This is a genomic window from Pseudomonas sp. NPDC087336, assembly GCF_044744285.1.
Taxonomy (GTDB): Bacteria; Pseudomonadota; Gammaproteobacteria; order Pseudomonadales; family Pseudomonadaceae; genus Aquipseudomonas.
This window is the reverse complement of sequence record NZ_JBIUYA010000035.1, coordinates 1-56,911: the sequence shown is the minus strand read 5'-3', so window position 1 is coordinate 56,911 and position 56,911 is coordinate 1. Positions and strand designations below refer to the sequence as shown.

General features: G+C 59.9%; 56 protein-coding genes and 1 other RNA gene (1 of these 57 cut by a window edge). 28 read left to right on the top strand and 29 right to left on the bottom strand.

The annotated features are described in order from the left end of the window. Positions 1 to 587, top strand: partial view of an SDR family oxidoreductase gene (locus ACIO0C_RS26585; RefSeq protein ID WP_401316648.1) — the 3' portion only. The gene continues 172 nt to the left of window position 1, outside the view; 587 of the gene's 759 nt are visible here — the last part of the coding sequence; its start codon lies beyond the left edge, outside the window; its stop codon occupies positions 585 to 587. 131 nt (positions 588 to 718) lie between these two features. On the opposite strand, the gene apbC is transcribed toward ACIO0C_RS26585, so the two are convergent. Beyond that, on the bottom strand, positions 719 to 1,813 hold the full coding sequence (gene apbC / locus ACIO0C_RS26580) for an iron-sulfur cluster carrier protein ApbC (RefSeq protein ID WP_401316646.1): 1,095 nt from the start codon (positions 1,811 to 1,813) through the stop codon (positions 719 to 721). A 151-nt stretch (positions 1,814 to 1,964) separates the two neighbouring features. On the opposite strand from apbC, the gene metG reads away from it, so the two are divergent. The 8 genes from metG (at position 1,965) to ACIO0C_RS26540 (ending at position 8,839) form a co-directional block, all read left to right on the top strand. Next, positions 1,965 to 4,016 (top strand): methionine--tRNA ligase, encoded by a 2,052-nt coding sequence (gene metG / locus ACIO0C_RS26575; protein WP_401316644.1) that lies wholly within the window; start codon positions 1,965 to 1,967, stop codon positions 4,014 to 4,016. Positions 4,017 to 4,139: 123 nt separating this feature from the next. Then, entirely contained in the window at positions 4,140 to 4,709 is a 570-nt protein-coding gene (locus tag ACIO0C_RS26570; RefSeq protein WP_401316642.1) for an electron transport complex protein RnfA, read from the top strand. Then, entirely contained in the window at positions 4,706 to 5,728 is a 1,023-nt protein-coding gene (gene rsxB, locus ACIO0C_RS26565; RefSeq protein ID WP_401316640.1) for an electron transport complex subunit RsxB, read from the top strand. Before ACIO0C_RS26570 ends, rsxB begins: the two co-directional genes overlap by 4 nt. Then, a complete protein-coding gene (locus tag ACIO0C_RS26560; RefSeq protein WP_401316638.1) occupies positions 5,715 to 6,701 on the top strand; it encodes an RnfABCDGE type electron transport complex subunit D in 987 nt (328 codons plus the stop codon). The genes rsxB and ACIO0C_RS26560 overlap by 14 nt, the downstream gene beginning before the upstream one ends. Further along, the gene (locus tag ACIO0C_RS26555) at positions 6,698 to 7,309 is read left to right on the top strand and encodes an RnfABCDGE type electron transport complex subunit G (RefSeq protein ID WP_401316635.1); all 612 of its coding nucleotides are present in this window, start codon (positions 6,698 to 6,700) and stop codon (positions 7,307 to 7,309) included. Before ACIO0C_RS26560 ends, ACIO0C_RS26555 begins: the two co-directional genes overlap by 4 nt. Then, positions 7,302 to 7,889: an Rnf-Nqr domain containing protein gene (locus ACIO0C_RS26550; RefSeq protein WP_401316633.1), complete on the top strand. Its 588-nt coding sequence runs from the start codon at positions 7,302 to 7,304 to the stop codon at positions 7,887 to 7,889. The genes ACIO0C_RS26555 and ACIO0C_RS26550 overlap by 8 nt, the downstream gene beginning before the upstream one ends. A 25-nt stretch (positions 7,890 to 7,914) precedes the next feature. Next, the gene (nth, locus tag ACIO0C_RS26545) at positions 7,915 to 8,553 is read left to right on the top strand and encodes an endonuclease III (protein WP_008057543.1); all 639 of its coding nucleotides are present in this window, start codon (positions 7,915 to 7,917) and stop codon (positions 8,551 to 8,553) included. 106 nt (positions 8,554 to 8,659) lie between these two features. After that, the gene (locus tag ACIO0C_RS26540; protein WP_401316629.1) at positions 8,660 to 8,839 is read left to right on the top strand and encodes a PA3496 family putative envelope integrity protein; all 180 of its coding nucleotides are present in this window, start codon (positions 8,660 to 8,662) and stop codon (positions 8,837 to 8,839) included. A gap of 75 nt (positions 8,840 to 8,914) precedes the next feature. Here the strand turns inward: ACIO0C_RS26540 and ACIO0C_RS26535 are convergent, their stop codons facing one another. Continuing rightward, positions 8,915 to 9,541 carry a response regulator transcription factor gene (locus ACIO0C_RS26535; RefSeq protein ID WP_008057539.1) on the bottom strand — a complete coding sequence of 209 codons (627 nt, stop codon included), beginning with the start codon at positions 9,539 to 9,541 and terminating at the stop codon, positions 8,915 to 8,917. 529 nt (positions 9,542 to 10,070) lie between these two features. On the opposite strand from ACIO0C_RS26535, the gene ACIO0C_RS26530 reads away from it, so the two are divergent. Continuing rightward, positions 10,071 to 10,832, top strand: a complete 762-nt coding sequence (locus tag ACIO0C_RS26530; protein ID WP_401316626.1) for a hypothetical protein — start codon at positions 10,071 to 10,073, stop codon at positions 10,830 to 10,832. A 75-nt stretch (positions 10,833 to 10,907) separates the two neighbouring features. On the opposite strand, the gene ACIO0C_RS26525 is transcribed toward ACIO0C_RS26530, so the two are convergent. Next, positions 10,908 to 12,125 (bottom strand): argininosuccinate synthase, encoded by a 1,218-nt coding sequence (locus ACIO0C_RS26525; protein WP_020799894.1) that lies wholly within the window; start codon positions 12,123 to 12,125, stop codon positions 10,908 to 10,910. Between the two features lie 129 nt (positions 12,126 to 12,254). Then, positions 12,255 to 13,160 carry an OmpA family protein gene (locus tag ACIO0C_RS26520; protein ID WP_401316624.1) on the bottom strand — a complete coding sequence of 302 codons (906 nt, stop codon included), beginning with the start codon at positions 13,158 to 13,160 and terminating at the stop codon, positions 12,255 to 12,257. 157 nt (positions 13,161 to 13,317) lie between these two features. On the opposite strand from ACIO0C_RS26520, the gene pyrC reads away from it, so the two are divergent. Both pyrC and rnt read left to right on the top strand, forming a co-directional pair. Further along, positions 13,318 to 14,364, top strand: coding sequence for a dihydroorotase (gene pyrC, locus ACIO0C_RS26515; RefSeq protein ID WP_401316621.1), 1,047 nt, complete (start codon positions 13,318 to 13,320; stop codon positions 14,362 to 14,364). Then, the gene (gene rnt, locus ACIO0C_RS26510) at positions 14,361 to 15,038 is read left to right on the top strand and encodes a ribonuclease T (protein ID WP_008057533.1); all 678 of its coding nucleotides are present in this window, start codon (positions 14,361 to 14,363) and stop codon (positions 15,036 to 15,038) included. The genes pyrC and rnt overlap by 4 nt, the downstream gene beginning before the upstream one ends. A 175-nt stretch (positions 15,039 to 15,213) precedes the next feature. Here the strand turns inward: rnt and ACIO0C_RS26505 are convergent, their stop codons facing one another. After that, a complete protein-coding gene (locus tag ACIO0C_RS26505; RefSeq protein ID WP_008057532.1) occupies positions 15,214 to 15,816 on the bottom strand; it encodes a peroxiredoxin in 603 nt (200 codons plus the stop codon). A 305-nt stretch (positions 15,817 to 16,121) separates the two neighbouring features. On the opposite strand from ACIO0C_RS26505, the gene ACIO0C_RS26500 reads away from it, so the two are divergent. From ACIO0C_RS26500 to ACIO0C_RS26445, 12 genes are all read left to right on the top strand, one after another. Continuing rightward, positions 16,122 to 16,340, top strand: a complete 219-nt coding sequence (locus ACIO0C_RS26500) for a bacterioferritin-associated ferredoxin (protein WP_007943567.1) — start codon at positions 16,122 to 16,124, stop codon at positions 16,338 to 16,340. Positions 16,341 to 16,538: 198 nt separating this feature from the next. After that, entirely contained in the window at positions 16,539 to 17,015 is a 477-nt protein-coding gene (bfr, locus tag ACIO0C_RS26495; protein WP_008057528.1) for a bacterioferritin, read from the top strand. A 201-nt stretch (positions 17,016 to 17,216) separates the two neighbouring features. Then, entirely contained in the window at positions 17,217 to 18,119 is a 903-nt protein-coding gene (locus ACIO0C_RS26490) for a chemotaxis protein CheV (protein WP_401316617.1), read from the top strand. 27 nt (positions 18,120 to 18,146) lie between these two features. Then, entirely contained in the window at positions 18,147 to 18,605 is a 459-nt protein-coding gene (locus ACIO0C_RS26485) for a GNAT family N-acetyltransferase (RefSeq protein ID WP_401316672.1), read from the top strand. Positions 18,606 to 18,664: 59 nt separating this feature from the next. Beyond that, on the top strand, positions 18,665 to 18,979 hold the full coding sequence (locus ACIO0C_RS26480) for a hypothetical protein (protein WP_401316615.1): 315 nt from the start codon (positions 18,665 to 18,667) through the stop codon (positions 18,977 to 18,979). Positions 18,980 to 19,083: 104 nt separating this feature from the next. After that, positions 19,084 to 20,244, top strand: a complete 1,161-nt coding sequence (locus tag ACIO0C_RS26475) for an efflux RND transporter periplasmic adaptor subunit (protein WP_401316613.1) — start codon at positions 19,084 to 19,086, stop codon at positions 20,242 to 20,244. Beyond that, positions 20,241 to 23,342, top strand: coding sequence for a multidrug efflux RND transporter permease subunit (locus tag ACIO0C_RS26470; RefSeq protein ID WP_401316611.1), 3,102 nt, complete (start codon positions 20,241 to 20,243; stop codon positions 23,340 to 23,342). Before ACIO0C_RS26475 ends, ACIO0C_RS26470 begins: the two co-directional genes overlap by 4 nt. A gap of 9 nt (positions 23,343 to 23,351) precedes the next feature. Next, positions 23,352 to 24,029 carry a heavy metal response regulator transcription factor gene (locus tag ACIO0C_RS26465; RefSeq protein ID WP_401316608.1) on the top strand — a complete coding sequence of 226 codons (678 nt, stop codon included), beginning with the start codon at positions 23,352 to 23,354 and terminating at the stop codon, positions 24,027 to 24,029. Beyond that, entirely contained in the window at positions 24,019 to 25,383 is a 1,365-nt protein-coding gene (locus tag ACIO0C_RS26460; protein ID WP_401316606.1) for a heavy metal sensor histidine kinase, read from the top strand. The genes ACIO0C_RS26465 and ACIO0C_RS26460 overlap by 11 nt, the downstream gene beginning before the upstream one ends. Before the next feature lie 278 nt (positions 25,384 to 25,661). Next, entirely contained in the window at positions 25,662 to 25,883 is a 222-nt protein-coding gene (locus ACIO0C_RS26455) for a hypothetical protein (RefSeq protein ID WP_401316603.1), read from the top strand. 237 nt (positions 25,884 to 26,120) lie between these two features. Next, the gene (locus ACIO0C_RS26450) at positions 26,121 to 27,389 is read left to right on the top strand and encodes an OprD family porin (protein ID WP_401316669.1); all 1,269 of its coding nucleotides are present in this window, start codon (positions 26,121 to 26,123) and stop codon (positions 27,387 to 27,389) included. 148 nt (positions 27,390 to 27,537) lie between these two features. Further along, complete coding sequence (locus tag ACIO0C_RS26445; protein ID WP_401316600.1) at positions 27,538 to 29,031, top strand: diguanylate cyclase; 1,494 nt, start codon at positions 27,538 to 27,540, stop codon at positions 29,029 to 29,031. Positions 29,032 to 29,108: 77 nt separating this feature from the next. Here the strand turns inward: ACIO0C_RS26445 and lpxC are convergent, their stop codons facing one another. The 18 genes from lpxC to rsmI form a co-directional block, all read right to left on the bottom strand. Continuing rightward, entirely contained in the window at positions 29,109 to 30,020 is a 912-nt protein-coding gene (lpxC, locus tag ACIO0C_RS26440; protein ID WP_008060300.1) for a UDP-3-O-acyl-N-acetylglucosamine deacetylase, read from the bottom strand. Between the two features lie 112 nt (positions 30,021 to 30,132). Then, positions 30,133 to 31,326: a cell division protein FtsZ gene (gene ftsZ / locus ACIO0C_RS26435; protein WP_046819017.1), complete on the bottom strand. Its 1,194-nt coding sequence runs from the start codon at positions 31,324 to 31,326 to the stop codon at positions 30,133 to 30,135. Between the two features lie 78 nt (positions 31,327 to 31,404). Further along, entirely contained in the window at positions 31,405 to 32,664 is a 1,260-nt protein-coding gene (ftsA, locus tag ACIO0C_RS26430) for a cell division protein FtsA (RefSeq protein ID WP_008060298.1), read from the bottom strand. 15 nt (positions 32,665 to 32,679) lie between these two features. Then, a complete protein-coding gene (locus ACIO0C_RS26425; RefSeq protein ID WP_401316595.1) occupies positions 32,680 to 33,549 on the bottom strand; it encodes a cell division protein FtsQ/DivIB in 870 nt (289 codons plus the stop codon). A 4-nt stretch (positions 33,550 to 33,553) separates the two neighbouring features. Continuing rightward, positions 33,554 to 34,519, bottom strand: coding sequence for a D-alanine--D-alanine ligase (locus ACIO0C_RS26420; protein WP_401316592.1), 966 nt, complete (start codon positions 34,517 to 34,519; stop codon positions 33,554 to 33,556). Continuing rightward, entirely contained in the window at positions 34,516 to 35,976 is a 1,461-nt protein-coding gene (gene murC, locus ACIO0C_RS26415; protein ID WP_180205324.1) for a UDP-N-acetylmuramate--L-alanine ligase, read from the bottom strand. The genes ACIO0C_RS26420 and murC overlap by 4 nt, the downstream gene beginning before the upstream one ends. Then, entirely contained in the window at positions 35,969 to 37,039 is a 1,071-nt protein-coding gene (murG, locus tag ACIO0C_RS26410; protein ID WP_401316588.1) for an undecaprenyldiphospho-muramoylpentapeptide beta-N-acetylglucosaminyltransferase, read from the bottom strand. Before murG ends, murC begins: the two co-directional genes overlap by 8 nt. After that, positions 37,029 to 38,246, bottom strand: coding sequence for a putative lipid II flippase FtsW (gene ftsW / locus ACIO0C_RS26405; protein ID WP_020800848.1), 1,218 nt, complete (start codon positions 38,244 to 38,246; stop codon positions 37,029 to 37,031). The genes murG and ftsW overlap by 11 nt, the downstream gene beginning before the upstream one ends. Then, entirely contained in the window at positions 38,243 to 39,589 is a 1,347-nt protein-coding gene (gene murD / locus ACIO0C_RS26400) for a UDP-N-acetylmuramoyl-L-alanine--D-glutamate ligase (RefSeq protein WP_401316585.1), read from the bottom strand. The genes ftsW and murD overlap by 4 nt, the downstream gene beginning before the upstream one ends. 6 nt (positions 39,590 to 39,595) lie before the next feature. Continuing rightward, positions 39,596 to 40,678, bottom strand: a complete 1,083-nt coding sequence (gene mraY / locus ACIO0C_RS26395) for a phospho-N-acetylmuramoyl-pentapeptide-transferase (RefSeq protein ID WP_008016698.1) — start codon at positions 40,676 to 40,678, stop codon at positions 39,596 to 39,598. Continuing rightward, entirely contained in the window at positions 40,678 to 42,045 is a 1,368-nt protein-coding gene (gene murF / locus ACIO0C_RS26390; protein WP_401316583.1) for a UDP-N-acetylmuramoyl-tripeptide--D-alanyl-D-alanine ligase, read from the bottom strand. Before murF ends, mraY begins: the two co-directional genes overlap by 1 nt. Next, positions 42,038 to 43,501, bottom strand: a complete 1,464-nt coding sequence (locus tag ACIO0C_RS26385; protein ID WP_401316580.1) for a UDP-N-acetylmuramoyl-L-alanyl-D-glutamate--2,6-diaminopimelate ligase — start codon at positions 43,499 to 43,501, stop codon at positions 42,038 to 42,040. The genes murF and ACIO0C_RS26385 overlap by 8 nt, the downstream gene beginning before the upstream one ends. Then, entirely contained in the window at positions 43,501 to 45,240 is a 1,740-nt protein-coding gene (locus ACIO0C_RS26380; protein ID WP_401316666.1) for a peptidoglycan D,D-transpeptidase FtsI family protein, read from the bottom strand. The genes ACIO0C_RS26385 and ACIO0C_RS26380 overlap by 1 nt, the downstream gene beginning before the upstream one ends. After that, positions 45,240 to 45,533, bottom strand: coding sequence for a cell division protein FtsL (ftsL, locus tag ACIO0C_RS26375; protein WP_008060267.1), 294 nt, complete (start codon positions 45,531 to 45,533; stop codon positions 45,240 to 45,242). Before ftsL ends, ACIO0C_RS26380 begins: the two co-directional genes overlap by 1 nt. Continuing rightward, a complete protein-coding gene (rsmH, locus tag ACIO0C_RS26370) occupies positions 45,530 to 46,477 on the bottom strand; it encodes a 16S rRNA (cytosine(1402)-N(4))-methyltransferase RsmH (RefSeq protein WP_008060265.1) in 948 nt (315 codons plus the stop codon). Before rsmH ends, ftsL begins: the two co-directional genes overlap by 4 nt. Beyond that, the gene (gene mraZ / locus ACIO0C_RS26365) at positions 46,474 to 46,929 is read right to left on the bottom strand and encodes a division/cell wall cluster transcriptional repressor MraZ (protein ID WP_033040298.1); all 456 of its coding nucleotides are present in this window, start codon (positions 46,927 to 46,929) and stop codon (positions 46,474 to 46,476) included. The genes rsmH and mraZ overlap by 4 nt, the downstream gene beginning before the upstream one ends. A 356-nt stretch (positions 46,930 to 47,285) precedes the next feature. Next, positions 47,286 to 47,639: RNase P RNA component class A (gene rnpB / locus ACIO0C_RS26360), an RNA gene on the bottom strand. A 77-nt stretch (positions 47,640 to 47,716) separates the two neighbouring features. Continuing rightward, positions 47,717 to 48,589 carry a 16S rRNA (cytidine(1402)-2'-O)-methyltransferase gene (gene rsmI, locus ACIO0C_RS26355; protein WP_401316576.1) on the bottom strand — a complete coding sequence of 291 codons (873 nt, stop codon included), beginning with the start codon at positions 48,587 to 48,589 and terminating at the stop codon, positions 47,717 to 47,719. A 208-nt stretch (positions 48,590 to 48,797) separates the two neighbouring features. On the opposite strand from rsmI, the gene ACIO0C_RS26350 reads away from it, so the two are divergent. The 4 genes from ACIO0C_RS26350 (at position 48,798) to ACIO0C_RS26335 (ending at position 52,244) form a co-directional block, all read left to right on the top strand. Next, positions 48,798 to 50,609: a penicillin-binding protein activator gene (locus ACIO0C_RS26350; protein ID WP_401316573.1), complete on the top strand. Its 1,812-nt coding sequence runs from the start codon at positions 48,798 to 48,800 to the stop codon at positions 50,607 to 50,609. Next, entirely contained in the window at positions 50,609 to 50,971 is a 363-nt protein-coding gene (locus tag ACIO0C_RS26345) for a YraN family protein (protein WP_401316663.1), read from the top strand. Before ACIO0C_RS26350 ends, ACIO0C_RS26345 begins: the two co-directional genes overlap by 1 nt. 104 nt (positions 50,972 to 51,075) lie before the next feature. Further along, positions 51,076 to 51,669 (top strand): phosphoheptose isomerase, encoded by a 594-nt coding sequence (locus tag ACIO0C_RS26340; protein ID WP_007972584.1) that lies wholly within the window; start codon positions 51,076 to 51,078, stop codon positions 51,667 to 51,669. Further along, positions 51,666 to 52,244 carry a BON domain-containing protein gene (locus ACIO0C_RS26335; protein WP_401316569.1) on the top strand — a complete coding sequence of 193 codons (579 nt, stop codon included), beginning with the start codon at positions 51,666 to 51,668 and terminating at the stop codon, positions 52,242 to 52,244. The genes ACIO0C_RS26340 and ACIO0C_RS26335 overlap by 4 nt, the downstream gene beginning before the upstream one ends. Positions 52,245 to 52,408: 164 nt before the next feature. Here the strand turns inward: ACIO0C_RS26335 and ACIO0C_RS26330 are convergent, their stop codons facing one another. The 6 genes from ACIO0C_RS26330 to rpsI form a co-directional block, all read right to left on the bottom strand. Further along, positions 52,409 to 52,822 carry a ClpXP protease specificity-enhancing factor gene (locus ACIO0C_RS26330; protein ID WP_401316566.1) on the bottom strand — a complete coding sequence of 138 codons (414 nt, stop codon included), beginning with the start codon at positions 52,820 to 52,822 and terminating at the stop codon, positions 52,409 to 52,411. Positions 52,823 to 52,838: 16 nt separating this feature from the next. Beyond that, a complete protein-coding gene (locus ACIO0C_RS26325) occupies positions 52,839 to 53,456 on the bottom strand; it encodes a glutathione S-transferase N-terminal domain-containing protein (RefSeq protein WP_007972581.1) in 618 nt (205 codons plus the stop codon). A 150-nt stretch (positions 53,457 to 53,606) separates the two neighbouring features. After that, positions 53,607 to 54,389 carry a cytochrome c1 gene (locus ACIO0C_RS26320; RefSeq protein WP_401316563.1) on the bottom strand — a complete coding sequence of 261 codons (783 nt, stop codon included), beginning with the start codon at positions 54,387 to 54,389 and terminating at the stop codon, positions 53,607 to 53,609. After that, entirely contained in the window at positions 54,389 to 55,600 is a 1,212-nt protein-coding gene (locus ACIO0C_RS26315; RefSeq protein WP_401316560.1) for a cytochrome bc complex cytochrome b subunit, read from the bottom strand. The genes ACIO0C_RS26320 and ACIO0C_RS26315 overlap by 1 nt, the downstream gene beginning before the upstream one ends. Next, complete coding sequence (petA, locus tag ACIO0C_RS26310) at positions 55,600 to 56,193, bottom strand: ubiquinol-cytochrome c reductase iron-sulfur subunit (RefSeq protein WP_008060255.1); 594 nt, start codon at positions 56,191 to 56,193, stop codon at positions 55,600 to 55,602. Before petA ends, ACIO0C_RS26315 begins: the two co-directional genes overlap by 1 nt. Before the next feature lie 268 nt (positions 56,194 to 56,461). Next, positions 56,462 to 56,854 carry a 30S ribosomal protein S9 gene (rpsI, locus tag ACIO0C_RS26305; RefSeq protein ID WP_003228056.1) on the bottom strand — a complete coding sequence of 131 codons (393 nt, stop codon included), beginning with the start codon at positions 56,852 to 56,854 and terminating at the stop codon, positions 56,462 to 56,464. Between the last annotated feature and the right edge of the window lie 57 nt (positions 56,855 to 56,911).

The following is a 56,911-nucleotide window of genomic DNA, read 5'->3' as shown; positions in this document are numbered from 1 at the left end:
CCTACTTGTGCAACGTGGCCAATGAAGAGCAGGTGAGCCACATGGTCGCCCAGGTCGCCGACGACTTCGGCGCGATCCATGGCCTGATCAACAACGCCGGGATTTTGCGAGACGGCCTGCTGCTCAAGGTCAAGGACGGCGAGATGACCAAGATGAGCCTGGCCCAGTGGCAGGCGGTCATCGACGTCAATCTGACCGGTGTTTTCCTGTGCACCCGTGAGGTCGCGGCGAAAATGGTCGAGCTCGACAACAGCGGCGCGATCATCAATATCTCGTCGATTTCCCGCGCCGGCAACGTTGGCCAGACCAACTACTCCGCCGCCAAGGCCGGTGTTGCGGCGGCCACCGTGACCTGGGCCAAGGAACTGGCGCGCTACGGCATTCGCGTGGCCGGCATTGCACCGGGCTTCATCGAAACCGAAATGACCCTGAGCATGAAACCTGAAGCACTGGAGAAGATAACGTCGGGGATTCCGCTCAAGCGCATGGGCAAGCCTGAAGAAATCGCCCAATCGGCGGCTTACATCTTTGAGAACGACTATTACACCGGTCGGATTCTGGAGTTGGATGGCGGGTTGCGGATCTAAGGCGTACACAAAATCAATGTGGGAGCGGGCTTGCTCGCGAAAGCGGTGGTTCAGTCAACAAATCTGTTGAATGTTAATCCGCATTCGCGAGCAAGCCCGCTCCCACAGGTACCGGCGTTATCCGGCAGATTTCAATCGTCGCTGATGGTGATGTTCGGCATTGCCGGCGTCGCGGCTTCCTGCAGCACGATCCGCGCGCCGACGTGGCGGGCCAGTTCCTGGTAAACCAAGGCAATCGGGCTGTCCGGCTCGGCGATCACCGTTGGCTTGCCGCCATCGGCCTGTTCGCGGATTGCCATCGCCAGCGGCAACGACGCCAGCAACTCGACGCCATACTGATTGGCCAGTTTCACACCGCCGCCCTCACCGAACAGATGCTCGGCATGCCCGCAGTTCGAGCAGATGTGCACGGCCATGTTTTCCACCACGCCCAACACCGGGATGTTGACCTTGCGGAACATCTCCACGCCCTTGCGTGCGTCCAGCAATGCCAGGTCCTGTGGCGTGGTCACAATCACCGCGCCGGCCACCGGGACTTTCTGTGCCAGGGTAAGCTGGATATCACCGGTGCCTGGCGGCATGTCGATGACCAGGTAATCCAGGTCGCCCCACGCGGTTTGCGTTACCAGTTGCAGCAATGCGCCGGAGACCATCGGCCCGCGCCAGACCATCGGCGTGTTGTCGTCGGTGAGGAACGCCATGGACATCACTTCGACGCCATGGGACTGGATCGGCACGAACCATTTCTGATCCTTGATCTGCGGCCGGGTGCCTTCGGCGATGCCGAACATGATGCCCTGGCTCGGACCGTAGATGTCCGCATCGAGAATCCCCACCTTGGCGCCTTCCCGGGCCAGGGCCAGCGCGAGGTTGGCGGCGGTGGTGGACTTGCCCACGCCGCCCTTGCCGGATGCCACGGCCACCACGTTCTTGACGTTGGCCAGGCCCGGGACCTGTGCCTGGGCCTTGTGCGCGGCGATCACACTGGTGATGTCGACGCGGGCAGTGCTGACACCGTCAAGGCCTTCAATGGCCATTTGCAGCATCTGCGCCCAACCGCTCTTGAACAGACCGGCGGCATAACCCAGTTCCAGCTGCACGCTGACGCGCTCGCCCTGGATCTCGATGTTGCGCACGCACCCGGCGCTGACCGGATCCTGGTTCAGATAGGGGTCGGTGTATTGGCGAAGGACGGCTTCCACCGCTGCGCGATTGACGGCGCTCATGGGCAACTCCGAAACAAGACTGGGAAAAGTTGGCGGTATCCTACCCCTTCTGTCTTCCGGACGGCATGCCCGGCAACGATTTGCAGGGGTGAAATATCTTTGCCGGCGCTTTATAGTGGCCGACCTCCGTTTCATCAAGTAGCCGAGCCCCATGTCCGAGCCACGCAAGATCCTCGTCACCAGCGCCCTGCCCTATGCCAATGGTTCGATCCACCTTGGCCACATGCTGGAGTACATCCAGACCGATATGTGGGTGCGCTTCCAGAAGCACCGCGGCAACCAATGCATTTATGTCTGCGCCGACGACGCCCACGGCTCGGCGATCATGCTGCGCGCAGAAAAGGAAGGCATCACCCCGGAACAACTGATCGCCAACGTCCAGGCTGAGCACAGCGCCGACTTTGCCGAGTTCCTGGTGGACTTCGACAATTTCCACTCCACTCACGCCGAAGAAAACCGTGAGCTGTCGAGCCAGATCTACCTGAAGCTGCGCGACGCCGGGCACATCGCCACGCGTTCGATCACCCAGTACTTCGACCCGGAAAAGAAAATGTTCCTGGCCGACCGCTTCATCAAGGGCACCTGCCCGAAATGCGGCACCGAAGACCAGTACGGCGACAACTGCGAAAAATGCGGCGCGACCTACGCACCGACCGACCTGAAGGATCCGAAGTCGGCGATCTCCGGCGCCACCCCGGTGCTCAAGGATTCCCAGCACTTCTTCTTCAAGCTGCCGGACTTCCAGGAAATGCTGCAATCCTGGACACGCAGCGGCACCCTGCAAGACGCCGTGGCCAACAAGATCGCCGAATGGCTGGATGCCGGCCTGCAACAGTGGGACATCTCCCGGGATGCGCCGTACTTCGGTTTTGAAATCCCCGACGAGCCGGGCAAATATTTCTACGTGTGGCTGGACGCACCAATCGGCTACATGGCCAGTTTCAAGAACCTCTGCGACCGCACGCCGGAGCTGGATTTCGACGCGTTCTGGGGCAAGGATTCCACCGCCGAGCTGTACCACTTCATCGGCAAGGACATCGTAAACTTCCACGCCCTGTTCTGGCCAGCGATGCTCGAAGGCGCGGGCTACCGCAAGCCGACCGGCATCAACGTACACGGCTACCTGACCGTCAACGGCCAGAAAATGTCCAAGTCCCGCGGTACCTTCATCAAGGCCCGGACCTACCTGGATCACCTGTCGCCGGAATACCTGCGCTACTACTACGCGGCCAAGCTGAGCCGTGGCGTCGACGACCTCGACCTGAACCTCGAAGACTTCGTGCAGAAGGTCAACTCCGACCTGGTCGGCAAAGTCGTCAACATCGCCAGCCGTTGCGCCGGGTTCATCAACAAGGGCAATGCCGGGGTGATGGTCGAGACCAACGCCGCGCCGGAGCTGACCGAAGCGTTCCTGGCCGCCGCGCCAAGCATCGCCGACGCCTATGAAGCCCGCGACTTCGCCCGCGCCATGCGCGAGATCATGGGCCTGGCCGACCGTGCCAACGCCTGGATCGCCGACAAAGCACCGTGGTCGCTGAACAAACAGGAAGGCAAGCAGGAAGAAGTCCAGGCCATCTGCGCCACCGGCGTCAACCTGTTCCGTCAACTGGTGATTTTCCTCAAACCGGTGCTGCCGCTGCTGGCCGCCGATGCCGAGGCGTTCCTCAACGTCGCGCCGCTGACCTGGAACGACCACGCGACCTTGCTCGCCAACCATCAGTTGAACGAGTTCAAGCCGCTGATGACCCGTATCGACCCGGTAAAAGTGCAGGCCATGACCGACGCCTCGAAAGAAGACCTGACCGCCAGCCAGACCGACACCGGCGAAGCTATACCTGCAGGTAATGGCGAACTGGCCAAGGATCCGCTGTCGCCGGAGATCGAGTTCGACACCTTTGCCGCAGTCGACCTGCGCGTTGCCCTGATCGTCAAGGCCGAGCACGTGGAGGGCGCCGACAAGCTGTTGCGCCTGACCCTGGACATCGGTGACGAGCAGCGCAACGTTTTCTCCGGGATCAAGAGCGCTTATCCAGACCCGTCCAAGCTCGATGGTCGCCTGACGATGATGATCGCCAACCTCAAGCCGCGCAAAATGAAGTTCGGGATTTCCGAGGGCATGGTGATGGCGGCCGGTCCTGGCGGTGAAGAAATCTACCTGCTCAGCCCTGACAGCGGCGCCAAGCCTGGTCAGCGGATCAAGTAAGCCAAGGCCGCAAACCGATCCCACAGTCGTGCCTGGCGCGACTGTGGGATTTTCATGTCTGGCCCATACTGTCTCTCAGGTCTGGCTCCTACAGGGGTTATCCAGCAGCGGATACGGACGATCATGACCGAAACACTGCTTACGCTTATCAGCACCGCCCTGCTCAACAACTTCGTGTTGCATTGGCCGCTGGGTGTCGATCCGCTGATGGCCAGCGAACGTCGCCAGGTCCATGCCTTGGGCGTCGCGACGACCTGCCTGATGCTGATCACGGGGGTGCTCGGTTATGCGTTCTATTATTGGCTGCTGGTGCCGCTGGAGTTGACGGCGCTGCGCCTGTTCGTGTTTCTGCCGTTGAGCGCGCTGCTGATCGGCCCGTTGTTGAAGCTGCTTGCACGGGTGTTTTCGACACTTTCCTTCGAGGGCCTCTGGCCGTTGCTGTTGTGCAATGCCGGGGTGCTTGGCGTGGCATTGCTCAACGTCCAGGAGGACCCGGGATTTTTTCACGCCACAGCCCTGAGCTTCGGTGCCGGGCTGGGCTTCTGGCTGGTACTGGGTCTGTTCAACGACCTGCGCCAGCGCACACTCGATAATGATGTGCCCCTGCCCTTTCGCGGCCTGCCGATCGACCTGATCAGTGCCGGCTTGATTGCAGTGGCCTTTCTCGGATTCAGCGGACTGATCAAAACATGAGTCTGATTCAACGCATCGACGCCCTCTTGCCGCAAACCCAATGCGGCAAGTGTGGCCACCCCGGATGCAAGCCGTACGCCGAAGGCATCGCCAGCGGTGAGCCGATCAACAAATGCCCGCCTGGCGGCAGTGAAACCATCAATGCCCTGGCCGAATTGTTGAACGTGCCGGTGCTGGAACTGGACGTCAGTCGCGGCTCAGCCCCGGCGCAGATCGCCTATATCCGTGAAGCGGAGTGCATTGGTTGCACTAAATGCATCCAGGCCTGTCCGGTGGATGCCATCGTCGGTGCGGCCAAGTTGATGCACACGGTCATCATCGACGAATGCACCGGTTGCGATCTCTGCGTGGCGCCCTGCCCGGTGGATTGCATCGAAATGCATCCGCTGCCCTTGAGCGGCGTGCTGCCGATAGTCGGTGGCCTGGCCTTCAGCCTGGAAGAGCAACGGGCCCGTGCCGCCAAGCGCAATCATGCACGGCGCCGTTTCGAGCAGCGCAACGCCCGCTTGCAGCGTGAAGAACAACAAAAAACTGCCGAGCGGGAAGCCCGTGCGAAACGGAGCGCCCAACCCAGCCCGGCACACGCAGATATTCCGCTCGACCCGGTACAGGCAGCCCTGGAACGCGTGCGCGCGCAGAAGGCGGCGAACGCCGATGAGGCCCTGAAAAAAGCCAAGGTCGACCTGGCGATGAGCCGGGCACAATTGAACAAGTCGCTCAAGGCCTTCGGTCATCCACCGACCTTCGAACAGCAATCGCAGCTGATTGTCCTGCAACAGCAGTTCGAAGCCGCCGAGCAAGCCTTGGCCCAACTGGAACGCGCTGCACCGCCGGCCCCTGCCCCCGTGGCGGCTCCAGCGAAGGACGCCGAACTGAAACGGGCAAAAATCCAGCTGGCCATGCGTCGCGCCGAACTGAAGAAAGCCCAGGCCAGTGCCGCACCCGTCGAGCAGATCGAAGCCCTGGAGCGCGCCCTGAGCGAAGCCGAACGCCAGGTGGATGCCCATGCCACCCCTTGAATCGGTTGATTTACGCCTGCAGCAGGCAATGAAACTGGTTCTGCTGGCGACGCTGCCAGGGATGTTGGTGTTGTTCTGGTTTTACGGCTGGGGGGTGTTGATCAACCTGATGCTGGCAGGCGCCAGTGCATTGGCCGCTGAAGCGGCAGTGCTGCGATTGCGCAAGCGCAACCTCAAGCCGACCTTGAGCGACGGCAGCGCCCTGGTCAGTGCCACGCTGCTGGCCCTGGCCTTGCCGCCCTATTGCCCCTGGTGGCTGACGGTCAGCGCTGCCGCGTTTGCCATGTTGCTCGGCAAGCACTTGTACGGCGGGGTCGGCAGCAATCCGTTCAACCCGGCGATGCTCGGTTTCGCCCTGGTGATGGTGACCTTTCCACAGCAGATGACCCATTGGCCCGCCTCCCATGGCATGGACCTGTGGGGAGGTGTGCAACAAGTGTTCGGCGTAGGCCAAGGCCCGGACGCCTGGGTGCGGGCGACGGCACTGGACAGCCTGCGGATCAACAAAAGCCTGACCATGGATGAGCTGTTCTCGGCGAATCCGGCCTTTGGTCAATTCGGTGGCCGTGGCGTGGAATGGGTCAACCTGGCCTTTCTCGCCGGCGGCGCGTTTTTGCTGCAACGACGCGTGTTCAGCTGGCATGCGCCAGTCGGTATGCTCGCCAGCCTGTTCGTCATCAGCCTGTTGTGCTGGAACGGTTCGGGCTCAGACTCCCACGGATCGCCGCTGTTTCACCTGCTCACCGGCGCCAGCATGCTAGGCGCTTTCTTCATCGTCACGGAACCGGTGTCCGGCGCAAAAAGCCCGGGTGCGCGATTGCTGTTTGGTGCAGGCGTGGGGTTGCTGACCTACCTTATTCGCACCTGGGGCGGCTACCCGGACGGCGTAGCCTTTGCCGTGCTGTTGATGAACCTCTGTGTACCGGCGCTGGAGCGGCTTGTCGCGGCCAGGCAGGAGCTGCGCGCACCATGAGCCGAGCGTCGAGTGCCGTTATCCTTGCATTGCTGGCTACCCTCGGGACTGGCCTGACCTATCTCGCGCAGCAGGGCAGCGCGCCACGAATTGCGGCTGAGCAGCGGCTGATCGACAGTCGCAACCTGCTCGACCTGCTGCCGCCCGACAGCTACGACAATCAACCGCTGGACCAACCCCTGAGCCTCGAAAATACCGTGCTGGCCAACAGCACGCTGCTGGCGGGTTACCGCGCAAGCAAGGCCGCCCGAGCCTATGCGGTGCTGCTGCGTAGCCAGACCCAGGGCTACGCGGGCACCATCGATTTGCTCATCGCCATCGATACCGAAGGCAGACTGTTGGGGGTCAAGACCCTCAAGCAAACGGAAACCCCCGGGCTCGGCGCACGCATCGCCGACTGGCCCAATGCCTGGCTTGAGGCTTTTTCCGGCAAATCACGAACCGATCCGGGTGACAACGGTTGGGCCTTGAAAAAGGACCAGGGGCAGTTCGACCAGATTGCGGGAGCGACCATTACCTCAAGAGCGGTGATCCAGGCCACCCATGACGCCTTGCGCTATTTCGATGAGCACCGGGCCTCACTGCTTGGGAGCCCTGCAGATGAATAAATCGTTGCGGTTACAGAACACCTTGATGCTCGTGCCGCTGATTGGCGCCACCGGCTCACTGGTGAATGCCCTGGGCCTGTGGTTGATGTTCATGGTGGTGACCAGTGCCTTTGCCCTCTGCATGAACGCCTTGCGCTCGCGCCTGCTCCCGGCGACCCACTTGCCAGCCAGCGTGCTGCTTGCCGCAACCTTGACCAGTTGCGCAGAACTCGGCGCGCAGGTCTGGTCGCTGCAATGGCATCAGCATGCCGGGATCTATGCCGGCTTGATCGCCTTGCAATGCGTCGTGCTGGAGCACAATGATTTCTTCCAGAGACCCTGGCGCGAGCGGTGGCGCTTCTGTGGCCTGTTCGGTTCATTGATGGTGGGCCTGGGCCTTCTGCGCGAACTCATTGGCTACGGGACAATCGGCAATCATCTGCCGTGGCTGGCCGCTGCGACGCACGCGGATTGGCAGGGCTGGGTGCTGACCGCTGACGGTGGCTTGCGCCTGGCCGCGCTGGCTCCTGGCGGCTTCATACTGCTGGGATTGCTGATCGCCGCCTGGCAAGCCTGGCACCGCACGCCACCCTCACACTGACCGCCTTCGAGGAAAACCACTGCACATGAACGCCGCAAAACGTCTGGAAATTTTCCGCAGGCTGCATGAAGACAATCCGGAACCGAAGACCGAACTGGCCTATTCCTCACCCTTTGAATTGCTGATTGCAGTGATTCTTTCGGCGCAATCGACCGATGTCGGTGTCAACAAGGCCACGGCAAAACTGTTTCCGGTTGCCAACACCCCGGCAGCGATTCATGCTCTGGGCGTCGAAGGATTGTCGGAATACATCAAGACCATCGGCCTGTACAACAGCAAGGCAAAAAACGTGATCGAGACTTGCCGCCTGCTGGTTGAGCGTCATGCCGGTGAAGTGCCACAGACCCGCGAGGAACTGGAAGCCTTGCCCGGCGTAGGCCGCAAGACCGCCAATGTGGTACTCAACACTGCATTTCGCCAATTGACGATGGCCGTGGACACCCACATTTTTCGGGTCAGCAACCGCACCGGCATCGCGCCCGGCAAGAATGTGGTGGAGGTCGAGAATAAATTGATGAAGTTCGTGCCCAAGGAGTACCTGCTCGACTCCCATCACTGGTTGATCCTTCACGGACGTTACGTTTGCCTGGCCCGCAAGCCTCGCTGCGGCAGTTGCCGGATCGAAGACTTGTGCGAATACAAGCACAAGACCTCGGACGATTGAGCCGCTATTGCGTTTATCGATTTATCGATTGAAAAAATCTTTTTTACCCATCGCAAGATTGTCGATATAAGGAGCCCCAAAGGCTTTCTTCGCCTGGAGTAACTAAATGAGCACTGGCAAAGAGCAATTGGACGTAGATGAGGACTTTACCGCCGCAGAGGCTGATGATGCCGAACCGGTGGCAGAAATTGCGAAAACCAACCTGAGCAAGCGCCGGACCATCGACAACCTGCTGGAGGAGCGCCGACTGCAAAAGCAATTGGCCGATTACGATTTTGACTTGTAAAACCTAAAAGCCTCCCGAAACGGAGGCTTTTTACCAAGTGTCGAGTCGCGATAAATGCCCGCCTGTCGCACTTCGTCATGCCAAGCCGTTACGTTGGGCCAGCTCGATCAGATCGACCAGCGAGCGCGCATTGAGTTTCAACAGCAGTCGGGTCTTGTAGGTACTGACGGTCTTGTTGCTGAGAAACATCCCATCGGCAATTTCTTTATTGGTCTTACCCCGGGCCAACTGCTGCAACACCATCATTTCCCGCCCTGACAGACGATCCACCATATCGGCTTCACTGGCGTTGCCAAGACTGGCACGCACTGTATGCAAGGCTTGATTGGGAAAGTAACTGTAGCCTGACAAGACAGCCTTTATCGCACTGAGCAACTCTGTGAGGTCCTGTTGTTTGCACACATATCCGGCGGCTCCGGACTGCATGCAGCGCATGGAGAAATGTCCAGGGGACTGGGAGGTCAATATCAGCACTTTCATCGGCATCGCAGCCGATGTCAGTCGTGCAATAACTTCCAGCCCATCCAGTTTCGGTATTCCAATATCCAGGATGACAATGTCCGGCATATATTCTCGGGCTAGTTGTAATGCATCCACGCCATTATCTGTTTCTGCAATGACTTCGTAGCCATGACGCTCCATCAGCATTCGTACCGCAAGACGAATGACGGGGTGATCATCCACAATCAGCACTTTATTCATGGGCAAGTCCAATTTCGCTGTTCGAATTTTTAGAGCCCGCACAATAGCCTAGTCGTTTCCCCCCTGGCATGTCGCTCCCCCCGGTCACTCGCACCAAGAGACATTCCCTACAAACATCAGAGATTTTTCTTACAAAAAACCCGAGAAATCACAGGACAGAAAACTTTTGTTGAGGTCTTGACTTTCCAATTGTAATTATTTTTTTTGTATCGACCTGCAACAAAATAATCAGTGAAATTCTGTTTTCAGACAGCGATCAGACATGTATTAACCCCATCAAAAAACAAAAAAACATTCGGATCATCAAATATCATCACTCACCCCGGAAATATCACACATAACTTATCTACTCACTCTTACAGCAAAAAACAACACATCACCGATCATAAGAGAACCACAAAAATTAAGAGCACCCATCTGACATCAAATCAATTGAAAAACAGAAACCCCAGGATGCCCAAGATCAGTTAGATGCATTAAATTCAAAACAAACAGGCATTAACCAACCCACAGACATAAAGAGAATAAAATGGACAGGCTCAAAAAAAGAATAAATAACCCCATGACGGTGATTGCAATATTCGCAACACTTTCTGAAACATCAGCGGCCGTTTCATTACCCTTCCTCGATGACGACGATAGAGACGTCTACATCTGGTTCCTGATCAGCTTTCCCTTTTATCTGCTGTTGCTGTTCTTCGCCACGCTCAACTTCAACTATCGATCGCTTTACGCCCCCTCCGACTTCGAAAAGGGAAAACATTTCATTAAAGTCATGGACGGTGTCGAGCAACCCGAGAACAGGAAGAGTAGAAAGTCCGCTGGCAAGACGTCAGACAGTGGCGGTCGATCCACTCGCCGTCCCTCCAAAGCACAAGACCCACCTTCAGACTCGTTCCATGGCGTCGCGCTTTCGGCGCTACACCGCGTACGCCTGCCTGAACGGCTCAGAGACCTGTATGTCGTGGATGCACGTGCGATGACAAGAAACGTCGAGTTCAGCCACTTGATGGAAAGCCTTCACAACGAACCGGGAAAAGCTGCGCGTGCAGTTGTTTTCCTCACCTGTACCGAGTCAGATTCAAAGCTGAAGGAAAGCGCGGCCACCCCTTCAAAACCCGCGAGGAAACGCTGCCGCACAACGTTCTGTGCTGCTTACAACTTGAGTTCACGGGGTTTGACGGTCATTGATCAACACTTGCCAATCGACTTACGGCAGCCCGTAGCGTTTGACGATCAATCAGAAGGGAAGGATGAGAGAGGTGATGGCAAAAACCAGGAAGAATGCTGAAACAGGCAAGATCCCCCTTTTCAAATGTGTGGCCCCGTCGATGACCGGGCCACACATTCCATTACATCAAAGGTCTCAGAACAGCTTGCGACCTTTGTTCGCCGCGATGCGCATGCGCAAGGCGTTGAGCTTGATGAAGCCCGCCGCGTCGGCCTGGTTGTACGCGCCGCCATCTTCTTCGAAGGTGGCAATGTTGGCGTCAAACAACGACTCGTCGGACTTGCGGCCGGTGACGATCACGTTGCCCTTGTACAGCTTCAGGCGCACAACGCCGTTCACGTGGGCCTGGGACGCATCGATCATCTGTTGCAGCATCAGACGCTCAGGGCTCCACCAGTAACCGGTGTAGATCAGGCTGGCGTACTTGGGCATCAGCTCGTCTTTAAGGTGAGCCACTTCGCGGTCCAGGGTGATCGATTCGATCGCACGGTGGGCGCGCAGCATGATGGTGCCGCCAGGGGTTTCGTAGCAGCCACGGGACTTCATGCCCACGTAACGGTTCTCGACGATGTCGAGGCGGCCGATACCGTGCTCGCCACCGATGCGGTTCAGGGTCGCCAGTACGGTGGCCGGGGTCATTTCGACGCCGTCCAGCGCGACGATGTCGCCGTTGCGGTAGGTCAGTTCCAGGTACTGCGGCTTGTCGGGAGCCTTCTCCGGGGAGACGGTCCAGCGCCACATGTCTTCTTCGTGCTCGGTCCAGGTGTCTTCCAGCACGCCGCCTTCATAGGAGATGTGCAGCAGGTTGGCATCCATCGAATACGGGGATTTTTTCTTGCCGTGACGCTCGATCGGGATGGCGTGCTTTTCAGCGTAATCCATCAGCTTCTCACGGGACAGCAGGTCCCATTCACGCCACGGAGCGATCACTTTCACACCTGGTTTCAAGGCGTAGGCACCCAGTTCGAAACGAACCTGGTCGTTACCCTTGCCGGTGGCGCCGTGGGAAATGGCGTCAGCGCCGGTTTCGTTGGCGATTTCGATCAGGCGTTTGGCGATCAACGGACGAGCGATGGAAGTACCCAGCAGGTACTCGCCTTCGTAAACGGTGTTGGCGCGGAACATCGGGAAAACGAAATCGCGCACGAACTCTTCGCGCAAGTCGTCGATGTAGATCTCTTTCACGCCCATGGCTTGAGCCTTGGCACGTGCAGGTTCGACCTCTTCGCCCTGACCCAGGTCAGCGGTGAAGGTCACCACTTCACAGTTATAAGTATCCTGCAGCCACTTGAGGATCACCGAAGTGTCCAGGCCGCCGGAATACGCCAGAACGACCTTGTTTACGTCCGCCATGCCATCACTCCACGGGGTTCTACGGAAAGCCGTCAAGTCTACCGCCCATACAGAATAATTTACAGTGGCGCGACAGCTTATGACGACGAAGCGACAGATTATGTCGAGAGCGCGACGATGACCTAAGGGTCAGGAAGTTGCCGAAGGGGCGGGCTTCGTCGCTTGAGGGGCCACCTGCTCCGCGGGGGCTCCCCGCTCCAGGCGTATCGCTACCCGGCGGTTTTTCGCTCGGTTAACGTTGCTGGTATTGGGTGCCAGCGGATAGCGCTCGCCATGGAAACGCAGGGTGATCTGCGATTCCTGGATGCCGTTGGCCTTGAAGAACTCCATCACCGCCAGCGCCCTTCGCCGTGACAGGTCACGGTTGGTCAGGCGGTTGCCGCTGTTATCGGAGTGGCCGTCCAGTTCGATGCGATTGACCGTCGGATCGGCCTTCATGTATTCCAGCATTACTTGCAACCTGGCCTTGGCGGCCCCGTCCAGATCGATGCCGCCTCCGGGGAAGCCGACCTGGGATTGCTTCACCTGATCGAAGTTCTGCGCAAGCAATTTGGCCACACAGCCCTGATAGTCGGCAAATGCCTTGTTGAACTTGACCGGCAGCAAGCGCACCTCCGACACCCGGCCATCGCCCGAGGAGTGCCGGACCACCGGACTGCGTCCATCCATCAGGCCGCTGATCAAGCGTCCGGCCTGGGCCTGCGAGCTGTTGAACAGAACATTGCCGCTGCCGATCCGCACCGTGCCCAGGTTGATATCACCGCGTCCCGGCTGCCAAGGGGCGGCGGCGGCCAACAAGGTGGCAGAACCGCCGCCCAGCATTGAGTTGTAGGCATTCAAACGAAACGTCGCCTGTTCACCTGCGCGCCGCACGAATTCACCCGAGCCGAAATCGGTGATCGGCTGAGTCAGCCGGCACTCGAATTTGTCGCCTTCGACCGTCCACTCGATGCTCTCCAGGCGGGTCTGGAAAGTGAGCGCCATGGCGGGAAGGCTGGCAAACACACTGAGCAAGGCTAAATAACGCTGGCGCACGGGAGGCTCCACTGGCTACTACGACAAAAAGACCGACACAGATGTTTACGGCATACCTGTTGGATATCGGAAGCTTCCCGTAAAACTTGATAGCGGGTGCCTGCAAGAGTCTTTTCCGGTAGCATTCCCTTGAGTTTGACCCGCCTGGAATCCCCTCATGTCCGACCGCCTGACCCTGCTGCGTCCCGACGACTGGCATATTCATCTTCGCGATGGTGCCGTGTTGACCAATACCGTCGCGGATGTTGCGCGCACCTTTGGCCGCGCCATCATCATGCCCAACCTGGTACCACCGGTGCGCAACGCGGCTGAAGCCGACGGCTATCGCCAGCGGATTCTCGCTGCCCGCCCGGCCGGCAGCCAGTTCGAACCGCTGATGGTCCTGTACCTCACCGACCGCACCCAGCCTGAAGAAATTCGCGAGGCCAAGGCCAGCGGTTTTATTCACGCCGCCAAGCTGTACCCGGCCGGCGCGACCACCAACTCGGACTCTGGCGTCACCAGCATCGACAAGATCTTCCCAACACTTGCGGCCATGGCCGAAGTCGGGATGCCTTTGTTGATCCACGGTGAAGTCACCCGCGGCGATGTCGATGTGTTCGACCGCGAAAAAATCTTCATCGATGAGCATATGCGTCGTGTAGTCGAGCGTTTCCCGACGCTCAAGGTGGTGTTTGAACACATCACCACCGCCGATGCCGTGCAGTTCGTCAACTCGGCGTCGGCCAACGTTGGCGCGACCATCACCGCGCATCACCTGCTGTACAACCGCAACCACATGCTGGTGGGCGGAATTCGGCCGCACTTCTACTGCTTGCCGATCCTCAAGCGCAACACGCACCAGGAAGCCTTGCTCGACGCCGCCACCAGCGGCAGCGAAAAGTTCTTCCTCGGCACCGACTCGGCGCCCCACGCCCAGCACGCCAAAGAGGCTGCTTGCGGCTGTGCCGGCTGCTACACCGCCTATGCGGCGATCGAGATGTACGCCGAAGCCTTCGAACAGCGCAACGCGCTGGACAAGCTCGAAGCTTTCGCCAGCCTCAATGGCCCGCGTTTCTATGGCCTGCCAGCCAACACCGATCGCATTACCCTGGTCCGTGAAGAATGGACCGCCCCGACCAGCCTGCCGTTTGGCGAGCTGACCGTTATCCCGCTGCGCGCCGGTGAAAAACTGCGCTGGCGCCTGCTGGAGGAACACGCGTGAGTGAAGACCATTTCGACGACGAACAGGAAGGTCAAGGCGGTGGCGGCGGTTCCCGTCATCCAATGGCCGCCCGGTTTCGTGGCTACCTGCCAGTTGTCGTCGACGTAGAAACCGGTGGTTTCAACTCGGCCACCGACGCCTTGCTGGAAATCGCTGCAACGACGATCGCCATGGATGAAAAGGGTTTTGTGTACCCCGATCACACCTACTTCTTCCGGGTCGAGCCTTTTGAAGGTGCGAACATCGAAGCGGCAGCCCTGGAGTTTACCGGGATCAAGCTCGATCACCCGCTGCGCATGGCCGTGAGTGAAGAAGCAGCGTTGAACGATATTTTCCGTGGCGTGCGCAAGGCGCTCAAGGCCAACGGCTGCAAACGGGCGATTCTGGTTGGGCACAACAGCAGCTTCGACCTGGGCTTCCTCAATGCCGCGGTCGCGCGCCTGGACATGAAGCGCAACCCGTTCCATCCATTCTCCAGTTTCGATACCGCGACGCTCGCCGGTCTGGCCTACGGTCAAACCGTGCTGGCCAAGGCTTGCCAGGCTGCGGACATCGACTTCGACGGTCGCGAGGCGCACTCGGCTCGCTACGACACAGAGAAGACCGCCGAGCTGTTCTGCGGCATCGTCAACCGCTGGAAACAAATGGGTGGTTGGGAAGATTTCGGCGATTGATCTGTTGTAGGAGCCAGGCTTGCCGGCGAAGAACGATGACCCGGTATTACAGATACACCGCGGCGCCTGGTTCGCGGGCAAGCCTCGCTCCTACACCCACAGATCCCACCCATAAAAAAACCGGCCTCTGAGGCCGGTTTTTTTGTACCTGCTTTTTATAGCAGGAGCGTGTGCCTTACAGCGCAGCAGCGTGCTCGGTCAGGTAAGCCGCAACGCCTTCTGGCGAAGCGTTCATGCCTTTGTCGCCTTTTTTCCAGTTGGCAGGGCAAACTTCACCGTGCTCTTCGTGGAATTGCAGGGCGTCGACCAGACGCAGCAGCTCTTCCATGTTACGGCCCAGCGGCAGGTCGTTGATGATCTGCGAGCGGACAACGCCTTTGTCGTCGATCAGGAATGCGCCACGGAACGCCACGCCGTCAGCGGACTGAACGTCGTAGGCCTTCATGATTTCCTGCTTGATGTCGGCAGCCATGGTGTAACGAACTGCGCCGATACCACCATCGTTTACCGGGGTGTTGCGCCAGGCGTTGTGGGTGAAGTGCGAGTCGATCGACACCGCGACCACTTCAACGTTGCGCGCCTTGAACTCGGACATGCGGTTGTCCAGAGCGATCAGCTCCGACGGGCATACGAAGGTGAAGTCCAGCGGGTAGAAGAACACCAGGCCGTATTTGCCTTTGATGGCCGACGACAGGGTGAAGCTGTCCACGATTTCGCCATTGCCGAGTACGGCCGGTACGGTGAAGTCAGGGGCTTGTTTGCCTACGAGTACGCTCATTGGATATCTCCTGGTGTAGAAGCGTTAAGAACAAGGTTTGCATCAGCCTGCCACCCTCGGGCGACAGCCCTGTGACACGAACCCGTTTCGAAAAGACCGGCCATCATACACTGCGTTTTTGGCCTGTCCGTAACGGTTTCTCCCGCAGGCGTAAAAAAGGACGAAGGGTATTTCGGTTTACGGCGCAGGGTCGACCAACCGTTCGTCAGGCCTGTCAAAAAGCGCTCTCAAAGCACTTTGACAATCATTCTCGTTAACATTAAGATCCATCGCATTCGAGACATAAACAGCGACGGTTTTCACTTATGTATGTTTGCCTCTGCACTGGCGTCACCGACGGCCAAATCCGCGATGCGATCTATGAAGGATGCTGCAGCTACAAGGAAGTGCGCCAGGCCACCGGCGTTGCCAGTCAATGCGGCAAATGTGCCTGCCTTGCAAAGGAAGTGGTCCGAGAGACCCTGACCAAATTGCAATCGGCCCAGGCTGCGATTCCTTTTCCAGTTGAATTTACTGCCGCATAACTACCGTATTTCAAAGAACCGGACTCATGTCCGGTTTTTTTATGCCTTAAAATCAATTGTTTAGGCTCTAGACGCGGAACACAAACATTCTTATTCCGATTAATTTTCATATATTATTCAATAACTTAGGTTTGACACTCTTAGTTGTGCGGCTCAAACTCTGCCTTATAGACAGCTAATACAGGGCAGGACCCCATCATGAAAGGCGACGTTACAGTCATCCAGCATCTCAACAAGATCCTTGCCAATGAGCTGGTCGCGATCAATCAGTACTTCCTGCATGCACGCATGTACGAAGATTGGGGTCTGAACAAGCTCGGCAAGCACGAATACCACGAATCCATCGACGAGATGAAGCACGCGGACAAGCTGATCAAGCGCATCCTGTTCCTCGAAGGCCTTCCGAACGTCCAGGACCTGGGCAAGCTGCAGATCGGCGAGCACACCCAGGAAATGATCGAGTGCGACCTGCGAATCGAGAAGACCGGCCATGCCGATCTGAAAGTGGCGATCGCCCATTGCGAAAAAGTGGGCGACTTCGGCAGCCGTGAACTGCTTGAAGATATCCTCGAGTCCGAAGAAGAACATATCGACTGGCTGGAAACCCAACTGGGCCTGATCGACAAGATCGGAATCGAGAACTACCTGCAATCGCAGATGGGCGACGACGAGTAAGTTCTACCCAACCGTCTTGATGTAATACAAGGGCTCCGCTCTCTTTTAAAGAGGCGGGGCTTTTTTGTTTCAATTTGCAAGGATCTGGACCGGCCCAGGCCATTTTTCCTAAAGCCTGCCCCCGACACGTCGATAACCTGGCATCGATAGCCGTGGGTGATCCACTGATCGCCTCACCACCTTTTTCCACAGAAGGTTTTTATGTCCTCCACCAAAGCCCGCGCAGATTCACTTTCGCTTCTGCTGTTTACCTTGCGCAGCGGCAAGCTGATGGCGATCAACCTGCTCAAAGTCAGTGAAATCATCCCGTGCCCGCCACTGACCAAACTCCCCGAATCGCACCCTCACGTCAAAGGTATCGCCACCCTGCGCGGCGCCTCGCTGTCGGTGATCGACCTCAGCCGCGCCATTGGTGAGCGCCCGTTGGAAGATCCTGACGGTGGGTGCCTGATCGTCACTGACGTCAGCCGCTCCAAGCAAGGCTTGCATGTACAGGCGGTGAGCAAGATCGTGCACTGCCTGACCACCGACATCCGTCCGCCGCCCTTCGGCTCGGGCGGTTCGCGCTCGTACATCACCGGCGTCACCTCGGTCGACGGCACCCTGGTACAGGTGCTGGACATCGAAAAGGTCATCCATGGCATCGCCCCGGTACCCATCGACATGGCGCCGACCGAGCTCAGCATGGAAGATGCAGAAATACTGGGCAGCGCTCGTATCCTGGTGGTCGATGACAGTCAGGTCGCGCTGCAACAATCGGTGCACACCTTGCGCAACCTGGGCCTGCAATGCCATACGGCCCGCAGCGCCAAGGAGGCCATCGACTGCCTGCTGGATCTGCAGGGTACCGCCCAGCAAATCAATCTGATCGTCTCCGATATCGAAATGTCCGAAATGGACGGCTACGCCTTCACCCGCACCCTGCGTGAAACCCCGGACTTCGCGCACCTCTACGTGCTGCTGCATACATCCCTGGACAGTGCGATGAACAGCGAAAAGGCACGACTTGCGGGGGCGAATGCGGTACTGACCAAGTTCTCTTCGCCGGAGCTGACCAAGTACCTGATCGACGCGGCCAAGGCTGTGGCCGAACAAGGTCATTGAGTCTTGAGCGAGCCATTCTGCTTTCTCATGCGGCGCAGTCTCGCCGAAGCTGTGCCCGCCCCCACCTGGCCTCAAGGGATCGTCCTGACCGGGTATCGTCCAGACCTGGCAGGAGAGGTTCATCGCTTGTTGGAACTGGGTCACTCCCAAGGAGGCGGCCGCGTCCCGGCTCTGGATGTGTGGCAACAGCGATTTGAAACCGATCCTGAATATGATCCGGCATTGTGCTTCATCACCCTGGATGCCCAGGGTATCGCGGGTGTATGTCAGTGCTGGACCAGCGCCTACATCAAGGATCTGGTGGTGCATCCGCGAGCCCAAGGCCACGGCTTGGGGCGAGCGTTGCTGCACAATGCCTTCAAGGTGTTTCAGATGCGGCGTGAAGGGTATGTCGATTTGAAAGTGCTGGAAGGCAACGTTCGCGCACGGCGGCTGTATGAAAGCGCTGGGATGCATGTAGTCCGCCGGGAACCGGTGCCGGTCTGACCCAGACCTTCAGGCATACTCAGGCCTTGGCCCACACCCGCCCAAGGACCCCTGCCCCCATGAAAGCTGTCACCCTGACCTTCGTTTGCCTCACAGCCTTCGCAACCCAGGCAATAGCCTCCAGCCCGGACGCCTGGGCCGCCTTCGACAAAGCCGTACTCGCCAGTTGCACCAAGGCCAGTGGCCTGGCGAATGCCAAACCCGTCGGCAATGCCGCGCAGTTCGATGATCGGGTCGGCTACACCGCCCTGCTGCTGCAAGGCCAGTACCCGCAAAAGCACATGAAAGGCCGGCAAGGTACTGAACTGTGCCTCTACAACAAGAAAAGCAAAACAGCCTACGTGACCGAGTGGGACTCCATTCGACCAAACTGACACGGCTGTCAGTCAGCAGTCACTTTCCTGACCGGGTCACAGGGATATAACGTAGTAGTTAAAGCTGCGCACACTTTCATCTTCCGACCCGGCGCCCCACTCGCATGCGAACCCAGAAAAAAACCGTCGTTCTTGCAGCCTTTCTGATCGTGCTGGTAGCGCTGGGTGCGTGGTACCTGGTCAAACCCTCCGCGGCCAGGGTGGCAGCACCGACCGCCATTCCGGTGCGCGTGGTCAACGTGGTCGAAAAAGACGTGCCCCGCTACGTCAGCGGCATCGGTTCAGTGCTGTCGCTGCACAGCGTGGTGGTCCGGCCGCAAATCGACGGCATCCTCACCAGGATCCTGGTCAAGGAAGGCCAGCTGGTGAGCAAAGGCGACCTGCTGGCCACTATCGACGATCGATCGATCCGCGCCAGCCTGGACCAGGCCAGGGCGCAACTGGGCGAAAGCCAGGCGCAACTGCAAGTGGCCCAGGTCAACCTCAAGCGCTACAAACTGTTGAGCGTCGACGACGGCGTGTCCAAACAGACCTACGACCAGCAACAAGCACTGGTCAACCAGCTCAAGGCCACGGCTCAAGGCAACCAGGCTTCGATTGACGCGGCCCAGGTGCAGTTGTCGTACACGCAGATTCGTTCCCCCGTCAGTGGCCGCGTCGGCATTCGTACGGTGGATGAAGGTAACTTCCTGCGCATGACTGACACCCAAGGCCTGTTCACGGTGACCCAGATCGACCCTATCGCCGTGGAGTTCTCCCTGCCGCAGCAAATGCTGCCAACCCTGCAAGGCCTGATCAGCGATCCACAACACGCCAAGGTCAAGGCCTATATCGGTGCCGACACCGACGGCGAAACCGGCAACCTGCTGGGTGAAGGCCACTTGACCCTGATCGACAACCAGATCAACGCCAACACCGGCACCATCCGCGCCAAAGCCGAATTCAACAATCCCGGGCAAAAACTCTGGCCCGGCCTGCTGGTGACGGTAAAGATTCAGACAGCGCTGGATAAAGATGCGCTGGTCGTACCGCCCACCGTCGTACAGCGTGGCCTCGACCAGCACTTCGTCTATCGGGTAAACGGTAACAAGGTTGAAACCGTGACGGTGCAGATGGTTTACCAAGGCAGCGGCCAGAGCATCATCAAAGGTGTGAAACCTGGTGACGTGCTGGTCAGCGACGGTCAGTCGCGGCTCAAGCCCGGTGCCACCGTGCAGGTGCTCACCGAACCGCCGCAGGTCGTGGGATCGGAGCCGGCGCCATGAAAGGCCACGGCTCGGTATCCGCCTGGTGCATCGACCACCCGGTAGCGACGATTCTGCTGACGTTTTCCCTGGTCCTGCTGGGGGCGATCGCCTTCCCGCGCCTGTCCATCGCGCCGCTTCCGCAAGCAGAATTTCCGACGATACAGGTGGCCGCCCAACTGCCTGGTGCCAGCCCGGAAACCATGGCGTCATCGGTGGCCACGCCCCTTGAAGTGCAATTCAGCGCCATTCCCGGCGTGACGCAAATGACCTCGAGCAGCGCCCTGGGCTCAACCAACCTGACCCTGCAATTCACCCTCGACAAAAGCATCGATACCGCCGCCCAGGAAGTCCAGGCCGCCATCAACACCGCGGCAGGAAAACTGCCCAAGGACATGCCGAACCTGCCGACCTGGCGCAAGGTCAATCCGGCCGACAGCCCCGTGCTGATCCTCAGCGTCAACTCGTCCCTGATGCCGGGCCCGGAGCTCAGCGACCTGGTAGAAACCCTGTTGTCCCGTCAGATCAGTCAGATCGACGGTGTAGGCCAGGTCGTTATCACCGGCCAGCAACGTCCGGCGATTCGTGTCCAGGTCTCGGCGGACAAACTCGCAGCCATCGGCCTGACCCTGGCCGATATTCGCCTGGCAATCCAGCAGACCAGCCTCAACCTGGCCAAAGGTGCGCTGTATGGGGAATCGAGCATCTCGACCCTGTCCACCAACGACCAGTTGTTCCATCCCGAGGAATACAACCAACTGATCGTTTCCTACAAGGACGGCGCTCCGGTTCATCTAAGGGATGTCGCCAAAGTCGTCAACGGCTCGGAAGATGCCTACGTCCAGGCTTGGGCGGGCTCACAACCGGGCGTCAACCTGGTGATCTTCCGCCAGCCGGGGGCCAATATCGTCGAGACCGTGGACCGGATTCAGGCGGCGCTTCCGGGCCTGGAAGGGATGCTGCCGGCTTCGGTGCAGGTCAAGACGCTGATCGACCGCACACAGACTATCCGTGCTTCGCTGCATGAAGTGGAAATCACCCTGCTGATCGCAATCATGCTGGTGGTGGCGGTGATGGCGTTGTTCCTGCGCCAGCTGTCGGCAACCCTGATCGTGTCGGCAGTACTGGGGGTTTCACTGATCGCCAGTTTTGCATTGATGTACGTGATGGGCTTCAGCCTGAACAACCTGACGCTGGTGGCGATCGTGGTGGCCGTGGGGTTTGTGGTCGACGATGCGATTGTGGTGGTGGAAAACATTCACCGCCACCTGGAGGCTGGCGACGACATGCGCGAGGCCGCGATCAAGGGTGCCGGAGAAATCGGCTTCACGGTGGTATCGATCAGTTTCTCGCTGGTCGCGGCGTTCATTCCGCTGTTGTTCATGGGCGGCGTGGTCGGTCGCCTGTTCAAGGAGTTTGCCCTGACCGCCACCTCCACCATCATGATTTCGGTGGTCGTGTCGCTGACGTTGGCGCCCACTTTGGCAGCGCTGTTCATGCGCGCGCCGGTGCATCACGCCCACGACAAGCCCGGCTTTGGCGAACGCCTGCTCGCGCTGTACGAAAAAGGCCTGCGCCGCGCGCTCGCTCACCAGAAGTTGATGATCGGCGTATTCGGTCTGTCGCTGGCCCTGGCCGTCGCCGGTTACATTTTTATTCCCAAGGGCTTCTTCCCGATCCAGGACACCGGGTTCGTCCTCGGCACAACCGAAGCGGCCGCCGATATTTCCTACGGCGACATGGTGAAAAAACACTTGGCGATGGCTGAAATCGTCGCTGCCGACCCCGCCGTCGAGACCTTCTCGCACTCAGTCGGGGTGTCGGGCAGCAACCAGACCATCGCCAACGGCCGCTTCTGGATCGCCTTGAAAAAACGCGGGGACCGCGATGTTTCAGCCAGCGAATTCATCGACCGTATTCGCCCGCAATTGATGAAGGTACCGGGCATCGTCCTGTACCTGCGCGCCGGGCAAGACATCAACCTCAGCTCCGGCCCGAGCCGGGCCCAGTACCAATACGTGCTCAAGAGCAACGACGGTGCGGTCCTGAGCACCTGGACCCAGCGCCTGACGGAAAAACTGCGCGGCAACCCGGCCTTCCGCGACATTTCCAACGACCTGCAACTGGGCGGCAGCATCACCCACATCAGCATTGACCGCAGCGCCGCGGCACGCTTTGGCCTGACCGCCAGCGATGTCGACGAAGCGCTGTACGACGCCTTTGGCCAGCGCCAGATCAACGAATTCCAGACCCAGATCAATCAGTACAACGTGATCCTGGAGTTGGACACACGGCAACGCGGCAAGGCCGAAAGCCTCAACTACTTCTACCTGCGCTCGCCCCTGAGCGGGGAAATGGTGCCGCTGTCGGCCCTGGCGAAATTCGATGCGCCCACGGTGGGACCGCTGTCCATCGCCCATGACGGCATGTTCCCGGCCGCCAACCTTTCGTTCAACCTGGCACCTGGTGTGGCGCTGGGCGATGCGGTGATCATGCTCAACCAGGCCAAGGTCGACATCGGCATGCCAACGGCCATCAGCGGTAACTTCCAGGGCGCGGCCCAGGCGTTCCAGAGTTCGCTGGCCAGCCAGCCATGGTTGATCCTGGCGGCGCTGGTGGCGGTGTACATCATTCTCGGCGTGCTCTACGAGAGCTTCGTCCACCCGCTGACGATCATCTCGACACTGCCCTCGGCCGGGCTGGGCGCGGTGATCATGCTGTGGATCTGCGGCCAGGATTTTTCGATCATGGCGCTGATCGGGCTGGTGTTGCTGATCGGCATCGTGAAGAAAAACGGCATCCTGATGATCGACTTCGCCCTCGACGCGCAGCGCAAGGGTGGCCTGGCGCCGCAAGAAGCGATCTACCAGGCGTGCCTCACGCGGTTCCGGCCGATCATCATGACCACCCTCGCCGCCCTGCTCGGCGCCCTGCCGCTGATGCTCGGCTACGGCACCGGTGCCGAACTGCGCCAACCCCTGGGGATCGCCGTGGTCGGCGGCCTGCTGGTGAGCCAGGCACTGACGCTGTTCACCACGCCGGTCATATACTTGTGGCTGGAGCGGCTGTTTCATCGACCTAAACCTACAGCGCTGCCGGCGCTGGCGACCACAGACTGAGGCGGGGTCATGCGCGTCCTGATTATCGAAGACGAAGAAAAAACCGCAGACTATCTGTACCGCGGCCTGACGGAACAGGGTTACACCGTGGACCTGGCCCGCGATGGCGTGGAAGGCCTGCACCTGGCGCTGGAAAGCGACTACGCGGTGATCGTCCTCGATGTCATGCTGCCGGGCCTGGACGGCTTCGGCGTATTGCGCGCCTTGCGTGCGCGCAAGCAAACCCCGGTGATCATGCTCACCGCCCGCGAACGGGTCGAAGACCGCATCAAGGGCCTGCGCGATGGTGCCGACGACTACCTGGGCAAACCGTTTTCCTTCCTTGAACTGGTGGCACGCCTGCAGGCGCTGACCCGGCGTAGCGGTGGCCACGAACCGGTGCAAGTGAGCATCGCCGACCTGTGGATAGACTTGATCAGCCGCAAGGCCACCCGTGGCGGCACGCGCCTGGACCTGACCGCCAAGGAGTTCTCGCTGCTCAGTGTGCTGGCCCGGCGCCAGGGTGAAATCCTGTCGAAAACAGCGATTGCCGAAATGGTCTGGGACATCAATTTCGACAGCGACGCCAACGTGGTCGAAGTCGCGATCAAGCGCCTGCGGGCCAAGCTCGACGGGCCGTTCGAAGAGAAACTGCTGCACACCATCCGTGGCATGGGTTATGTGCTGGAGAGCCGTGGTGTCCAGTAATTCGATTGCGCTGCGCCTGAGCGGGATGTTCACGCTGGTGGCGCTCTTGGTGTTCTTGTTGATCGGTTGGGCGCTCTACCAACAGGTTGACAAAGGTTTGGGGTTGTTGCCCGAAGCGGAACTCGACGCGCGCTACAGCGTGCTCGAATCCACCGTCGGCCGCTACGGCACGCCCGAACACTGGGTGAAGATCAACAACAAGCTCAAGCTGCTCGGCGAAGAAGACAAGCGCATCAGTTTCTGGATCGTCAGCGGCGATCCGCACTACGAATACGGCAATCCGACACCGACCATCCGTGCCTTCGCCCAGGGACCGCTGGGCACACGCGACATGCAATTGGCGGATCACCCCTACCCGCTGAAAGTGCTGGTCAGCCAATTCCCGGCCAAGGATCAGCGCCCGCCCTTGCGCTTCATGATCGGTATCGATACCGAAACGTTTTACCATACCCAGCACCAGTTGCTGATCGCCCTGATCAGCCTGGCGGTTATCGGCGTGTTGATGGCCTCGGCGCTGGGCTACTGGGTGGCGCGGATCGGGCTCAAGCCGTTGATCAAGCTGTCTCAGGAAGCCCAGCGCCTGGCCCCGCCTTTGCGTTCAGGCCGCTTGCGGATGTCATCGCTGCCCCCGGAGCTGAACCAGTTCGTCGATTCGTTCAACTCGACACTGGAGCGGGTCGAACAGGCCTACTCGCGCCTGGAATCGTTCAACGCCGATGTTGCCCATGAACTGCGCTCGCCGCTGACCAACCTGATCGGCCAGACCCAGGTCGCCCTCACACGTGGACGTTCGGCAGAGCACTATTTCGAGGTGCTGCAATCGAACCTTGAAGAGCTTGAGCGACTGCGCTCGATCATCAATGACATGCTGTTCCTGGCCAGCGCCGACCAGGGCAGCAAGGCCACCAAACTGACCTCCACCTCGCTGGCGGAAGAAGTGGCCACGACCCTGGAATACCTGGATTTCATTCTCGAGGATGCCCAGGTACAGGTTCAGGTCAGCGGCGATGCCCTGGTACGAATCGAGATCGCCCACCTGCGCCGGGCCTTGATCAACCTGCTGAACAACGCCGTGCAGCACACCGGCCCCGGGCAAGTCATAGAGGTGCGAATCGAAGCAGGCGAGCACCAGGTCAGCATCGGTGTCTCGAACCCGGGCGGACCGATTTCCAGCGAACATTTGCCGCGCCTGTTCGAACGCTTCTACCGGGTCGATGCCTCGCGCAGCAACAGTGGCAACAACCACGGGTTGGGCCTGGCCATCGTCAAGGCGATCGCACTGATGCATGGCGGGGATGTGTTCGTGCGCAGCGACCATGGCATGAACACCTTTGGCATGCATTTGCCTGTCTGACTGGCCGCAATTGATCATAACCTTCACCCCGACATCGACCCCGTAGGAGCCAGGCTTGCCGGCGAAGGGGTCCCTCGAATATTGCACTTATCTTTCGGACGCTTTCGCCGGCAAGCCTGGCTCCTACAGTAAAGAACCTTTCCCGCGCGTTGTGTCGGGCAACCGATCTTTGCTCTTTGCGTAACAGTCCTTTCATGAATCCGCTCTTTTTCCTTTCCCCCAAGCCCCTTATCTTTGCCCGCACCAAACAGCACTTGCCAAGCAAGAAGGTTTAAAAGATGTCCAACAGTATGGGTATTGCCAGCGCTTTCGTTCTGTCTTCTCTGTTCCTGTCTCCGTTCGCCATGGCCGAAGAGTCGCAGGCCTTTGTCGCCCACAATGCCGCCCGGGCCGCTGCGTACGAAGAGCACCAGATCGAGATGACCGCCAAAGCCCAGGAGGCCACCCAAGCCCCACAAGCGTCGAGCGTCCAGGCCAAGCAGGCTGAGAAAGTCAGCTGATCTACGCGAATTGCTCCAGTTTCCCTCGACACTTTTCATCGGCTCTTCCCATTGAAAAGTTGTCTTCTAAGCCGCTGCCATCAGCGGCTTTTTTTCGTTGTGGTTTTATAACCCGCTGCGTCAACAAGCCCCCCTGCGACTGTAAGAAAAGTGATGTTCCCCGCTGACCCAGGAGCTTTACCCCACGTGCGTTTCCCATTCAGTACACCTGCGCTGTTCGTTGCAATCGCTGCAACGATGGCCACCAACACTCAGGCTGCCGAAGATTCAGCCGTCCAGGGTTTCGCCGAAGGCGCCAGTCTCACCCTCAACGCACGCAACTACTACATGAACCGCAATCGCCAGCAGCAGGCCGACGACAACGTTGAATGGGGTCAAGGGTTGCTGGGCATCTTCGAGTCTGGCTACACCGAAGGCAGCGTCGGGTTCGGCTTCGACGCCCAAGCCATGCTCGGGCTCAAGCTCGACGGTGGCGGCGGCACGGACAATTCGAGCATACTGCCGGTCAGCGATGGCAACGGCAAAGCACCGGGCTCGTTCTCCACGGCGGGCGGCACCCTGAAAATGCGTGCCTTCGATACCGAATTGAAGGCCGGCGACCAGTTTCTCGCCAACCCGGTGATCGCCGGCGGTGAAACCCGCATGCTGCCGCAGACCTTTCGCGGCGTCAGCCTGACCAACCACAGTTTCGACGGCTGGCTGATCGAAGGTGGGCAAGCGAGTTTCACCAAACCGTATAACCAGAGCGGCCATACCCGCATCGGTACCTCCTACGGCACCCTGGCCGAGGGTGACGAGAGCCGGCATCTGAACTGGGCGGGCGTGGCCTGGAGCGGTATACCTGGCTTGAGCAGCAGCCTGTATGCCGCCGAGTTCAAGGACATCTGGAACCAGTACTACTACGACCTCGATTACACCTATGCGCTCAACGAGGTGATCAGCCTCAACCCGGGCCTGCACTTCTATCACACCCAAGACACGGGCGAGGCGCTTCTGGGGCACATCGACAACAACACCTACAGCCTGCATTTCACTGTCGGCGTCGGCAATCACAGCGTCACCACTGCTTACCAGCGGGTCAACGGCAACACCCCGTTCGACTACATCAGCCAGGGCGACAGCGTCTTGCTCGACAACTCCCAACAATACTCGGACTTCAACGGCCCGAACGAACGCTCGTGGAAACTCAAGTACGCCTATGACTTTGTCGGGCTCGGCCTGCCGGGACTGACCTCGGCGCTGTCCTACTCCCGAGGCAAGCTGGACCTGAGCAAGGTCGATCCAGACAGCCCCGGGTATAGCGCGTGGTACAGCGCCGACGGCAAAAACGCCAGACACTGGGAGCGCGACATCGAACTCAGGTACGTGGTGCAGGCCGGCCAGGCGAAAAACCTGGCGCTGCGACTGCAATGGGCAACTAACCGCGGCGGCAACGGGTATGGCGTACTGGACCAGGACACCGACGAGTACCGGATGATTTTCGACTACCCGCTCAATGTCTTCTAAGCTTCAGTAAACAAAAGGCCGGCAGGTTTTGCTGGCCTTTTTTTTATCCGGAGTGCGCAGGGATGCTGTGGATCTGACGGGTGTCCGGGACGCTGCCCGATTCTTGTAAAAGAATGTTCCCGACGCCTAGACAGCAGAAGCCAGAACCATGAGCGAGCGCAGCGCGACAACTTATCCAACAGACCGATCCACGCGATCCGAGCGGCTGGTGATTATCGGCAGCGTGTTGATGGTGATTGCCATCCTCGGCATCGTGGCGTTCCTGCTGGTGCGTGAACGCGCCAATGCCGAACTGTCAGCCAGCCGCTCTGCCGCCAACATCGTGCAATTGATCGAAGCCGACGTCCTGCGTAACGTCGAGCTTTATGACGTCTCCTTGCTCGGCTTGATCGCGGCCTCACGACGTGAAGACCTCCTGCACGTTTCCCCGCAGGTCCGTCATCTGGCCTTGTTCGATCGCGCCACCGCGGCCCCGTACAAGGGTGACATCCTGTTGCTCGACCAGCAGGGCAACGTGATCGCCGACTCGGCTTCGCGAGAACCCAGGACAGGCAACTTTGCCGACCGCGAGTACTTCCTGTCCCATGTGAACAACAGCGACCCGAGCATGTTCATCAGCCGCCCTTTTCGCTCCCGTCTGGCAAACAACGAATGGCGCATCAGCTTCAGTCGCCGGATCAGTGGCGGCCAAGGCGAATTTCTTGGGGTCGCCGAAGCGGCCATGCGCCTGAGCTACTTCGAGCAACTTTTCAACAGCTTGAACATCGGTCCTGACAGCTCGATCAGCCTGATCAACAAGGATGGAATCCTGCTGGCCCAGGTGCCCCGCCTGGGCGAAGACTTGACCGGATCGGACTTCAGCAACCGCCCCAATTTCCAGCGCATCGTCAAAGAAGGCAACGGCAGCTTCAGCAGTGTCTCGGCTCGCTACCAGGATTCGCGGCTCTACACCTTTTCCCAGGTCGGCAATCTGCCGCTGATTGTCATCGTAGCGCTGTCGGGCGCCGAAGTGTTTGCTTCGTGGCAACGCACGGCGATAGGGGTCAGCGTGGCCACGGTAGCCCTGTGTGCGTGCCTGCTGTGGTTGACCTGGTTGCTCTGCCGCGAATTGCGCCTGCGCCACCATGCCGAGCTGGAACTGGCGCAACTGGCCGCCACCGACGCCTTGACCGGCCTGGCGAACCGCCGCACGCTGGACCAGACGTTGCGTCACGAGTGGTTTCGCGCCCAGCGATCCGGCAAGCCATTGTCGCTGCTGATGATCGACGCCGATCACTTCAAGGCCTTCAACGACCGCCATGGCCATCAAGCCGGTGACGAGGCCTTGCGCGCGGTGGCCAATGTGTTGCGCACCCACGTACGGCGACCTGCCGATCTGGTCGCGCGCTACGGTGGCGAGGAGTTTTCGGTGGTTCTGGCGGAAACCGATATGGCGGGCGCACAACAGATCGCCGAGCGTATTCGAGAAGCGGTCGAGCAGTTACCGCCGATCGACGGAGCCGACTCGCCGATTACCGTTAGCATTGGCATCAGTACCTGGAATGCCTGCGCCGACATCAGCCTGGAGGTGCTGATGTTTGCCGCGGACAAGGCGTTGTATCAAGCCAAGGAGACTGGACGTAACCGGGTGGTAGCGCTGTAGCGGTTGGCTATGAACATCCGCGCCATAAAAAAAGGCCGCCCGAAGGCAGCCTTTAAAAAACTAGAGAGGTTTTTTACTTACACGGCCGCAACAGGACGCATGTAAGAGATCGGTGCGGTGCTGGCGTCTTCGAACGTCACGACTTCCCAGGCATCTGTCTGCTCAATCAACTTGCGCAGCAGCTGGTTGTTCAGTGCGTGGCCGGACTTGAAGCCCTTGAACTCACCAATCAGGCTATTGCCCAGCAGGTAGAGGTCACCAATTGCATCGAGGATCTTGTGCTTCACGAATTCGTCTTCGTAGCGAAGGCCGTCTTCGTTCAGTACACCATCGGCGTCGACCACAATAGCGTTTTCAACGCTGCCGCCGAGTGCGAGGTTGTGCTTGCGCAGGTACTCGATGTCACTCATGAAACCAAAGGTACGGGCGCGGCTGACTTCTTTTACGAACGAAGTGCTGGAAAAATCCACGCTTGCACTTTGTGTGCGGTCACGGAAAACCGGGTGATCGAAATCGATCTCGAAGCTCACCTTGAAACCTTCGAAAGGGACGAAAGTGGCGCGCTTGTCGCCGTCTTCCACAGTCACTTCGCGCAGGATGCGAATGAACTTCTTGGCGGCGTCCTGTTCTTCCAGGCCGGCCGACTGAATCAGGAATACGAAAGGTCCAGCGCTGCCATCCATGATCGGTACTTCGGACGCGGAGAGCTCGACGTAGGCGTTATCGATGCCCAGGCCAGCCATGGCCGAGAGCAAGTGCTCCACCGTATCCACTTTGACGTCACCGTTGACCAGCGTGGTCGACATGGTGGTTTCGCCAACGTTTTCTGCGCGTGCAGGGATCTGCACCACAGGATCGAGGTCGGCACGACAAAACACAATGCCGGTGTCGATCGGCGCAGGCTTGAGGGTCAGGTATACCTTCTCCCCGGAGTGCAGACCTACACCTGTGGCACGGATAATATTTTTCAGTGTGCGTTGTTTAATCATGGCTTGGGCCGCTTCAGCGCAAATTGCGAACTGGTATCAACAAAGGCTGGCGATGATAGCAGACCACGCCTTTGCTGAACACCAATCACCTTCATAGCCCTGATACATTTCATCAATCGGCCTGACGACGCAGGAATGCCGGGATGTCCAGGTAGTCCAGATCATCTTGTGGATTCATCTTCGCGGCAGTCGCAGCACCGGCCTGGGCCTGGTTGCGCATGACGGTCGGACGGTCCAGGTCACGGTAGTTCACCGCTGGAGCTTCCTGACGAACAGGGGCTTGTTGTTGCGGCTGGGAAGCCATCGACGTGTGCACGGTATTGTCGATGATCTTCACCGGCTTCTCGATTTTAGCGCCCAAACCGGTCGCAACGACAGTCACGTGCAGCTCATCGCGCATGTCCGGATCGATAACGGTACCGACCTTGACCATGGCGTGCTCGGAAGCGAAGGCTTCGATGATGCTACCCACGTCGGAGTACTCACCCAGGGACAGGTCAGGACCGGCGGTGATGTTCACCAGGATGCCGCGTGCACCTTGCAGGTTCACGTCTTCGAGCAACGGGTTGCGAATGGCCGCTTCGGTGGCTTCGCGTGCACGGTTAGGACCGCTGGCGCAGCCAGTGCCCATCATCGCCATGCCCATTTCGCTCATCACGGTACGTACGTCGGCAAAGTCGACGTTGATCATGCCCGGGCGCTTGATGATGTCGGAGATACCGCGAACGGCACCGGCCAGTACATCGTCAGCCTTGGCAAAAGCCGACAGCAGGCTGGCGTCCTTACCGAGGATGGTCAGCAGCTTCTCGTTGGGAATGGTGATCAACGAGTCGACGCTTTCCGACAGCAGGCGGATGCCTTCATCGGCGATCTGCATGCGCTTGCGACCTTCGAACGGGAACGGGCGGGTCACCACCGCAACGGTGAGAATCCCCATTTCCTTGGCCACTTCGGCAATGATCGGCGCAGCACCGGTACCGGTACCACCGCCCATGCCAGTGGTGATGAACACCATGTTGGTGCCCTGCAGGACTTCGGCGATGCGCTCACGATCTTCGAGAGCGGCCTGACGACCTACTTCAGGGTTGGCGCCAGCGCCCAGACCTTTGGTCACGCCGGTACCCAATTGCAGGATGGTCCGCGCGCCAATGCTCTTGAGCGCCTGGGCATCAGTGTTGGCGCAGATGAACTCGACGCCTTCAATGTTGCTCTTGACCATGTGATTCACGGCATTGCCGCCGCCACCGCCGACACCGATAACTTTAATAACCGGGCTTGCGGGGATGTTGTCTACGAGTTCGAACATTTTCCCTCTCCTTTACGTTCTCTAGTTTTTTCGCCTACTGCCTGTATCTACAACGGTGTAACGGTGTTGCGGTAAATCTTAGAAATTGCCCTGTACCCAGCTCTTGATGCGATCGAGCAAGGCACCTTTGGGTTCTTCGTTGCTGAAGCTGTCGCGGCTGCCGATACCCGAGAACGAGATGCCGTCGGATTGCTTCTGCAGGCCGTACATCAACAGGCCAACGCCCGTGGAATAAATCGGGTTGCGCACCACGTCATCCAGGCCCTTGACGCCGTGGGGCACGCCCAGGCGCACTGGCATGTGGAAGATTTCCTCGGCCAGTTCCGTGGCGCCTTCCATCTTCGCCGTACCGCCGGTCAGCACGATGCCGGCCGGGATCAGGTCTTCGTAGCCACTGCGACGCAGCTCGGCCTGGATCAGCGTGAACAGCTCGTCGTAACGCGGCTCGACCACTTCGGCCAGGGCCTGGCGGGACAGCTCGCGCGGCGGACGGTCGCCGACGCTCGGGACCTTGATGGTTTCACCGGCGCCCGCCAGTTTGGCCAGGGCACAGGCGTAGCGAATCTTGATTTCTTCGGCGTACTGGGTCGGGGTGCGCAATGCCATGGCGATGTCGTTGGTCACCTGGTCGCCCGCGATCGGGATCACCGCGGTGTGGCGAATCGCGCCTTCGGTGAAGATCGCGATGTCGGTAGTGCCGCCACCGATGTCCACCAGGCACACGCCCAGCTCTTTCTCGTCATCGGTCAGCACCGAGTAGGCGGATGCCAGTTGCTCGAGAATGATGTCGTCGATTTCCAGGCCGCAGCGACGCACGCATTTTTCAATGTTCTGTGCGGCGTTGACGGCGCAGGTGACCACGTGGACCTTGGCTTCCAGGCGTACGCCGGACATGCCCAATGGCTCGCGGACGCCTTCCTGGTTATCGATCACGTAATCCTGCGGCAAGGTGTGCAGCACCCGCTGGTCAGCCGGGATCGCCACGGCCTGGGCGGCGTCAAGTACGCGCTCAAGGTCGGCGGAACTGACTTCGCGATCACGAATCGCCACGATGCCGTGGGAGTTCAGGCTGCGGATATGGTTGCCGGCCACGCCGACAAATGCCGAGTGGATGCGGCAGCCAGCCATCAGCTGCGCTTCTTCGATGGCGCGCTGGATCGACTGCACAGTGGACTCGATGTTCACCACCACGCCTTTCTTCAGGCCACGGGACGGATGGGTGCCGATCCCGACGATTTCCAGCGTGCCGTCGTCCGCGACCTCGCCGACCAGCGCCACCACCTTGGAGGTGCCGATATCGAGACCGACGATCATTTTGCCGCTTTGCACGTTTGCCATGGGGTCCTGCCTCTCTTAATTCTTCGCGACAGCGGGTACGGCTGCCGTCGGCGCTACAGGTTCCCGCCAGCCAACAGCGAGGCCGTTGGCGTAGCGCAGATCGATGCGCGCAATGTTCGTAATCTGCTCTTTGAGCGTCTTGTCATAGATGGCAATGAAACGGCGCATCTTTTCCACCAGGTTGCCGCGTCCCAGCAGCAGTTCGATCCCGGGCCCGGCACTGCCAGGGCCGGTCGTCAGGAACCAGCTGCCTCGTTCACGCAGCTCCAGGCGCGCAATCGAGAAGCCCAATGGCCTGAGCAACTGACTCAGTACCTGATATTGCTGCATCACCTGCTGTTGGGCCCGCTGCGGACCAAACAACTGCGGCAAGTGTTCATAGTTGGCCAGCTCGCGCGGGGTGAACGCCTGCCCCTGGTTGTTCAGCAGCGATTCGTCGCCCCAACGGGCCACCGGCAGCTGTTCCTCCAGGCGAATCACCACTTGGTCCGGCCATACCCTGCGCACTTCGGCGTGGGCAATCCATGGCATCGTTTCAAGCTCGGTACGCATGCTCGCCAGGTCGATGGTGAAGAAGCTCGACGCCACGAACGGGGCGATTCGCTGCTGCACCGCTTGCTGGCTGATGTAGCTCAGGTCGCCCTGCACGTTGATCTTGGTGATCGGCCGGTCCGCATAAGGCAGCAACCGCTGCGCGCCTTCATAAGTACCGAATCCCAACGCGACCAGCAGCACTGGCCAGAACAGGGCCTTGAGAACACCGAAGTTGGCTTTCGGCAGGCGCGCGGACATCGGCTCTTTGGCCACCATTCGGCTGGCACCCCGCGGTACCGGCTTGCGGCCGGTCGGTGCGGTAGGCTGATGACGTAGCTGTGCGCCTTGCATGGTCTTAACCTCGCGGCTCTTGCTTGCCGAAGCTCTCGGCCAGAATGGCCAGAACCAGCTGCTGGAAATCCAGACCGGCAGCACGGGCCGCCATCGGCACCAGGCTGTGATCGGTCATGCCCGGTGCCGTATTGACTTCCAGGAACCAGAACTGCCCCTCGGCGTCCTGCATCACGTCCGCCCTGCCCCAACCGGCGATCCCCAAGGCTTCACAGGCTTTCGCCGTGAGGTCCATGAGTTCCTTTTCCCTGGCGCTGTCCAGGCCGCACGGAATGCGGTACTGGGTATCGTTGGCGATGTACTTGGCGTCGTAGTCGTAGAAACTGTGCGTCGTGCCCAGGGCGATTGGCGGCAACACCTGGTCACGCAGGGTGGCGATGGTGAACTCCGGACCTTGAATCCATTGCTCGACCAACACTTGCGAATCGTAGGTACTGGCCGCTTTCCAGGCGTCGATCAATTCAGACGCGGAACTCACTTTGGCCATCCCGATACTTGAACCTTCATGGGCCGGTTTGACGATCAAAGGGAAGCCCAGTTCCGTCGCCGCCGAAATACAATCGGCTTCGCTGCTCAGCACCGCGTGACGTGGCGTCGGAATCCCCAGGCTGTGCCAGACCTGCTTGGTGCGCAGCTTGTCCATGGCCAGCGCCGAGGCGAGGATGCCGCTGCCGGTGTAGGGAATCCCCAGGCACTCGAGCAGGCCCTGCATGCTGCCGTCTTCACCGCCACGGCCGTGGAGGATGATGAAGGCGCGGTCGATCTTTTCGTTCAGCAGACGCTGCAGCAGGTCATCGCCGACGTCGAGGCCGAACGCGTCCACGCCTGCACTTTGCAGCGCATCGAGAACGGCGTTGCCCGACTTCAGCGACACTTCGCGTTCGGCACTCTTGCCGCCGAACAGCACGGCGACGCGACCAAAATCTTTCGGTGCGACGGTGCTGGCGAGGTTGGCGTAGGCAGCATTCATTTCAACTTCCCCTCGACCGGCGCGACAACGGCACCGGCGAACAACTCACTTTTCAACAGTTTCGGTGCGAGACCGCCGATATCACCGGCACCCTGGCACAGCAGGATGTCGCCGGCACGCAACAGCGGCTTGACCAGCGGCGCGAGGTCGACACCACGCTCGATGTAGATCGGGTCGAGCTGGCCGCGCTGGCGAATGCTGTTGCACAGCTTGCGGCTGTCGGCACCGGGAATCGGTTCTTCACCGGCCGGATAGACTTCCATCAGCAGCAGGACATTGGCGTCGGCCAGTACATTGACGAAGTCGTCGTACAGGTCGCGGGTACGGCTGTAACGGTGCGGCTGGTAGACCATCACCAGGCGACGCTCCGGCCAGCCACCGCGCACGGCCTTGATCACTGCGGCGACTTCGGTCGGGTGGTGACCGTAGTCGTCCACCAGCATCACCTGGCCACCGTCCACCGGCAGTTCGCCGTAGACCTGGAAGCGTCGGCCAACACCCTGGAACCCGGACAGGCCCTGGACGATAGCTTCATCGCTGACGCCCTCGTCGGTGGCGATGCAGATGGTTGCCAGGGCGTTCAATACGTTGTGGTTGCCCGGCATGTTCACCGACACATCCAGGGGCTCGCGGTCTGGGCGCAACACGGTGAAGAACGTCTGCATGCCTTGCTGGCGCACATTGATGGCGCGCACGTCGCAGTCTTCGCCGAAGCCGTAGGTGACGGTCGGACGCTTGACCTGCGGAAGGATTTCACGCACCACCGGATCGTCCAGGCACACCACCGCCAGGCCATAGAAAGGCAGGTTGTGGAGGAACTCGACGAAGGTTTTCTTCAGTTTGTTGAAGTCGCCGTCGTAGGTCGCCATGTGGTCGGCATCGATGTTGGTGACCACGGCCACCAGCGGCTGCAAATGCAGGAAGCTGGCGTCGCTTTCGTCGGCTTCGGCGATCAGGTAGCGGCTGGTGCCAAGCTGGGCATTGGTGCCCGCGGCATTCAGGCGACCACCGATGACGAACGTCGGGTCCAGGCCACCGGCGGCGAACACCGAGGCGATCAGGCTGGTGGTGGTGGTTTTGCCGTGGGTACCGGCAACGGCGATGCCGTGGCGATAACGCATCAGCTCGGCCAGCATTTCTGCCCGTGGTACCACCGGGATACGCCGTTCCAGCGCGGTGGCGACTTCCGGGTTGGAGGTGTTCACGGCACTGGACACCACCAGCACGTCGGCGGCGGCAGCGTTCTCGGCGCGATGACCGATGAAAATCTGCGCGCCGAAAGATTCCAGGCGCTCGGTAACCGGCGAAGCCTTCAGGTCCGAACCGGACACTTCGTAGCCCAGGTTCAACAACACCTCGGCAATCCCGCACATGCCCACGCCGCCGATCCCGACGAAGTGGATGCGACGGATGCGGCGCATTTCCGGTTGCGGCATGGCTTTCTGATTCTCAACCATGGGCCACCTCCAGGCAGGTATCGACCACGTTACGGGTGGCATCGGGTTTGGCCAGGCGGCGGGCCGCAGTGGCCATGTCGTTGAGTCGTTGTGGTTGCATCAGGACCTCTGTCAGGCGCGCGGCAAGATCCGCTGCACCGGTCGTTCTTTGCGGCATCAGGAAGGCTGCGCCTTCACGGGCCAAATAATCGGCGTTGCGGGTCTGGTGATCGTCGATCGCGTGGGGCAACGGCACCAGCATCGAGGGCAGACCGGCGGCAGCCAGTTCACTGATGGTCAGCGCACCTGCGCGACATACCACCAGGTCGGCCCAACCATAGGCTTGGGCCATGTCTTTGATGAACGGCTGCACTTGCGCCTCGACGCCAGCCGCGCGGTAGCGCTGCGCAGTCACTTCATCATGGTTTTTGCCGGCCTGATGGAACACGTCCGGGCGCAGGTCGACGGCGACTTGCGACAGGGCTTCAGGCAGCAGCTTGTTCAACGGTTCTGCGCCCAGGCTTCCGCCCAGGATCAGCAAACGCGCCTTGCGACCGGCCAGGGCTGGTCGCGGAGTTTCGAGGAACAGCTCGGTGCGCACCGGGTTACCGGTGGTCCGGCGGCTGCTCGACAGGGTAAAGGTGTCGGGGAACGCTTCACAGACCCGGGTGGCCAACGGCACCAGCAACCGATTGGCGGTACCGGCCACGGCGTTCTGTTCGTGAACGATTACCGGCACACCGGCCAGTTTGGCTGCAACACCGCCAGGACCCGTCACAAAACCACCAAAGCCCACCACGCAAGCCGGCCGTAGGCGACGAATGATCGCCCGCGCCTGCCAGACCGATTTGAGCAACATGAATGGCGCCTTGAGCAGGGACAGCTTGCCCTTGCCACGCAACCCGCTGGCATTGATCCGATGCAGTTCGATGCCGGCCGCCGGGACCAGCTCGTTTTCTATGCCGCGCGGCGTGCCCAGCCAGTGCACGGTGTAGCCACGGGACTGGAATTCGCGGGCACAGGCCAGCGCCGGGAACACGTGGCCCCCGGTGCCGCCGGCCATGATCAATACGTTAGCGCCCATGGTTCGGCTCCTCGGCGAAGTCGCTCTCATGGAATTCCATCTCTTCGCTGCCCAGGTGGGTTCGACTCTCCCACTCGATGCGCAGCAACAAGCCCAGGCAGGCACAGCAGATCACCAACGAACTGCCGCCATAGCTGAGGAACGGCAGCGTCAGGCCCTTGGTCGGCAGCAGGCCGACGTTCACGCCGATGTTGATCAGGAACTGACCGATCCACAGGAAAGACAAACCGTAGGCGACATAGGCGGCGAAGAACTGCTTGGCCTTCTCGGCCCACAAGCCGATGTACATGCCGCGGATACAGACGAAGACGAACAGCGCCACGGTGCACAGCGAACCCACGGCACCCAGCTCTTCGGCCAGGACCGAGAACACGAAGTCGGTGTGGGCTTCGGGCAGGTAGAACTGTTTCTGCACGCTGTTGCCCAGGCCGACGCCCAGCCATTCGCCGCGACCGAAAGCGATCAATGCCTGGGACAACTGATAGCCGGCGCCGAACTGGTCGGCCCACGGGTCAGCGAAGTTGGTCAGACGCGCCATCCGATACGGCTGCATCTGGATCAACAACACCACCGCCCCGACCGCCAGGACCACCATCAGGGAAAACCGGAACAGCCCGACCCCGCCGAGGAACAGCATCGCCGCCGCCGCGCCCATCATCACCACGGTGGCACCGAAGTCCGGCTCCATCAGCAACAGGCCCGCCATCGGCAGCAGCACGATGAATGGCTTGAAGAACCCCATCCAGCTTTCACGCACTTCTTTCTGGCGACGCACCAGATAACCGGCGAGGTAGATCACCACGAACACCTTGGCGATCTCGGAAGGCTGGACGTTGAAAAAACTGAAGCCGATCCAGCGCATCGAACCGTTCACCTCACGGCCGATCCCCGGAATGATCACCATCACCAGCAAGCCGAAGGCACCCAGCAGCATCAACCAACCCAGGCGCTGCCAGGTGGCGATCGGGATCATCATGGTGACGATGCAGGCACCCAGGCCCAGCACCACGTAGATAAGGTGGCGAATCATGTAATACAGGGCGCTGCCCGACTGGACCGCCGCCACTTCGGTGGAGGCCGATGCAATCATGACCAGCCCAAGACCCAGCAGCGTCAGGCAACCGACGAGCATCGGGAAGTCGAGGTCGATACCGCGCCCGGTGATGAGCGGCGATGGGTACGGCTTGATGATGCCTCGAAGACTCATGTCAGTTCCTCCACGGCCTGGACGAACTGGTGACCACGGTCTTCGTAATTCTTGAACATGTCGAAACTGGCGCAGGCTGGCGATAGCAGCACCACGTCGCCCGGTTGCGCGGCGGCGCGGCATTGCTCGACGGCTTCGACCAGGGAAGCTGCACGAATCAGTGGTACGGCATCGCCAATGGCCTGGCCGATCTTGTCGCTGTCGCGCCCCATGAGGATCACGGCGCGGCAGTTGGCCGCCACCGGATCGCGCAGGTCCTTGAATTCGGCACCCTTGCCGTCGCCACCGGCGATCAGCACGATTTTGCCATCGATGTCCGCACCCAGGCCTTCGATGGCCGCCAGCGCGGCACCGACGTTGGTGGCTTTGGAATCGTTGTAGTAGCCCACGCCATCCAGGTCTCGAACCCACTGGCAGCGGTGCTCAAGACCGGCGAAATTGCGCAGGGCCGAAAGCATGGCGTCGAACGGCAAGCCAACGGCGTGACCCAGCGCCAATGCCGCCAGGGCGTTGGACTGGTTATGAGCACCGCGAACTTTCAATTCGCGCACTGGCATCAGGTTCTGGAATTCGAAGGCCAGGTATTTCTCGCCGTCTTCTTCACGGATACCGAAGGCTTTGAAATCCGGTTTGCTCAGGCCGAAGGTCCAGCACGGCTGGCCCTCGCCCATCAACGGACGGCTCAGGGCATCCTGACGATTGACCACGAACTGTCTGGCACCACGGAAGATCCGGTGCTTGGCCAGGTGATAGGCCGGCAGACCGCTGTAACGGTCCATGTGGTCTTCGCTGATGTTGAGCACGGTCGCCACTTCGGCGTTGAGCTGGTCGGTGGTTTCCAGTTGGAAACTCGACAGCTCCATCACGTAAAGCTCGACGTCATCGCCCAGCAAGTCCAGTGCCGGCGTACCCAGGTTGCCGCCGACGGCCACTCGCTTGCCCGCCGCCGCGGCCATCTCGCCGACCAGGGTGGTCACGGTGCTCTTCGCGTTGGAACCGCTGATGGCCACGATCGGCGCCTTCGCGTTACGCGCGAACAGCTCGATGTCGCCGGACAATTTCACGCCACGGGCAGCGGCGGCCTGCAGGGCCGGGGTCGCCAGCGCCAGGCCGGGGCTCACGTAGAGCTCGTCGGCGCGGCACAGGAACTCGACGTCCAGCTCGCCGCAACGCACTTCCACCTGCGGGTAGTCACGCTTGAGCGTGGCCAGTTCCGGTGGGTTTTCCCGCGTATCGGCCACCGCAAACGCCACGCCCCGGTTCGCCAGGAAGCGAACCAGGGACATGCCGCTCTTGCCGAGGCCGACAACGATGCGGAAGTGGTCAGACGCGATCAGGGACACGGGTTTCTACCTCAGTTTCAGGGTGGCAAGGCCGATCAGCACGAGAATCACGGTGATGATCCAGAAACGGACAATCACGCGTGGCTCGGGCCAGCCCTTGAGTTCAAAGTGGTGGTGAATCGGTGCCATGCGGAACACACGGCGACCGGTCAGCTTAAAGGAAGCAACCTGAATGACGACTGACAGGGTTTCCATCACGAACACGCCGCCCATGATGAACAGGACGATTTCCTGGCGGACGATCACCGCGATGGTGCCCAGGGCCGCGCCCAGCGCCAGCGCGCCGACGTCACCCATGAAGACTTGTGCCGGGTAGGTGTTGAACCACAGGAACCCCAGGCCAGCGCCGATCAACGCACCGCAGAACACGATCAGCTCACCCGCGCCCGGTACATAAGGGATCAGCAGGTATTCGGCGAATTTCACGTTACCCGACAGGTAGCAGAAGATCCCCAGGCCACCGCCGACCATCACGGTCGGCATGATTGCCAGGCCGTCGAGGCCGTCGGTCAGGTTGACCGCGTTGCTCGAGCCTACGATCACGAAATAGGTCAGGACGATGAAACCTGCGCCCAACGGAATGCTGTAATCCTTGAGCATCGGCAGGATCAGCGTGGTTTCCACCGGGGTGGCGGCAGTCATATAGAGGAAGATCGCCGCACCCAGGCCGAACACCGACTGCCAGAAGTATTTCCAGCGGCTCGGCAAGCCACGGGAGTTCTTCTCGATCACCTTGCGGTAGTCGTCGACCCAGCCGATGGCACCGAACAACAGGGTCACCAACAGGACGACCCAGACATAACGGTTGGTCAGGTCAGCCCACAACAGGGTGCTGACGCCGATGGAGGACAGAATCAGCGCGCCGCCCATGGTCGGGGTGCCGGACTTGGACAGGTGCGATTGCGGGCCGTCGTTGCGAACGGACTGGCCGATCTGACGGTTCTGCAGGGTGCGGATCATCCACGGGCCATAGCACAGCGACAAAACCAACGCGGTCAGTACACCGAGAATCCCGCGCAGGGTCAGGTACTGGAAGACCGCGAAGCCTTTGTAGAACTGTTGCAGATACTCCGCTAGCAGCAGCAGCATTAATGTTTCTCCAGACTGGCACCGCACAAAGCGGCAACGATGTTTTCCATCGCAGCGCTGCGCGAACCCTTGATCAAAATGGTGGTGTTTGTGTCTTGCTCGGCCCCCAGGGCCTTGATCAGTTCAGCCTGCGTGCTGAAGTGAAAGGCTTGGGATCCGAAGGCGTTGACGGCGTGAATCATCATTGGCCCAACGGCGTACAACGCAGAAACCTTGCCACGGGCGTATTCGCCCACGTCGCGGTGCCCCTGCTCCGCCCAATCGCCCAGCTCGCCGATATCCCCGAGCACCAGAACGGTGCGACCGGAAAAGCCGGCCAGTATATCAACGGCAGCGCACATGGAGGTGGGGTTCGCGTTATAAGTGTCATCGATCACGCGCATGCCGTTGCTGGCCAGTTGCGCGACCGTGCGACCCTTGACCGGTTGCACCGCACCGAGGCCGGTGGCGATGCCAAACAGCGACACACCCAGGGCATGGGCGGCAGCTGCGGCGGCCATGGCATTGGCGACGTTATGGGTGCCGAGCAGGTTCAATTGAACGCGCTCCACACCTTCAGGCGTGTGCAGGTTGAATGCAGGGCAACCGCGAGCGTCGCGGTCCAGATCACTGGCGTAGAAATCAGCACTGACATTACTCAGGGCGAATGTCAGCACCTTGCGCTCGCCAGCTCGGGTCTTCCAGATGCCAAAAGCCTTGTCGTCCAGATTGAGAACGGCGACGCCATCGGCCGCCAGCCCATCAATGATCTCGCCCTTGGCCTCGACGATTTTTTCCGGCCCGCCAAACTCGCCGACATGGGCGGTCCCGGCATTATTCAGAATGGCCACATGGGGCTTGGTCAGGCCAACAGTGTAGGCAATTTCACCCAGGCGCGAAGCACCGAGCTCGATCACGGCGGCAGTGTGTTCCGGTGCCAGTTCGAGCAGGGTCAAAGGCGCGCCAAGATCGTTGTTCAGGTTGCCACGGGTGGCCAACACCGGCCCGCGAGTGCGCAGGATGCTCGCGAGCATTTCCTTGACCGTGGTCTTGCCGCTGGAGCCGGTGATGGCAGCGACTGGCTGGGTGAACGCCGCGCGATTCAGCGCGCCCAGTTGCCCCAACGCCTGACGGGTATCGCTCACCAGCAATTGCGGCAGCGTGCTGTCGGCGACTTCGCGCTCGACCAGGGCTGCCACGGCGCCTTTGGCCGCGACTTCATTGAGGTAGTCATGGCCATCAAAGCGCGGACCGGCCAAGGCAATGAACAGCTGGCCCGGCTTGATTGCACGGCTGTCGATGCTGACGCCGTCGAAGCTCGCATCAGCGGCGATCAACCGCCCGTTCAGTGCGCCAGTCAATTCACTCAGTTTCAAGGCCTTAAGCATGGGCCACCTCCCACGCGGTCAAGGCATGATCGGCCTCGACCAGATCGGAAAAGGCATGGCGCTCGCCATTGATTTCCTGATAGTCCTCATGACCTTTACCGGCCAGGACAATCACGTCATCCGCCGACGCACCGGCGATCAACTGGGCAATCGCCTGGCCACGACCGGCAACGAAGGTCACTTTATCCACAGCGGTGAAGCCGGCACGGATGTCGTCGAAAATCACCGACGGGTCTTCGGTGCGCGGGTTGTCGTCGGTGACCAGTACGCCATCGGCCAGACGCTCGACCACTTCGGCCATCAGCGGACGCTTGCCGCGATCGCGGTCGCCGCCACAGCCGAACAGGCACAGCAGCCGGCCTTTGACGTGAGGGCGCAGGGCCGTCAGGACTTTTTCCAGGGCATCCGGGGTGTGGGCGTAATCGACCACCACCAACGGCTGGGTACCGCCACCCAGGCGCTGCATGCGTCCGGCCGGGCCTTCGAGCTTCGGCAGCACCTTGAGAATTTCATCCAGGGCGTAATCCAGACCGAGCAAGGCACCAATCGCCGCCAAGACATTGCTCAGGTTGAAACGACCCAGCAACGTGCTGCGCAGGTGGTGTTCGCCCTGGGGCGTGACCAGCGTGGCGCGCACGCCTTCGTCGTCGAATTGTGCCTGGCGGCAATAGAGGTAAGCGCTGCTGTCGAGCAGGCTGTAGGTGATCAGCCGCGATTCGCGTTTGTCGGCGGCCAGTTGCCGGCCAAACTCGTCGTCGAGGTTGATCACCCGGCATTTCAGGTCGTTCCAGGCAAACAGCCTGGCCTTGGCTTCGCCATAGGCCTGCATGGAGCCGTGGTAGTCCAGGTGGTCGCGGGACAGGTTGGTCATCACGGCCACATCGAATGCCAGCGCGGTGACCCGGCCCTGGTCCAGACCATGGGATGAGACTTCCATGGCAACCGCCTTGGCCCCGGCCTTTTTCAGGTCGCCCAAGGTCGCTTGCACCGCAATCGGGTTGGGCGTGGTGTGCAGGCCGCTTTCCAGCGCGCCATGAAAACCGCTGCCGAGGGTGCCGACAATGCCGCAATGCTGGCCCAGCAGATCCAGCGCCTGGGCCACCAGCTGGGTCACGCTGGTCTTGCCGTTGGTGCCGGTCACACCCACCAGTTTAAGGTGATGGCTCGGCTCGCCATAAAAGCGCCCGGCGATATCCGACAGCTGCGCCGCCAGCCCCTTGACCGGAATCAACGGCACATCAGTGATCGGCAGCACCGTGGCGCCTTCCACTTCATAAGCCACGGCCGATGCGCCGCGCGCAAGCGCATCGCCGATGTGCGCACGGCCATCGAATCTGCCGCCCGGCACCGCGAGGAACAAGTCACCGGCGCGTACGTTGCGACTGTCCAGCGCCAATTCACGGATCAACAGATCGTGGCCGGCGTGGGGGAAAATCTTGTTCAGGCTCATGGACATCAGCCGCGCCCTCCATTGGCTTTCGGTGGAACGACCGGCGTTGCGTTCGCTTGTTGGGTAGGTGGCAGGTTGTCCGGGGTGATGTTCATCAGACGCAGGGTGCCGGACATCACGCGGCTGAACACCGGCGCAGAGACCAGGCCACCGAAGTAACCGGCCTTGGTTGGTTCGTCGATAACCACCACGATGGCGTAACGCGGATCGCTCATCGGGCCGAAACCGGCGAACAGCGAGCGGTAGGAGTTCTCGGCGTAGCCTTTGGTACCGACCGAGGTTTTACGCGCGGTACCCGACTTGCCGCCCACGTGATAGGCCGGCACCTGCGCACGGAATACGCCGCGCGGCGCTTCGATCACTTGCTGCAGCATGCCTTGCATGGTTTTCGCGACCGCTTCCGGCAGCACCTGGGTGGTCTGCGGAGCTTTGTCGGTTTTGATCAGTGTCAGTGGCGCCAGGCGACCGTTGTTGGCCAGCGCCGAGAAGGCGTGAACCAGCTGGATCGCCGTCACCGAAACACCGTAGCCATAGGACAGGGTGGCGGTTTCAGCCTTGCGCCATTCGCGGTAGTTCGGCAGGTTGCCGACACGCTCGCCCGGGAAGCCCAGGCCAGTATCCTGGCCAAGACCGAGTTTCTGTGCGAGCCGGAAAATCGTTTCGCCACCGATATCGAACGCGATCTTGCTCATGCCGACGTTACTGGAATTGATCAGGATGCCGGCCAGGTCGAGCACCGGACCTTCACTCTTGGATACGTCCTTGATGGTGTACTTGCCGATCTGCAACGAGCCCGGATATACCTCGACCGTGTCGCTCGGTTTCCAGCGCCCGGTTTCGATGGCGGCGCTCATGGAGATCGCCTTCATGGTCGAACCCGGCTCGAACACGTCGATCATCGCTCGGTTACGCATCATCGCCGGTTGCAGGTTGCGACGGTTGTTCGGGTTGTAGGTCGGCTGGTTGACCATGGCGAGGATTTCACCGGTCTTCACATCCATGATTACCAGACTGCCAGCCTTGGCGCCGTTCTCGATGATCGCATTGCGCAATTCGCGGTTGGCCAGATACTGCAGGCGCAGGTCAATGGACAACGCCAAGGGCTTTCCGGCCTTGGCGTTTTTGGTGACCTGGACATCCTTGATCAACCGGCCGCGCCGGTCCTTGATCACTTGTCGTTTGCCGGGGACCCCGGCCAGCCATTCATCGTAGGCCAGCTCGACGCCTTCTCGGCCGTGGTCATCGATGTCGGTAAAGCCGACCATATGGGCCGTGACCTCACCGGCCGGGTAGAAACGGCGGAACTCTTCGATCCCGTAGACACCCGGCACTTTCAGGTCGAGTACGGCCTGACCTTGTTCAGGCGTCAGCCCGCGCACCAGATAAATGAATTCCTTGTTGGCTTGTGCCTCAAGGCGCTCGGCCAGGGCTTTTGGGTCTTGTCCCAGCGCGGCAGCCAGTGCGGGCCACTTTTCCTTGGCCAGTTGCATTTCCTTGGCATTGGCCCACAGGGTGGTGACCGGGGTACTGACGGCCAAAGGCTCGCCATTACGGTCGGTGATCAGACCACGGTGCGCCGGAATCGGAATATGCCGAACGCTGCGCGCATCGCCCTGGCCTTTAAGGAAGGCACGGTCGACCACTTGCAGATCAATGATGCGCCAGGCGATCGCTGCCACCATGACGCCAAGCAGGCCCAGCACCAGGCGGAAGCGCCATGGAAAAAGAGCGCCTTCGAGTTTCATCATGGCGCCACCATCTGCACTTCGGCGGCGCCGGGAATGCGCATTTTCAGCTGTTCGGTGGCCAGCACTTCGATACGGCTATGGGCGGTCCAGGTGCTTTGCTCAAGAATCAGGCGACCCCATTCGGCCTGCGCCTTGTCGCGCACGCTCAACTCGTTGTACAGCGCGTTCAGCAACTGGCGGTTCCAGTGTGCGCTGTAGGACACGCCAATGGCCGACACGAGCACGCCAACGAACAACAGCAGCATGAAAAAGCTTCCGCCGGGCAGTGGCTTGGCGAAAAGCTTGCTCACCGCAGCTTCTCCGCCACACGCATGACAGCACTACGGGAACGTGGGTTGGCCTTGAGCTCGGCGTCGGAGGCCGTCTGCGCTTTGCCGTGGATTTTGATTTTCGGTTCGAAAGCGACGTGCCGAACCGGCAGGTTGCGTGGCAGGTTGTCGGCTTCGCCTTTGACCAGCTTGCGCATGAACAGCTTGACGATGCGATCTTCCAGCGAATGGAAGCTGATGACCACCAGGCGACCGCCCACTTCGAGGCTCTCCAGCGCCGCTTCGAGGCCGGCTTCCAGATCGCCCAACTCGTTGTTGACGTGAATGCGCAGGCCCTGGAATGCACGGGTTGCCGGGTTCTTGCCCTTTTCCCAGGCCGGATTCGCGACCTTCAGGACTTCAGCCAGATCGGCGGTGCGTTCGAACGGCTTGATATCGCGACGTTCGGCCACGGCACGGGCCATGCGCCCGGAAAAACGCTCTTCGCCGTATTCCTTGAACACCCGGGCGATTTCTTCCACGGGCGCGGTGTTGACGAATTCGGCAGCGCTGATCCCGCGGGACGGGTCCATGCGCATGTCCAGCGGACCATCGTTGAGGAAACTGAAACCGCGCTCCGGATCATCCAGCTGTGGCGAAGAAACGCCAAGATCCAGCAACACACCGCTGACCTTGCCGTTCATGCCGCGCGCGGCAACTTCCGCACCCAGCTCGGCAAAGCTGCGCTGCACAACGACAAAGCGGCCGTCTTCGGCCGCTAGCGTCTGCCCGGTGGCAATCGCTTGAGGGTCTTTGTCGAACCCGAGCAACCGACCATCGGGACCGAGCCGACTGAGGATCAACCGGCTGTGTCCGCCGCGTCCGAACGTGCCGTCCAGATAGCAGCCATCAGGACGTACGGCGAGAGCCTCGACGGCTTCGTCAAGCAGTACGGTGATGTGGTTAAAGCCGCTATCTATAGTCACAGTATCAATTCACGCAGTTCGTCAGGCATCGCGCCCGGTTCTTGAATAGCAGCCAGGTCAGCGGCAGCAACCGCATCCCAGGCATCCTCGTCCCACAATTGGAACTTGTTGAGTTGGCCTACCAGCATCGCGCGCTTATCCAACTTGGCATATTCACGAAGACGCGGCGGAACCAGAAAACGACCACTGCCATCGAGCTCGAGGTCGACGGCATTACCAATCAATAAACGTTGCAGACGGCGGTTCGCTTCGTGAAGCGAAGGCAGTGCGCGCAGTTTTGTTTCAATAATTTCCCACTCATCGAGGGGGTAAACACACAAACACGGATCAACGGCATCAATCGTGACGATTAACTGACCGGAACTGCGCGAAACCAGCTCGTCACGGTACCGGCTCGGCATGGCGAGACGGCCCTTTGCATCGAGACTGATAGCGTTGGCTCCGCGAAACACGTCAGCGTTTCTCCAAATTCTAGCGTTTTTAGCTCAAAAAACCCACTTCATGCCACTTTCCGCCACTTGCGCACACTATAGGAATGCGCCCACTGCACCGTCAAGGCGCGGATCAAAGGAAAACCCTTACAGAACTGAGATTTAGGAGCATATAGAGGGGAACAAGCAGGATCAGGCGGATGAAACTGCCCAACAACTTGAATCAGCACGGGAGGCTGCGTTCAGAAGTTAAAGTGATTTATTAAGAGTAAGATTTTTTTGATATTACGAAAGTGATAATGAGGACGTTTGAGAAAGGAGGGAAATTGCCACCATCGAACCCCTGCTCAATGATTTAAGCAGAGGGGAGAAAAAAGGTGGAGAGTCGATCTGTAAGCCGGGTTCTGTCTTGAACAGTCATTCGTCTACGATGGCCATCACTGGACACCTTTAGCAACCTACCCGGTCCCAGCGCGGGCCACGCCTTGGGACCCTATTTGGTCTTGCTCCAAGTGGGGTTTACCTAGCCACGAACTGTTGCCAGACGTGCGGTGCGCTCTTACCGCACCTTTTCACCCTTACCGGCGCCGAAGCGCTTAGGCGGTTATTTTCTGTGGCACTTTCCGTAGGCTCACGCCTCCCAGGCATTACCTGGCACTTCGCCCTATGGAGCCCGGACTTTCCTCCCCCCCCTAATTTTCATAGAGGGCAGCGACTGTCCGATCGACTCTCCGCTGCGAAGGTTAACGGCAGAGCGGCCGAAGAACAAGTGATAAACGCCTCCAGCCACACCAGCGCGTCGGGTTTTTTACTCGCCTTTCTGTTTATCCAGCGCAACCTGATAGAGAACATTCTTGCGTTCGCCGGTAATTTGCGCGGCCAACGACGCGGCACGCTTGAGCGGCATCTCTTCGAGCAACAGATCGAGGATGCGCATCGCTTCACTGCTGACAGCGCCTTCCTCCTCGGGAGCGGTCCACCCCGCCACCAACACCACACACTCGCCACGCTGCTGGTTACTGTCCGACTCGACGAACTCGCGCAACTGGGCGAGCGGCAAGCCCTTGAGCGTTTCGAACGTCTTGGTCAGCTCCCGCGCCAGCAATGCCGGGCGCTCGGCGCCGAACACCTGCTCCATGTCCTGCAGGCATTCGAGGATACGATGCGGCGCCTCATAGAAAATCAGTGTGCGCGGTTCTTCCTTGATGAGCTCCAGACGCGCACGCCGCCCCACCGCCTTGGCCGGCAGGAAGCCTTCGAAGATGAAGCGGTCCGACGGCAAACCCGCCGCCGACAGGGCCGCAATCAACGCGCAAGCCCCCGGCACCGGCACCACATTGATGCCCGCTGCTCGCGCCTGACGGACCAGGTGATAGCCCGGATCGGAAATCAGCGGCGTGCCGGCGTCGGAAATCAGCGCGACATCGTCACCTGCAAGCAAGCGGGTAATGAAGCGGCTACCCTCATCCCGCTCGTTGTGCTCATGACAGGCCGCCAGGGGGGTGGGAATGCCGAAGTGCTGCATCAGGCGCTGAGAATGACGGGTGTCCTCGGCGGCAATCAAGGCGACCTCACGCAGAATCTTCAGCGCCCGGGCGCTGATATCGTCCAGGTTGCCGATGGGCGTCGCCACCACATAGAGCGAGCCAGCAGCGGAATTCAAAGCACCTGGAGCAGTCAAAGCGCACACCTCATGATCGGTAAAACGGCCATTGTAGCGCGTAGCGACGCTCGCGATATGGGCAAGCAGCACCCGTTTTTGCAGCCTTTTGTGCCGCACGGCAACATTTACACCCGCTAAATTGGTCGATTCGCACCACCGACATCGCGCCCCGGCCAGTGCTTGGGTACAATTCCACGCTAATTTGATCGAGTATCAGGAACACTACATGATCGCTTGCCTGCGGCTGTTCTCTGCCCTATGCCTCGCTGCCTTGCTGGCGGCTTGCGCCAGCTCGCCCTCCTCCAGCCTTGGCGAACTTCCACGGACCCCGGATGCCAGCATCGAGCAACTGCTCGAAAAGGCCGCCCAAAGCAAATCGCCGGAAGACGCGGCGCTGCTGCGCCTGAGCGCAGCCGACCTGGCCTATCGCCAGGGCAATGCCGGCCAGTCCGCGCAGATCCTGCAACAGGTTCCCGTGGAAACACTGAAGCCGGGCCAGCAGATCTTCGCCAACACCCTGGCGGCTGAACTGGCCATGACCCGCAACCAGCCCAAAGCCGCGCTGACCGCCTTGAGCCATCCAAGCCTGCAGCGCCTGGGTGAAATGCCGGAGGAGCAGCAAGTGCGCACCGGCACCGTTCGCGCCCGCGCTCTTGAAGCCGATGGCCAGACCCTCGCCGCCGCACGGGAACGCATCTTCATCGCGCCGATGCTCAGCGATGAAGCGGCCAGCAAGAACCACGAGGCGATCTGGGTCCTGATCGCTTCGCTGCCCACCGACCAATTGCAACCGACCACCACCGACGATCTTGGTGGGTGGATGGCATTGGCGCTGGCCGTGAAATCTGCCGGCACTCTCGAACAGCAGCAGGCGGCAATCGACAACTGGCGCGCCCAGAACCCGAAACACCCGGCCGCCAAACAGCTGCCACTGCCACTGACCAACCTCAAGGACCTGGCCAGCCAGCCCCTGAGCAAAATCGCCCTGCTCCTGCCGCAGGACGGCCCGCTGGCATCGGTCGGTAAAGCATTGCGCGAAGGCTTCATGGCCGCCCACTACCAGGCGCAACAAGCCGGGCAGAAACCGCCAGCCATCGAGTTCTACGACAGCTCGCGCCTGACCTCGCTCGACGAGTTCTATCGCAAGGCCCAGGCCGATGGCGTGCAACTGGTCGTAGGCCCACTGGAAAAACCCCTGGTCAAACAGCTCAGCGCCCGCCCGCAGCTGCCGATCACCACCCTGGCACTGAACTACAGCGAAGGCGCACAAGGACCGGCCCAGCTGTTCCAGTTTGGCCTGGCCGCTGAAGACGAAGCCCGCGAAGTCTCCCGCCGTGCTCGCGCCGACGGCCTGCATCGCGCCGCTATCATGGTACCCAAGGGAGAATGGGGTGACCGGGTTCTCAAGGCGTTCAGCCAGGACTGGCAAGCCAATGGCGGCAGCATCGTCGCCACCGAGCGAGTCGACCAGCCGGTACAACTGGCCCAGCAGATTGCCGACATGTTCCAGCTGCGCCAGAGTGAAGGCCGCGCCAAGAGCCTGCAAACCACGGTTGGCTCGCAGGTCGCCGCCCAGCCGTCGCGTCGCCAGGACATCGAGTTCATTTTCCTCGCGGCAACGCCACAACAGGCGCAGCAGATCAAGCCGACCCTGAATTTCCAGTACGCAGGCGACGTTCCGGTCTACGCCACGTCCCACGTTTTCAGCGCCAGCGGCGACGTCAACCAGTACAACGACATGAATGGCGTGCGCTTTTGCGAAACCCCATGGTTGCTGGACGCCAATGACCCATTGCGTCGCCAGGTGACCGCGCAATGGCCACAAGCGGCCGGCAGCCTGGGTCGCCTGTACGCCATGGGCGTGGACGCCTATCGCCTGGCGCCACGCCTGGGGCAACTCAAGGCCCTGCCGGATAGCCGTATCGAAGGTCAATCGGGCAGCCTGAGCATGACCCAGACCCAGCGAGTGGTGCGTGAGTTGCCATGGGCGGAGTTCGTCAATGGCCAGGTTCAACGCTTGCCGAACACCCCACGCTGATGCCTCAAAGGTCACGCCAGCAAAGCGGTAAAGATGCCGAGCGCCATGCGCTCGAGCATCTTCAGCAACACGGCCTGCAGCTACTGGCGCAGAACTGGTTGTGTAAACGCGGCGAGCTTGATCTGGTCATGCTGGAGGGCGATACAGTAGTATTCGTTGAAGTTCGTTACAGAAAAAACACTCAATGGGGTGGCGCGCTCGATAGCATCGATGAGCGCAAACGGCAAAAACTGATTTTTGCCGCACAGTATTTTCTTCAGCGAGAGTCGCGCTGGGCCAACTCCCCTTGCCGCTTCGACGTGGTTGCGATTGACAGCGACCTCGATCAGTTGAACTGGTTGCAGAATGCCTTCGACAGCTGATTGCCTACGCCCCGAACCGGATACCACCACTCAACACTTTTGCTCTTTGCTTTGCGGGCTGCACATTCACGTGCCGGACAGCCGCGCTCATTAAGGTCACACAGATGGACATGCAATCGCGAATTCGCCAGCTTTTTCAGGCCAGTATCGACACCAAGCAACAGGCGATGGAAGTACTTGCACCGCACATCGAGCAAGCCAGCCAGGTGATGGTCAATGCCTTGCTCAACGAGGGGAAGATGCTTTCCTGCGGCAACGGTGGCTCTGCTGGCGACGCCCAGCACTTTTCGTCCGAGCTGCTCAACCGCTTCGAGCGCGAACGTCCGAGCCTGCCAGCCATTGCGCTGACCACGGACAGCTCGACGATCACGTCGATCGCCAACGACTACAGCTACAACGAAATCTTCTCCAAACAGATCCGTGCGCTCGGCCAGCCGGGCGATGTACTGCTGGCAATTTCCACCAGCGGCAACTCGGCAAACATAATTCAAGCGATCCAGGCCGCACATGATCGCGAAATGATTGTCGTAGCATTGACCGGTCGCGATGGCGGCGGCATGGCGTCACTGCTTTTGCCCGAGGACGTCGAGATTCGCGTACCGGCCAACGTCACCGCACGTATCCAGGAAGTCCACCTGCTGGCGATCCACTGCCTTTGCGACTTGATCGACAGCCAACTGTTCGGGAGTGAAGAATGACCCCTAATCGCCTCGGCCTACTGGCCCTGACCCTGTGCCTCTGCATCAGCGGCTGCACCTCGGTGGTTAATGCCAGCCGCGAAGCACCGATTGAAGATGACCGCGGCACCCGCACTTTCGGCAGCAAGATCGACGATTCGTTGATCGACACCAAGGTCGGCGTGAACATCGCCAAGGCCGATCCGGCCCTGGACAACGACTCGCACATCGTCGTCACCAGCTTCAACGGCGTAGTACTGCTCGCCGGGCAAACCCCGCGCGCCGACCTCAAGGCCAAGGCCGAACAAGCCGCTGCTGCCGTGCAGCGGGTGAAGACGGTGCACAACGAACTGCAAGTTCTGCCACCTTCCGGCTTCCTTGCCCGCCAGAACGACACCTGGCTGACCTCCAAGATCAAGACCCAGATGCTCACCGACCCGAACATCCCTGGCTCGCGTATCAAGGTTGTCACCGAGAACGGCATCGTTTACCTGCTGGGCTTGTTGACCAAACAGGAAGCCGCCCAGGCGACGAGCCTGGTGCAAGGGGTTTCTGGGGTGCAGAAGATTGTGAAGCTGTTTGAGTACATCGACTGACCCTCCTCGGCGATCGCGATTCTGAAATCGCCATCGCCCTGTAGGAGCCCGGCTTGCCCGCGAAGGCGGCCGGAAGACAAGCGCAATGTTCGAAGACGCCTTCGCCGGCAAGCCGGGCTCCTACAACAGAAATAAAAAGGGCGATCCTTGCGGATCGCCCTTTTTTATTTCACTACCTTCAAGCTCGGTCGACCGCTTGGCCGCGGCGGCTCGCTGTCCGGAGGTGGGACATCATCATCCGGCTCGATCTCTTCCTCGTCCTCCATGGGCGACTCCAGATCGAACACCATGCCCTGGCCATTCTCCCGGGCGTAGATGCCCAGGATCGAGGCGATAGGCACGTACAGGGTATGCGGCACCCCACCAAAGCGGCCTTCGAAGCTCACCGCCTCGTTGTCCATGTGCAAATGACGCACGGCCTGTGGCGATACGTTCAGGACGATCTGGCCATCACTGGCAAAACCTTGCGGCACCTGCACCGAGGGATACTCGGAATTGACCAGCATGTGCGGGGTGCAATCGTTATCAACAATCCACTCGTAGAGCGCGCGGACCAGATAAGGTCGACTGGAGTTCATATCGGCTCCTTAAGCCTTAGCGCATGTCGCGTTCGACACCAGACAGACTCGCCTGGAAAGCCTCACGCGCAAACTGGCGCTCCATGTAATCAAGCAGCGGCTTGGCTGGCCGCGGCAGTTCTATACCTAGAATCGGCAATCGCCAGAGTATTGGCAATAGGCAGCAATCCACCAGGCTTTGTTCCTCACTGAGGAAAAATGGCTTATCGGCAAATAGCGGCGACACGCCTGTCAGGCTCTCGCGCAGTTCTTTGCGTGCCACAGCACGTGCGGCTTCCTTGGTCCGCGAATCCAGGATCAGATCCACCAGGCCACACCAGTCACGCTGAATACGATGAATCAGCAAACGACTGTTGGCACGTGCCACCGGATAGACCGGCAGCAGCGGCGGGTGCGGGTAACGCTCATCCAGATATTCCATCACCACCGTAGACTCCCACAACGCCAGATCACGATCGACCAGCGTCGGCAGGCTGCCGTAAGGGTTCACTTCGATCAGTTTAGGCGGCTGGCGACCAGCCTCCACGTAAATGATCTCGGCGCTGACACCCTTCTCTGCCAGTACGATTCGCACTCGGTGGGAATAGTGGTCGGCGGGGTCGGAGTAACAGGCCAACCGATTGGTCACGCCCATGGCGATCCTCCTCGCTTGTTGAAATGATCGGAAGCGGAAAAACGAGCGCGCCCAGAGGGCGCCTCCCGTAACGCCTGGCTCACCAGGCTCGTTACATCTTCAGAGGCGCCCTTGGGCGCGCGCGATTAACAGCAATTGCTTAAAGCTTTATCAGTGCACATCTTTCCAGTATTCGCGCTTGAGCAAGTAAGCGAATACGAAGAAGAACGCCAGGTACAGCAATACGTACGTACCGATGCGCTGATGTTGCAGCTTAACCGGGTTAGCCGAGTAAGCCAGGAAGGTTACCAGATTCTTGACCTTCTCATCGAACTGCTCTTCGGTCAGGGCACCACTCTTCGGCACGATGGTCAGCTGATCGCACGCTTCATGAGTCAGCGGCGTACCGGTCAGCGGATCATATTGCTTCTTACCGTCCTCGACGATCTGAACCTGTTTGCAACCGACGACCTGACGACCTTGCAGGCCGACCAGCACGTTAGGCATGCCCACGTTCGGGAAGACCTTGTTGTTCACACCCCATGGGCGCGACGGATCTTCATAGAACGACTTGAGGTAACCGTAGAGCCAATCGGTGCCACGCACACGAGCGACCAGGGTCAGGTCAGGCGGTGCCGCCCCGAACCAGCTCTTGGCGTCAGCCGGCTGCATGCCGATGTTCATGTGATCGCCGATCTTGGCACCGGTGAACACCAGCTTGTCGAGCATCAACTCATGTGGAATGCCGAGGTCATCGGCAACACGCTCGTAACGCTGGAACTTGGCGCTGTGGCAGCCCATGCAATAGTTGGCGAACGTACGCGCGCCATCCTGCATCGCAGCCTTGTCGGACACGTCGATGTCGATTTTTTCCAGCTCCGGGCCAGCTTGTCCAGCAGCGAATGCGAACACCGGCAGCGCCGCAAGCATCAATACAGCAAATAGTTTTTTCATCAGCCAGTCACCCTTTCCGGAACCGGTTTGGTCTTCTCGAGCCTGGTGTAGAACGGCATCAGAATGAAGTAGGCGAAGTACAGGAAGGTGCATACCTGCGACAGCAATGTACGGCCTGGCGTCGGGGCCAGAACACCCAGAATGCCGAGAATCACGAACGAGATGCAGAACACCACCAGCCAGATCTTGCTTATCCAGCCTTTGTAGCGCATCGACTTGACCGGACTGCGGTCCAGCCATGGCAAGACGAACAGCACCGCAATGGCCGCCCCCATGGCGATAACACCAAGGAGCTTGTCCGGGACCGCCCGCAGAATCGCGTAGTACGGCGTGAAGTACCAGACCGGAGCGATGTGCTCAGGCGTCTTGAATGGGTTGGCTGGCTCGAAGTTCGGCTTCTCGAGGAAGTAACCACCCATTTCCGGGAAGAAGAACACGATGAAGCAGAAGATGAACAGGAACACCACCACGCCGACGATATCTTTCACGGTGTAGTACGGGTGGAAGGCAATGCCGTCCAGCGGTATGCCGTTCTCGTCTTTGTGCTTCTTGATATCCACGCCGTCAGGGTTGTTCGAACCGACTTCGTGCAGCGCCAGAATGTGCAGCACCACCAGACCGAGAATGACGATCGGCAACGCCACCACATGCAAGGCGAAGAAGCGGTTCAGGGTGATACCGGAAATCAGGTAGTCACCACGAATCCACTGGGTCAGGTCGTTACCGATGACCGGGATCGCACCGAACAGCGAGATGATCACCTGGGCACCCCAGTAGGACATCTGGCCCCACGGCAGCAGGTAACCCATGAAGGCTTCGGCCATCAGCGCCAGGTAGATCAGCATGCCGAAGACCCACACCAATTCACGCGGCTTCTGGTACGAACCGTAGAGCAGACCACGGAACATGTGCAGATAGACCACGATGAAGAACGCCGAGGCGCCAGTGGAGTGCAGCAGGCGCAGGATCGAGCCGTACTCGACGTCGCGCATGATGTACTCGACGGAAGCGAAGGCTTCTTCCGCCGACGGGGTGTAGCTCATGGTCAGCCAGACACCGGTGACGATCTGGTTGACCAGAACGAGCAGCGCCAGGGAGCCAAAGAAATAGAAGAAGTTGAAGTTCTTCGGGGCGTAGTACTTGCTGAGATGGTCTTCCCACATTTTGGTCGCGGGAAAGCGCGCATCAACCCAATCCATGAACTTGCTCATCACGCTTTCTCCGTATCGACGCCAACGACGATGATGTCATCGGTCTCATAGGAATGCGGGGGAACTGGCAGGTTCAAAGGCGCAGGTTGCGACTTGTAGACGCGGCCAGCCAGGTCGTAGTGGGAGCCGTGGCAAGGGCAGAAATAACCACCTACCCAGTCCTTGCCCAAGTCGGCGGGTGCGACTTCGGGACGGAAGGTCGGCGAGCAACCCAGGTGTGTGCAGATGCCGATCAACAGCAAAACTTCAGGCTTGATCGACCGCGTTTCGGGGTCGACATAGGTCGGTTGTGTCGAGTTCTTGGAGGTCGGGTCAGAGAGCTGGCCCTCGATCTTTTTCAGATTCCCCAGGATTTCCTCGGTACGGCGGACGATGAACACCGGCTGGCCGCGCCACTCAGCAATCATCTGCTGGCCTGGCTCGATTTTGCTGACATTCACTTTCACCGGTGCACCTGCGGCTTTCGCCTTGGCACTGGGAAACCATGACCCCACGAACGGGACCGCAGCCCCCACCGCTCCTGCAGCACCCACCACGGATGTGGCTGCTACCAAGAAGCGACGCCGGCCTGCATTCACGCCGTCATTGCTCATTCAGTCCTCTCCCATCAGCTTTGTGGCCTGTTAAATCAGGCATCTACTAAGTAAAACGCTGTACTTATAAAAATTTTGCCGAATGGTAATGAAAAGCCCCAATTCTGACAAGGTAATTACCCCGGGGCACCACTGCCAAGCCTTGTAGTATAGGGCCTCTGCCGATGTGGCAAGTTGTCACAGCGCAATTCTTTGAGAAAATAACACGCACAAAAAAACGCCCAGCTCCGCGAGGAAACTGGGCGTTCTTTTTGAACGCGGAAGCGAATTAACGCTTCGAGTACTGCGGACGCTTACGCGCTTTACGCAGACCAACTTTCTTACGTTCAACTTCACGTGCATCGCGGGTTACGAAGCCGGCTTTACGCAGAGCGCTGCGCAGAGTTTCGTCGTAGTCCATCAGAGCGCGGGTGATGCCGTGGCGGATTGCGCCAGCTTGACCACTCACACCACCGCCGATCACGGTGACGTAGATGTCGAACTTCTCGACAGTCTCAGTCAATTCCAGCGGCTGACGAACTACCATGCGGGCAGTTTCGCGGCCGAAGAAATTATCCAGCGAACGGTTGTTGATGGAGATGTTACCAGTACCCGGACGCAGGAAAACGCGTGCGGTTGCGGTCTTGCGACGGCCAGTGCCGTAATTTTGAGTCGCCGACATAATGAACTATTCCGTTAAATCTTCAGTTCTTGGGGCTGCTGAGCAGTATGATGGTGT

Coding starts and splice junctions, on each gene's coding strand:
- ACIO0C_RS26535 (WP_008057539.1), bottom strand. CDS start 9,541: ATGAATAAAGTGCTGATTGTGGATGATCACCCCGTCATTCGTCTTGCG.
- rsxB (WP_401316640.1), top strand. CDS start 4,706: ATGAGTCTGATTCAACGCATCGACGCCCTCTTGCCGCAAACCCAATGC.
- ftsW (WP_020800848.1), bottom strand. CDS start 38,246: ATGAGTCTTCGAGGCATCATCAAGCCGTACCCATCGCCGCTCATCACC.
- murC (WP_180205324.1), bottom strand. CDS start 35,976: ATGGTTGAGAATCAGAAAGCCATGCCGCAACCGGAAATGCGCCGCATC.
- petA (WP_008060255.1), bottom strand. CDS start 56,193: ATGAGCAATGACGGCGTGAATGCAGGCCGGCGTCGCTTCTTGGTAGCA.
- ACIO0C_RS26385 (WP_401316580.1), bottom strand. CDS start 43,501: ATGTCCATGAGCCTGAACAAGATTTTCCCCCACGCCGGCCACGATCTG.
- ACIO0C_RS26325 (WP_007972581.1), bottom strand. CDS start 53,456: ATGGGCGTGACCAATCGGTTGGCCTGTTACTCCGACCCCGCCGACCAC.
- nth (WP_008057543.1), top strand. CDS start 7,915: ATGAACGCCGCAAAACGTCTGGAAATTTTCCGCAGGCTGCATGAAGAC.
- ACIO0C_RS26530 (WP_401316626.1), top strand. CDS start 10,071: ATGGACAGGCTCAAAAAAAGAATAAATAACCCCATGACGGTGATTGCA.
- ACIO0C_RS26425 (WP_401316595.1), bottom strand. CDS start 33,549: ATGCAAGGCGCACAGCTACGTCATCAGCCTACCGCACCGACCGGCCGC.
- ACIO0C_RS26345 (WP_401316663.1), top strand. CDS start 50,609: ATGCCTCAAAGGTCACGCCAGCAAAGCGGTAAAGATGCCGAGCGCCAT.
- ACIO0C_RS26540 (WP_401316629.1), top strand. CDS start 8,660: ATGAGCACTGGCAAAGAGCAATTGGACGTAGATGAGGACTTTACCGCC.
- lpxC (WP_008060300.1), bottom strand. CDS start 30,020: ATGATTAAACAACGCACACTGAAAAATATTATCCGTGCCACAGGTGTA.
- ACIO0C_RS26445 (WP_401316600.1), top strand. CDS start 27,538: ATGAGCGAGCGCAGCGCGACAACTTATCCAACAGACCGATCCACGCGA.
- ACIO0C_RS26475 (WP_401316613.1), top strand. CDS start 19,084: ATGCGAACCCAGAAAAAAACCGTCGTTCTTGCAGCCTTTCTGATCGTG.
- ACIO0C_RS26340 (WP_007972584.1), top strand. CDS start 51,076: ATGGACATGCAATCGCGAATTCGCCAGCTTTTTCAGGCCAGTATCGAC.
- ACIO0C_RS26350 (WP_401316573.1), top strand. CDS start 48,798: ATGATCGCTTGCCTGCGGCTGTTCTCTGCCCTATGCCTCGCTGCCTTG.
- ftsZ (WP_046819017.1), bottom strand. CDS start 31,326: ATGTTCGAACTCGTAGACAACATCCCCGCAAGCCCGGTTATTAAAGTT.
- ACIO0C_RS26550 (WP_401316633.1), top strand. CDS start 7,302: ATGAATAAATCGTTGCGGTTACAGAACACCTTGATGCTCGTGCCGCTG.
- apbC (WP_401316646.1), bottom strand. CDS start 1,813: ATGAGCGCCGTCAATCGCGCAGCGGTGGAAGCCGTCCTTCGCCAATAC.
- ACIO0C_RS26335 (WP_401316569.1), top strand. CDS start 51,666: ATGACCCCTAATCGCCTCGGCCTACTGGCCCTGACCCTGTGCCTCTGC.
- ACIO0C_RS26320 (WP_401316563.1), bottom strand. CDS start 54,389: ATGAAAAAACTATTTGCTGTATTGATGCTTGCGGCGCTGCCGGTGTTC.
- ACIO0C_RS26420 (WP_401316592.1), bottom strand. CDS start 34,519: ATGAATGCTGCCTACGCCAACCTCGCCAGCACCGTCGCACCGAAAGAT.
- mraY (WP_008016698.1), bottom strand. CDS start 40,678: ATGCTGCTGCTGCTAGCGGAGTATCTGCAACAGTTCTACAAAGGCTTC.
- ACIO0C_RS26485 (WP_401316672.1), top strand. CDS start 18,147: ATGCGGCGCAGTCTCGCCGAAGCTGTGCCCGCCCCCACCTGGCCTCAA.
- ACIO0C_RS26330 (WP_401316566.1), bottom strand. CDS start 52,822: ATGAACTCCAGTCGACCTTATCTGGTCCGCGCGCTCTACGAGTGGATT.
- ACIO0C_RS26555 (WP_401316635.1), top strand. CDS start 6,698: ATGAGCCGAGCGTCGAGTGCCGTTATCCTTGCATTGCTGGCTACCCTC.
- ACIO0C_RS26570 (WP_401316642.1), top strand. CDS start 4,140: ATGACCGAAACACTGCTTACGCTTATCAGCACCGCCCTGCTCAACAAC.
- murG (WP_401316588.1), bottom strand. CDS start 37,039: ATGGGCGCTAACGTATTGATCATGGCCGGCGGCACCGGGGGCCACGTG.
- ACIO0C_RS26490 (WP_401316617.1), top strand. CDS start 17,217: ATGTCCTCCACCAAAGCCCGCGCAGATTCACTTTCGCTTCTGCTGTTT.
- ACIO0C_RS26525 (WP_020799894.1), bottom strand. CDS start 12,125: ATGGCGGACGTAAACAAGGTCGTTCTGGCGTATTCCGGCGGCCTGGAC.
- ACIO0C_RS26500 (WP_007943567.1), top strand. CDS start 16,122: ATGTATGTTTGCCTCTGCACTGGCGTCACCGACGGCCAAATCCGCGAT.
- ACIO0C_RS26505 (WP_008057532.1), bottom strand. CDS start 15,816: ATGAGCGTACTCGTAGGCAAACAAGCCCCTGACTTCACCGTACCGGCC.
- murF (WP_401316583.1), bottom strand. CDS start 42,045: ATGCTTAAGGCCTTGAAACTGAGTGAATTGACTGGCGCACTGAACGGG.
- ACIO0C_RS26455 (WP_401316603.1), top strand. CDS start 25,662: ATGTCCAACAGTATGGGTATTGCCAGCGCTTTCGTTCTGTCTTCTCTG.
- rpsI (WP_003228056.1), bottom strand. CDS start 56,854: ATGTCGGCGACTCAAAATTACGGCACTGGCCGTCGCAAGACCGCAACC.
- ACIO0C_RS26380 (WP_401316666.1), bottom strand. CDS start 45,240: ATGAAACTCGAAGGCGCTCTTTTTCCATGGCGCTTCCGCCTGGTGCTG.
- ACIO0C_RS26315 (WP_401316560.1), bottom strand. CDS start 55,600: ATGAGCAAGTTCATGGATTGGGTTGATGCGCGCTTTCCCGCGACCAAA.
- ACIO0C_RS26470 (WP_401316611.1), top strand. CDS start 20,241: ATGAAAGGCCACGGCTCGGTATCCGCCTGGTGCATCGACCACCCGGTA.
- ftsA (WP_008060298.1), bottom strand. CDS start 32,664: ATGGCAAACGTGCAAAGCGGCAAAATGATCGTCGGTCTCGATATCGGC.
- ACIO0C_RS26465 (WP_401316608.1), top strand. CDS start 23,352: ATGCGCGTCCTGATTATCGAAGACGAAGAAAAAACCGCAGACTATCTG.
- ACIO0C_RS26560 (WP_401316638.1), top strand. CDS start 5,715: ATGCCACCCCTTGAATCGGTTGATTTACGCCTGCAGCAGGCAATGAAA.
- bfr (WP_008057528.1), top strand. CDS start 16,539: ATGAAAGGCGACGTTACAGTCATCCAGCATCTCAACAAGATCCTTGCC.
- pyrC (WP_401316621.1), top strand. CDS start 13,318: ATGTCCGACCGCCTGACCCTGCTGCGTCCCGACGACTGGCATATTCAT.
- ACIO0C_RS26450 (WP_401316669.1), top strand. CDS start 26,121: ATGGCCACCAACACTCAGGCTGCCGAAGATTCAGCCGTCCAGGGTTTC.
- ACIO0C_RS26480 (WP_401316615.1), top strand. CDS start 18,665: ATGAAAGCTGTCACCCTGACCTTCGTTTGCCTCACAGCCTTCGCAACC.
- metG (WP_401316644.1), top strand. CDS start 1,965: ATGTCCGAGCCACGCAAGATCCTCGTCACCAGCGCCCTGCCCTATGCC.